At 38.6% G+C, this 57,671-nt stretch carries 43 protein-coding genes, 1 pseudogene and 1 other annotated feature (2 of these 45 cut by a window edge); of the genes and pseudogenes, 24 read left to right on the forward strand and 20 right to left on the reverse strand.

The genetic code is table 11. The annotated features are described in order from the left end of the window. The 4 genes and pseudogenes from Q0788_RS08705 to Q0788_RS13900 all read right to left on the reverse strand — a co-directional run. Positions 1-2,320: the 5' portion of a BRCT domain-containing protein gene (locus Q0788_RS08705; protein ID WP_298809682.1), read on the reverse strand. 1,112 nt of this gene lie to the left of the window's left edge; 2,320 of the gene's 3,432 nt are visible here — the first part of the coding sequence; its start codon is at positions 2,318-2,320; its stop codon lies beyond the left edge, outside the window. Positions 2,321-2,928: 608 nt separating this feature from the next. Next, positions 2,929-3,669 carry a peptidase gene (locus Q0788_RS08710; RefSeq protein WP_298809684.1) on the reverse strand — a complete coding sequence of 247 codons (741 nt, stop codon included), beginning with the start codon at positions 3,667-3,669 and terminating at the stop codon, positions 2,929-2,931. A gap of 42 nt (positions 3,670-3,711) precedes the next feature. Beyond that, positions 3,712-4,497 carry a transglutaminase family protein gene (locus Q0788_RS08715; protein ID WP_191113610.1) on the reverse strand — a complete coding sequence of 262 codons (786 nt, stop codon included), beginning with the start codon at positions 4,495-4,497 and terminating at the stop codon, positions 3,712-3,714. Positions 4,498-5,351: 854 nt separating this feature from the next. Continuing rightward, a pseudogene (locus tag Q0788_RS13900) lies at positions 5,352-6,644 on the reverse strand (circularly permuted type 2 ATP-grasp protein); the annotation flags it as partial. A gap of 518 nt (positions 6,645-7,162) precedes the next feature. On the opposite strand from Q0788_RS13900, the gene Q0788_RS08725 reads away from it, so the two are divergent. Next, positions 7,163-7,801: a GDSL-type esterase/lipase family protein gene (locus tag Q0788_RS08725; protein ID WP_298809693.1), complete on the forward strand. Its 639-nt coding sequence runs from the start codon at positions 7,163-7,165 to the stop codon at positions 7,799-7,801. Positions 7,802-7,961: 160 nt separating this feature from the next. Here Q0788_RS08725 and Q0788_RS08730 read toward each other — a convergent pair whose 3' ends face one another. Then, positions 7,962-9,062: a DUF2855 family protein gene (locus Q0788_RS08730; protein ID WP_298809697.1), complete on the reverse strand. Its 1,101-nt coding sequence runs from the start codon at positions 9,060-9,062 to the stop codon at positions 7,962-7,964. 33 nt (positions 9,063-9,095) lie between these two features. Then, the gene (locus Q0788_RS08735) at positions 9,096-10,535 is read right to left on the reverse strand and encodes an FAD/NAD(P)-binding protein (protein ID WP_298809700.1); all 1,440 of its coding nucleotides are present in this window, start codon (positions 10,533-10,535) and stop codon (positions 9,096-9,098) included. A 119-nt stretch (positions 10,536-10,654) separates the two neighbouring features. Between Q0788_RS08735 and Q0788_RS08740 the strand changes: the two genes are divergently transcribed. The 4 genes from Q0788_RS08740 to Q0788_RS08755 all read left to right on the forward strand — a co-directional run bounded on the left by Q0788_RS08740 (position 10,655) and on the right by Q0788_RS08755 (position 13,733). Continuing rightward, the gene (locus Q0788_RS08740; protein WP_298809703.1) at positions 10,655-11,254 is read left to right on the forward strand and encodes a TetR/AcrR family transcriptional regulator; all 600 of its coding nucleotides are present in this window, start codon (positions 10,655-10,657) and stop codon (positions 11,252-11,254) included. Positions 11,255-11,432: 178 nt separating this feature from the next. Continuing rightward, on the forward strand, positions 11,433-12,494 hold the full coding sequence (locus tag Q0788_RS08745) for an autotransporter outer membrane beta-barrel domain-containing protein (protein ID WP_298809706.1): 1,062 nt from the start codon (positions 11,433-11,435) through the stop codon (positions 12,492-12,494). A gap of 175 nt (positions 12,495-12,669) precedes the next feature. Further along, a complete protein-coding gene (locus Q0788_RS08750; protein ID WP_298809708.1) occupies positions 12,670-13,413 on the forward strand; it encodes a zinc-dependent peptidase in 744 nt (247 codons plus the stop codon). Between the two features lie 74 nt (positions 13,414-13,487). After that, positions 13,488-13,733: a hypothetical protein gene (locus Q0788_RS08755; RefSeq protein WP_298809710.1), complete on the forward strand. Its 246-nt coding sequence runs from the start codon at positions 13,488-13,490 to the stop codon at positions 13,731-13,733. A gap of 90 nt (positions 13,734-13,823) precedes the next feature. Here the strand turns inward: Q0788_RS08755 and Q0788_RS08760 are convergent, their stop codons facing one another. Further along, positions 13,824-14,492, reverse strand: a complete 669-nt coding sequence (locus tag Q0788_RS08760) for a hypothetical protein (protein WP_298809713.1) — start codon at positions 14,490-14,492, stop codon at positions 13,824-13,826. 202 nt (positions 14,493-14,694) lie between these two features. Here Q0788_RS08760 and Q0788_RS08765 point away from each other — a divergent pair, with 202 nt between their 5' ends. The 6 genes from Q0788_RS08765 to Q0788_RS08790 all read left to right on the forward strand — a co-directional run bounded on the left by Q0788_RS08765 (position 14,695) and on the right by Q0788_RS08790 (position 23,478). Further along, complete coding sequence (locus tag Q0788_RS08765) at positions 14,695-15,186, forward strand: hypothetical protein (RefSeq protein WP_298809716.1); 492 nt, start codon at positions 14,695-14,697, stop codon at positions 15,184-15,186. Between the two features lie 1,185 nt (positions 15,187-16,371). Next, positions 16,372-17,640: an integrase arm-type DNA-binding domain-containing protein gene (locus Q0788_RS08770; protein WP_298809718.1), complete on the forward strand. Its 1,269-nt coding sequence runs from the start codon at positions 16,372-16,374 to the stop codon at positions 17,638-17,640. 205 nt (positions 17,641-17,845) lie between these two features. Beyond that, a complete protein-coding gene (locus Q0788_RS08775; RefSeq protein WP_298809720.1) occupies positions 17,846-19,126 on the forward strand; it encodes a site-specific integrase in 1,281 nt (426 codons plus the stop codon). Further along, positions 19,123-20,700, forward strand: a complete 1,578-nt coding sequence (locus Q0788_RS08780) for a site-specific integrase (RefSeq protein ID WP_298809724.1) — start codon at positions 19,123-19,125, stop codon at positions 20,698-20,700. The genes Q0788_RS08775 and Q0788_RS08780 overlap by 4 nt, the downstream gene beginning before the upstream one ends. Continuing rightward, the gene (locus tag Q0788_RS08785; RefSeq protein WP_298809727.1) at positions 20,687-23,032 is read left to right on the forward strand and encodes a hypothetical protein; all 2,346 of its coding nucleotides are present in this window, start codon (positions 20,687-20,689) and stop codon (positions 23,030-23,032) included. Before Q0788_RS08780 ends, Q0788_RS08785 begins: the two co-directional genes overlap by 14 nt. After that, positions 23,026-23,478: a hypothetical protein gene (locus tag Q0788_RS08790; RefSeq protein WP_298809730.1), complete on the forward strand. Its 453-nt coding sequence runs from the start codon at positions 23,026-23,028 to the stop codon at positions 23,476-23,478. Before Q0788_RS08785 ends, Q0788_RS08790 begins: the two co-directional genes overlap by 7 nt. A gap of 344 nt (positions 23,479-23,822) precedes the next feature. Here Q0788_RS08790 and Q0788_RS08795 read toward each other — a convergent pair whose 3' ends face one another. Further along, positions 23,823-24,755, reverse strand: a complete 933-nt coding sequence (locus Q0788_RS08795) for a hypothetical protein (RefSeq protein ID WP_298809732.1) — start codon at positions 24,753-24,755, stop codon at positions 23,823-23,825. A gap of 701 nt (positions 24,756-25,456) precedes the next feature. Here Q0788_RS08795 and Q0788_RS08800 point away from each other — a divergent pair. After that, a complete protein-coding gene (locus Q0788_RS08800; protein WP_298809735.1) occupies positions 25,457-27,217 on the forward strand; it encodes a DUF262 domain-containing protein in 1,761 nt (586 codons plus the stop codon). Positions 27,218-27,546: 329 nt separating this feature from the next. Here the strand turns inward: Q0788_RS08800 and Q0788_RS08805 are convergent, their stop codons facing one another. The 3 genes from Q0788_RS08805 to Q0788_RS08815 form a co-directional block, all read right to left on the reverse strand. After that, entirely contained in the window at positions 27,547-29,229 is a 1,683-nt protein-coding gene (locus Q0788_RS08805) for an ATP-dependent helicase (RefSeq protein WP_288995768.1), read from the reverse strand. Further along, positions 29,220-31,307, reverse strand: coding sequence for an AAA family ATPase (locus Q0788_RS08810; protein ID WP_288995766.1), 2,088 nt, complete (start codon positions 31,305-31,307; stop codon positions 29,220-29,222). Before Q0788_RS08810 ends, Q0788_RS08805 begins: the two co-directional genes overlap by 10 nt. Positions 31,308-31,459: 152 nt before the next feature. Then, on the reverse strand, positions 31,460-34,327 hold the full coding sequence (locus Q0788_RS08815; RefSeq protein WP_298809739.1) for a UvrD-helicase domain-containing protein: 2,868 nt from the start codon (positions 34,325-34,327) through the stop codon (positions 31,460-31,462). 191 nt (positions 34,328-34,518) lie between these two features. On the opposite strand from Q0788_RS08815, the gene Q0788_RS08820 reads away from it, so the two are divergent. Then, positions 34,519-35,334, forward strand: coding sequence for a hypothetical protein (locus Q0788_RS08820; RefSeq protein WP_298809742.1), 816 nt, complete (start codon positions 34,519-34,521; stop codon positions 35,332-35,334). 89 nt (positions 35,335-35,423) lie between these two features. Here Q0788_RS08820 and Q0788_RS08825 read toward each other — a convergent pair whose 3' ends face one another. Both Q0788_RS08825 and Q0788_RS08830 read right to left on the reverse strand, forming a co-directional pair. Next, positions 35,424-36,023 carry a DJ-1/PfpI family protein gene (locus tag Q0788_RS08825; protein ID WP_298809744.1) on the reverse strand — a complete coding sequence of 200 codons (600 nt, stop codon included), beginning with the start codon at positions 36,021-36,023 and terminating at the stop codon, positions 35,424-35,426. A 51-nt stretch (positions 36,024-36,074) separates the two neighbouring features. After that, entirely contained in the window at positions 36,075-36,722 is a 648-nt protein-coding gene (locus Q0788_RS08830) for an FMN-binding negative transcriptional regulator (RefSeq protein WP_298809746.1), read from the reverse strand. A gap of 157 nt (positions 36,723-36,879) precedes the next feature. Between Q0788_RS08830 and Q0788_RS08835 the strand changes: the two genes are divergently transcribed. From Q0788_RS08835 to Q0788_RS08860, 6 genes are all read left to right on the forward strand, one after another. Further along, entirely contained in the window at positions 36,880-37,764 is an 885-nt protein-coding gene (locus tag Q0788_RS08835) for a PLP-dependent aminotransferase family protein (protein ID WP_298809749.1), read from the forward strand. Then, positions 37,728-38,261: an aminotransferase class I/II-fold pyridoxal phosphate-dependent enzyme gene (locus Q0788_RS08840; RefSeq protein WP_298809752.1), complete on the forward strand. Its 534-nt coding sequence runs from the start codon at positions 37,728-37,730 to the stop codon at positions 38,259-38,261. Before Q0788_RS08835 ends, Q0788_RS08840 begins: the two co-directional genes overlap by 37 nt. Before the next feature lie 346 nt (positions 38,262-38,607). Next, a complete protein-coding gene (locus Q0788_RS08845) occupies positions 38,608-39,648 on the forward strand; it encodes a nucleotidyltransferase (RefSeq protein WP_298809753.1) in 1,041 nt (346 codons plus the stop codon). Positions 39,649-39,650: 2 nt separating this feature from the next. Next, positions 39,651-41,282 carry a ThiF family adenylyltransferase gene (locus tag Q0788_RS08850; RefSeq protein ID WP_298809756.1) on the forward strand — a complete coding sequence of 544 codons (1,632 nt, stop codon included), beginning with the start codon at positions 39,651-39,653 and terminating at the stop codon, positions 41,280-41,282. Beyond that, entirely contained in the window at positions 41,267-41,818 is a 552-nt protein-coding gene (locus tag Q0788_RS08855; RefSeq protein ID WP_298809757.1) for a Mov34/MPN/PAD-1 family protein, read from the forward strand. Before Q0788_RS08850 ends, Q0788_RS08855 begins: the two co-directional genes overlap by 16 nt. A gap of 4 nt (positions 41,819-41,822) precedes the next feature. Beyond that, positions 41,823-42,860, forward strand: coding sequence for an SAVED domain-containing protein (locus tag Q0788_RS08860; RefSeq protein WP_298809760.1), 1,038 nt, complete (start codon positions 41,823-41,825; stop codon positions 42,858-42,860). A gap of 194 nt (positions 42,861-43,054) precedes the next feature. On the opposite strand, the gene Q0788_RS08865 is transcribed toward Q0788_RS08860, so the two are convergent. The 4 genes from Q0788_RS08865 to Q0788_RS08880 form a co-directional block, all read right to left on the reverse strand. Further along, complete coding sequence (locus Q0788_RS08865; RefSeq protein ID WP_298809763.1) at positions 43,055-44,041, reverse strand: SEL1-like repeat protein; 987 nt, start codon at positions 44,039-44,041, stop codon at positions 43,055-43,057. Positions 44,042-44,265: 224 nt separating this feature from the next. Continuing rightward, positions 44,266-44,550, reverse strand: coding sequence for a barstar family protein (locus Q0788_RS08870; protein WP_298809766.1), 285 nt, complete (start codon positions 44,548-44,550; stop codon positions 44,266-44,268). A 595-nt stretch (positions 44,551-45,145) separates the two neighbouring features. Next, on the reverse strand, positions 45,146-47,419 hold the full coding sequence (locus Q0788_RS08875; RefSeq protein WP_298809768.1) for a TonB-dependent receptor: 2,274 nt from the start codon (positions 47,417-47,419) through the stop codon (positions 45,146-45,148). Positions 47,420-47,696: 277 nt separating this feature from the next. Next, positions 47,697-48,284: a hypothetical protein gene (locus Q0788_RS08880; protein WP_298809771.1), complete on the reverse strand. Its 588-nt coding sequence runs from the start codon at positions 48,282-48,284 to the stop codon at positions 47,697-47,699. Between the two features lie 589 nt (positions 48,285-48,873). Between Q0788_RS08880 and Q0788_RS08885 the strand changes: the two genes are divergently transcribed. The 5 genes from Q0788_RS08885 (at position 48,874) to Q0788_RS08905 (ending at position 55,289) form a co-directional block, all read left to right on the forward strand. Next, positions 48,874-51,165 (forward strand): choice-of-anchor F family protein, encoded by a 2,292-nt coding sequence (locus Q0788_RS08885; protein ID WP_298809774.1) that lies wholly within the window; start codon positions 48,874-48,876, stop codon positions 51,163-51,165. A 225-nt stretch (positions 51,166-51,390) separates the two neighbouring features. Next, positions 51,391-51,506: a sequence feature (AL1L pseudoknot), on the reverse strand. A gap of 652 nt (positions 51,507-52,158) precedes the next feature. After that, entirely contained in the window at positions 52,159-53,640 is a 1,482-nt protein-coding gene (locus Q0788_RS08890; protein ID WP_298810075.1) for a cytochrome ubiquinol oxidase subunit I, read from the forward strand. Further along, on the forward strand, positions 53,640-54,656 hold the full coding sequence (cydB, locus tag Q0788_RS08895) for a cytochrome d ubiquinol oxidase subunit II (RefSeq protein WP_298809776.1): 1,017 nt from the start codon (positions 53,640-53,642) through the stop codon (positions 54,654-54,656). The genes Q0788_RS08890 and cydB overlap by 1 nt, the downstream gene beginning before the upstream one ends. Positions 54,657-54,744: 88 nt before the next feature. Then, positions 54,745-54,861 (forward strand): DUF2474 domain-containing protein, encoded by a 117-nt coding sequence (locus Q0788_RS08900; RefSeq protein ID WP_201548947.1) that lies wholly within the window; start codon positions 54,745-54,747, stop codon positions 54,859-54,861. Positions 54,862-54,905: 44 nt separating this feature from the next. Then, entirely contained in the window at positions 54,906-55,289 is a 384-nt protein-coding gene (locus Q0788_RS08905; protein WP_298809780.1) for a rhodanese-like domain-containing protein, read from the forward strand. Between the two features lie 295 nt (positions 55,290-55,584). On the opposite strand, the gene Q0788_RS08910 is transcribed toward Q0788_RS08905, so the two are convergent. The 3 genes from Q0788_RS08910 to Q0788_RS08920 all read right to left on the reverse strand — a co-directional run. Continuing rightward, positions 55,585-56,334, reverse strand: coding sequence for an MBL fold metallo-hydrolase (locus tag Q0788_RS08910; RefSeq protein WP_298809782.1), 750 nt, complete (start codon positions 56,332-56,334; stop codon positions 55,585-55,587). A gap of 98 nt (positions 56,335-56,432) precedes the next feature. Continuing rightward, on the reverse strand, positions 56,433-56,978 hold the full coding sequence (locus Q0788_RS08915) for a rhodanese-like domain-containing protein (RefSeq protein ID WP_298809784.1): 546 nt from the start codon (positions 56,976-56,978) through the stop codon (positions 56,433-56,435). A 169-nt stretch (positions 56,979-57,147) separates the two neighbouring features. After that, positions 57,148-57,671, reverse strand: partial view of a peroxiredoxin gene (locus Q0788_RS08920; RefSeq protein ID WP_201548941.1) — the 3' portion only. It continues 169 nt past the right edge of the window; only the last 524 of its 693 coding nucleotides appear in the window; its start codon lies beyond the right edge, outside the window — the gene reads right to left on this strand; it ends in the stop codon at positions 57,148-57,150.

Here is a 57,671-nt window from a genome sequence, read left to right on the forward strand (position 1 = left end):
CCTCTCTCGATTGACCACTCAGCATCTGCAAAAAGGCAGTTTCGGAAATAATCTTTAGGGCAGCACCATCGGCGATTAAGCTCTCGGCTTTAACTTGCTTGCTACCTTTACGGCCATTACCGTATAACGGTGAACCATCATCACCGATGACTAAGTAATCTAACTTGCCATTAACAGCACCACTGATGGCACCATTAGCCGCTTTCACAACTTTTTCGGCCTCGCCACGAGTCATGCTTTGCATCTTGCCCGTGAATAAATAGCGTTGGCCAGTTAAATCTACTTCAGTAGTAGCATCGCTATTCGAGTCTTTATCGTTAGTGCCATTACTGGAAGCGTTGTCAGTAGAGTCGCCTTCATTACTGTCAAGATATGCGATAAAGTCAGCAGGCAAAAACCCTTCATTACTGTCAAGATATGCGATAAAGTCAGCAGGCAAAAACCCTTTGTTAATGCGATCAATCGCAAATTCACGATAGAGTGCTTGTTCGCTATGCGCAAGATTCATAAGCCAGTCGAAACCTAAATCTATCGGTGCAAACCGACGCACATCAGACAGCCAATCCCTCACGTTTTCTGCTAAATACTCATCAAAGGCCAAGTGCTTTTGCCAGTTTTTAATAGGAGTGTCAGCAGATTTTAGTTGTTCAACATATTCACTCACTTGCCAATCAGGCTCATAGGCAAGTGCATGCCAATAGCTCATATCAAGCGTTGCTGCTGACAGTACATCTTCATCAAACCAATCGGTAATAGTGGATTGCGACAGTGGATGTAATAGCAGCATTTGCCACACGGCAGCATTTACTTGGCTCAAATCCAAACGTCTGAGCTGGTCCAACGCAAAGTCCATGCAGTCGCTGTCGTTATTAGCAGCGAAGTCCTGTTGCTCTGGTATATCTAACTGCTGGGCAACGCGAATAAAGTATTCAGTCCCTAGCTCTTTGGCACTATAAAGCTCAGGCAGTTTTTTTATCGCAAATTTTACGCTGTGTGTTCTTCCGCTAGTCAATCGTTCAAAAAACCACTCAGGGGTTAAATCGCGCCTTGTAAAGTGTTTGCTAAGTTGCTTGCTCGCGGTTTGATAGTGATGCTCTGTGTCTAATAGCTGACCCCAACCGTTGACACCAATATCAGCAACAGGATCACGACTCAAGATATTGTTAATGGCAAATGCTCTAACAGGCTCATAATCTGACATGGCCAGTAGCATTAGCTCAGTGAGTGATAAGTCCTGAGCGTAGCTTTTGGCATAGCCAATCGCATACTGATAGGCGGCAGGATAGTGTGAATGGAGTAGTTGTAGCACCACTTGATGCAAGCCCAATGTTTGAAATTTAGACTTTTCAAAATGCGGTGAGTTTTCTAATAGCCAAACAATCATCTCATCACGTGCTTTGCTATGCGCTTGTCCGGCAGATAAATATTGTAGCGTCTCACCACTCACGTCGCGCAGTTGGGTCTTAAAATCGTGCTTTAGGCTATCGGTTGCGAACTGTCTAATAGCCTCGTTTTTGGCGATGGCCAGTAACTCAATAAGTGGTTCAGGGTCTCGTTGCCATGCCTCAGCGAACGCGCGCCCTTTTGCATCAAAGAGCTTGCGAGGTGAGCGACTGTTGAATCGATTGACGCCATAATCAAGACTGTTATGGAAGCAGATATGATTAAGTACCCAGCTGTTCGTTTGTTCAAGGCCTCCTGCCGTCATGGTTTCGTCATAGCTGGCGAGTACAGAGACGGCGGCATCAATATAGCCAATTGGCATTTGCTGTCCTAGCTGGCGCAAATAACGCCATGCTCTAAGGCTCATATAGGTTTTGGTAGCTAGGCTGACCGCAGAGTTGGCGGTTTGATTGAAACGCTGTAAATCAATCTTGGCAGCTATTTGTCCAAAAATCTCATAATCTTGAGAAAATTCAGCTTGCTTATAAATACGCTTTAAACCCTTCCACACACCGTAGCTGACTGGCAAAGCTGTAATGGCTTGTTTTAAAATAGTTCTAGAATACGCGCTACCATCTTCCCACAGTGCGGTCAGTATTATGTGGATTTTGTAGCGATCTGGGAGGGGGAAAACGCCTTCGTCTGCTTCCAGTTTGGCAATCATTGCCACGCGCTCTGCAAACTGTACTTCGGGGCGTTGCTCCCGAAACTGATGACTAAATATCTTATCTAAAAACCGATCAAAAGTAAGCTTATGCTCAGGGATGGGCGTCTCGGGAATCGCATCAGCTTGAGTTGCCAATGTACATAATTTATCGACCAAACTTGGATCTTGGACTTGCCAAGCTTGCTGAATTTGTGAAAATGACAGACTCATAGAAATTTGCCTTAATTTTTATTTTGTCAGTGCGCGTAATTTTGTAGCACCATAAAAGCGCGTTTCACAGAAAACATCAAGGACTTTTGTAAGGAAATATATGGGCTGCGACATATAGCGTCGCGCATAATTTTATTTGCAATTATATATTGACAATAATAACTGTTATGAGGCAAACTTAACGAGTTGTGAGATTTAGCGTTTCACCGTTTGCGGTGAGGGGCGACGTTGCGTCGTCCACGAGTCAAGCCATTACATTTTACCCAAGGAAGACTGTTTCAGTCCTGCTAATACCTAGATAAAGGCCCTAGTGTCATTAGCTCGCTGGCTCAATCACGCAATCGTGATTGAGCTAATGCACTAGGGCCTTTATCTAGGTGCAGTCCAGTGAGTCTTCCATGTACCAGGTCATGAGGTAGATTACACAACAATTGAGTGTGACATCATTATGATGGCATTCAAGGCCTTTAAAGCAAAACCGGAGTAGGGCTGTTTATTCAGCGCTACTCCGGTTTTTTATTGCCTGATTATTAGTTGCTAATAAAAAAGCCCTTTGTCTATCACAAAGGGCTTTTTAGGGCAGAAAATATGATTTTATACGGAACTATTTATCCCCAATAACCATCAGGACATTTAGGCAATTCAACTAACGTGCGACGTAACGCATCTGACCATTGATGACGGATGATGTTAAAGTACTCGTCACGCTCATCAATACGTCGGCCGTTTGGCAGAGCTAGGCTGTCATTGTCATAAAGTACAAAATCTATCGGCATACCGACTGATAGATTTGAGTGAATCGTGGAATCAAATGACAGCATCAGCGCACGTGCCGCGTGTCTTACATCCGTGTTATAGCTGACAGAACGATCCAAAATAGGTTTGCCATATTTGCTTTCGCCCAACTGAAAAAACGGTGTATCTTCAGTGGCTTTGATGCAATTGCCTTCAGGATAGATCAGGTATAGCTCAGGTGGCTGTCCTTTGATTTGACCACCAAGCATAAACGAGCTGGTAAAGGCCCCATCGCGAGTAGAGTTAGCGACTGCTTTTGCATGGTTCATAACATCACGCATACATTCACCAACCATTTGCGCGGCATCAAACAACGTCGCTACTGTATTGAGGTTACTCTCAGCACGCTGGTCAATGTCGCTTTGTAGTTTATTGAACACTGCCTGCGATGTCGCTAAGCTGCCAGCTGTCTGTAGCACCATAAAGCGCTCGCCCTCAACGCCGTATTGATACAACTTTCTGAATGTCGATATGTGATCAACACCGGCATTCGTGCGCGTGTCACTGGCAAAGACCATACCGTCTTTTAGACGAATGGCAGCACAATAAGTCATAAGATACCCTTGATGAATAAACGTAATAAAAAATAGCAAACGCTATGATAGCTTTTTGACTAATACCAAACTGTAAAGATTTTCGTAACCGCCGCCCATACGCACGCCGCGAACAGGCGCCGTATCTAGATAGTCTCGCCCAATAGCCACATACACATGTGAGCTTGGGGTAAATGCCTGATTTGAGATATCGAAAGTATACCAGTAACCATCCAGCCAAACCTCAGCCCATGCGTGACTGGCCATGTGATTTTCGGTATCGTCATACAGATAACCGGACACATAACGCGCTGGAATTTGTTGATCGCGCAAGATACTTAGAAATACATGCGTATGGTCTTGGCACACACCGGCACTTGTCGCAAAAGCTTCAGCAGCGGTCGTGCCCACATGCGTGACGTCTTTGACAAAAGGCATTTTCATAATAAGGGCATTTGCCATTGCCTTTAAGCTGTCATGAGTAGGGGTTTTTAGATATGGCGCTGCAAATTCTCGCATCTCTTGTGAGCATTTGGTCAACGGGGTTTGTACGGTAAATAGCAGGTAGGGAACATGATCCATATCCTCTAAACGTTCGGTTTCGGTGTTGATTTCAACGATACCCGACGCCTGCATTTGTAAGTTGTTATGTGCTTCATTACGACTGAGCGTGAGCCATGCATTACCAAAGCCGTCCTTTTGGTTGGTCGCCACTTTAGGGAGCATCACATCCCATTTATGAATGGTCTGATGCGGCATTTGCATGGGGGTCATGCGTATATACTGTACACTGCGCTGTGCCAGCTCATCGTAATAATAGTTGGTTTGGTGACTGATTTGAAGTTTCATGGCATTTTCCTTATAGCATCTTTCTATTTTCTGTTTATTCCATATGTCTCATGAGCCGTTGTTATTGGTTTTTGGCTAGACACCTTCTATACACCTTGACGCAATATGAGATTGAACTCCTTGCTAATCAGCGCAAAATCACTAAATTTCTTTGACCTGATCATCTGGTTGGTCAAGCGGATAAGCTCACGCCAGCGCGTATTCTCCGGCAACTCATTAATCCAGTGTCTGAATTCAAAACTGATCTCTGTTGAATCCTCTCCCAACAAGACGGCACGCTCAAGCTGCTCAAAGTGACGACCTAATTGCCAAAAGCAAGTCACTGTCGGATTTTCTTGTTTCATCGCAGCGTTACACGCATGTAGCTGCAAGGTCGCCGCTCGATACGTGCCAGCACTCGATAAACGCTTGATCAAGTTATATAACTCAGCAGTATCTTTACCAATGACACCTTTGGCCTCTTGGACATTGTCCTCAATCGATTGCACGATATTGGGTATGATGTTTTGTTCCAAATCAGCCATCATTTGTGCTTTCATGGTGGTCAGTGACACTTCACCATCAACGGCAAACCCTAAGTGACTAATTAGATGTCTGATCTGTGATTTCTTGAGATCGCCTTTGATGAGTTGTTTCATAACATCGTCGTAGTAATACAGACGCTCACTATATCGGCCTAGCCATATTAAGTGACTGGCGGTAGAGAGTAGCAGTATCATGGGCGCATCATCTAAACTCTCGTAACCTGTTTCTAAGGGCTGGACGCGATCATAGTAGTTCGCGTGCCCTGAAGCATTGACACCTATTGATGATAAAGGCGAGCACTTGTCGGTTTGCTGGCTGTCTAAATCGCTGTCGTCAATAATCCAAGTATCTTTAATACCGCCGCCTTGTGATGAATTGACGACTAAAGAGCCTTCAACCATGGCTACTCGTGTCAGACCACCGGGTACAATATCTACCGAGCCATCGCCGTGACTTAGGATAAAGGGACGCAAGTCAATATGACGCGGTGCGATACCATCGCTTACGGCAGTAGGGTTGGTAGATAGTGAGATGGTCGGTTGGGCAATAAAGCCGGCGGGATTTTCAAGCAAGCGCAGGCGATATTCTTCGATTTCTTTTTTGGTCGACGTTGGACCAATAAGCATCCCGTAGCCGCCTGAGCCTTGCGTTTCTTTTACCACCAGCTTGTCTAGATTGTCGAGCACATATTTGAGCTCGTCAGGCTTACGGCACTGGTATGTCTCGATATTAGGTAGGATAGGCTCTTCATTTAAGTAGAATTTAATCATATCCGGTACAAAAGGATATAAACTTTTATCATCGGCCACGCCCGTACCTGGGGCGTTAACAATCACCACATTGCCAGCACGATAAGCACTCATTAGCCCTGATACACCCAATATGGAGTCAGATTTAAAGGCTAACGGATCAATATATGGATCATCAATGCGGCGGTAGATCACATCGACTTGTACCTTGCCGCGTATGCCTTGCATATAGACTTTGCTGTCCTCAACGACCAAATCATAACCATGGACGAGTGGCACATTCATCTCATGCGCTAAGAAGGCATGCTCATAATAGGCACTATTAAAGCGACCTGGCGTTAAAATGACGACTTGTGGATCATATTTGGATGTTGAGCTGGCAAGACAGGCTTTGAGACGGGTGGGATAATCACTGATGCCCATAATAGGCGTTTCAGTAAATATGTCAGCTAATAGTGTCTCTGATATATTGCGACTCTCAAGCATATATGAGACACCTGATGGGGTACGCAGGTTATCCTCTAACACACAAAATTTACCTGTCTCGTCTCGAATCAAATCAATACCGCTGATGTGAGAGTAGATAGGTTTGTCGAGCTCAATGCCCATCATCCATGGCTCATAGCAGCCACTGGCATAGACGTAGCTGGCAGGGACAATATCGGCCTTCATGATGGCTTGGTCATGGTAGATATCATGTAAGAATGCATTGAGAGCAGTGATACGCTGTTTACAGCCTGCTTCTATTTGTTTCCATTCGCTCGCGGCAATAATGCGTGGAATGATATCAAACGGAATCATACGCTCGATGTTTTTGGCATCGCTATAGACGGTAAAGGTGACCCCTTTACGGTAAAAGATATTTTCTGCTTGTTCGTTTAGATAATTGAGGGCATCCATGTTGATGTTATCAAGCCAATGGCCAACAGCTTGTGCCACTGGGCGATACTTACCCTTACTTATCTGCAATTCATCGAAACTTTGTGGTTTTTGCTCAGGTTTTTCTGAAGTTTCTTTTCTTAAGGTATCTTCGATCGGTGTTGACGCGGGACTTTTAGTATTATCATTGGGCACTTTGATGGATTGACTCTGACTCTGGCTCTGATTTGCAGATTTTTCTTTGTCTGGGTTTCCATCCTTAGGCTGACTTTGAGATGCTGTTTTATTCATAAATACCTCACGTATCCTTAGTAAAGTTATACTTTATGATGAATACACTGTCTATGCTAAGTAGAGTAGCACTTGTACTGCGCCCAACAGGTAGTCTATCTCCTGTATGGACTATACAACGGTTAATGAGCAATATACAACAAGAGTTAAATAATAGATTTTTAAAAACCTGAAGCTAATTCTAATAAGTTTAACTCAATAGAAACAGGAGGAGAGAAGACATGAAGCCACGTAGTAGGTTTTTAATGCTGGCAGGTATAGGGTTGTCAGCGACTATCAGTGTGACTGGCTGTGGTAGCGAACCGACACAGACGGCCTTACCCGCTGGTAGCACAGTGGTCGCACTTGGTGACTCCCTAACCTATGGTTACGGCGCAAATCCTAAAACAACGTACCCTACGGTGCTAGCAGAGCTAAGCAAATGGAACGTCGTTAATGCAGGTGTCAATGGTGATACTTCTGCAGATGTGCTTACTCGAGTGAATGAGATCACTGAGCAAAACCCAGATTTGGTCTTACTGGGTGTGGGTGGTAATGATGTATTACAGCGCATTTCGCCTGATACGACGCGGGCTAATATCATCGCGACTATAGACACTTTGCAATCCAACAATATTGATGTTGTCCTAATCGCGGAGCCGTATTTCAGTACTAGTGCTTTGTTTGGTAAGGTAAGTGATAATCCACTGTATGAAGATATTGCGGAAGCTGAAGGCATACCTTTGTATTCTGATGGCTGGTCCACTGTACTGTCAGATGATGCATTGAAATCTGATAAAATTCATGCCCATGCGGTAGGCTACAGACAGTTCGCTGAAGGGTTGCATGATTATCTAAAAGACGAAGGGTGGGTACGCTAAACCGAAATGTAAACCACAGTTTTTAAGCTTAAAGATTATGAGTAGAGCGTATGTCTGTAGTCAGTGTATAAAGCACAAAAAAAGCAGAGAGCTGATTGACTAGGCTCTCTACTTTTTATTTTCATTTTGCTAATGACAAATAGTCGATAAATTTAATAGCCTAGTCTTTTTCATTGTCACCCATGACGACTACCAAACCTTCATCAGCAGCTATCTTACCTTCGCAGATATCTTTATAAACCTCTAGTAAGCCATTGACTCCATCAAGCTCTTGAATCTTTAACCACGCACTAGTTTTTGCGGTGCTATTCATGATGTAGTGCATAGAGCGTTTATTGAACTCTTCAGGGCCCCATTCTTTCATACGTTGCTGTACATGGCTTGGTGCAAAAAACTGCTGGCTACGTTCTTGAATGATACCTTCGGTATGACGTGGTTCGTCCCAGTGCGTAAGGCCGACATTGCTGGTATAGCGCATGTTATCGCCTAAGTGTCTATGTAGACGGCTAAGCACGTCAGTATTGGCCGACATATCGACAATAACCGTTGGCTTACTTGCATCAATCTGCTCTAGGGTGTCATAGCTCAATACACTGTTATAAGCGTCAATTGACTTAACAAAACCTACATGACGGTTTGATGTGAGACCGATAACGTACGGTGCATCCTTATCATCAACTAAGCCGTATGCTAAGCCAATACTGGTCTTACTAGAGGCACTAATAATCACTACTTGCTCTGCACCAAACCAGTCATTACTCTTCAATAGGTCATATAAACAGAATGAGGTCAGGTGCAATACGAACAACAGCATGTGCTGATCGTCATGAGCGCGATCATAGCCCCGTTCATGGTTAACGCGCTGATATAGGTTATAACCGGGTGGTAGCTCGGCACGATGGACACTACCATCTAGTAAGCTGGTTTGGGTGACTCGCTTGGGTGTTATGATTAATTCATTGGCGGGCGGGAAGTAACCGAATAAGCGCTCACCAACCGGTAGTGCATCGCTATTTGATTCGATCACATCGCCAAATCCCCAGACTGGAATGATGCCCCATTTTTCAGGCTCGTCACCATTTGGCGGAAAAAACTGCCAATAGCGTAATTGGTCACCCATGACTGCATAAGTAATATTATTTGCAGTAAAAGCAAAGCGATCGACTTTTACACGTACTTCGCCATCATCTAGAGTGTGTACAGGCGTCTCTTGCAGGCGAGCTTGGGTTAGGTTTGCTTTATTGGTCTGAAATTCTTGCATGGTTATTCCCTTTTTTATTTTATAGTTGTCGGATTAAGCATTAGCAGTTTTGGCTTGACGCGCTGCCGTAATTTGCATGACTTCGCCCATGAGCTTAGGCATGTTTGCAGCGGCTTTTGGTCCTGCTTCTTTTAAGCGCTTAAGAATAGCCAGCTCTTCAGGCGGGGTGTCTTCGCTGACACGTACTAATTTGGTGAAGCCATCTAAGCGATTATTAATCATCCATTCACGTAGCGCAGACTCTTTTGACCAACGCATTTGATTCTGCATTTGTTTAACAAGCCCAACTAAAAAGTCCGTATCATGATTTGGGATTGGCACCACTTGGCATAACTCGTTTTTGACAGTTTCGTCATCGTAATTGGCCTCGATGTGGGCGATAAATGCGGCACTGAACACAGGCTGATAGGTACGTACGGTTTGCACCACCACAGTATCACCTTTGAACACATCGTACGTCTCTGTCACTGGTACTGCCCGTGCAGAGCAGTCGATATGCATAGTGTTGGGGGTGGTAGAAATACTGTCCTCACCAAAATAAATTTTGTCAGTATCTAAGCGGGTCACGCGCCCTTTACGTACAATGTTTTTAACACGGCGTAATTGCTTAAGCTCTTCACTACTAATGGTAGCGCCATGGAACATTTGCGGGCGTACATTTGGATCAATACGCATTAATACGCCGCCTTTTTCTAATCGATTAAAAAGGTCTTCGATGTTTTTAGCTTCAGCAATCGCTTCTGCTTGAGTAGCCTGTGCTCCAATAGTATGGGTGAAAAAATCACGAGAGGGTTGGGTGTTTTTACGATCGATCAGCCAAGCATCTCTTGGCATAATCCATGTGATATGGTCTGGATCAATTTGGTTTTCTAGTAGCCATAAAACCGCATCTATACCTGTTTTTCCGCCGCCTATAATGACGTAACCATCACGGGGTTTGGTTAGACTCGGCAAGTCATTTAACGGGCCAAACTTAACACCTTTAGCAATCTCGAAGTTTGGGGTATGGGTTGCTGGTACTGAGGTTTTAAAATAAGTACCATCAATTATTTTCTTGTTGATCTTAACCTCATAGCTGGTATCAGACAGCAACGATGAAAACTTGCCGTCGCCTTGGTACTCACACATCGGGAAGTATTTCACGCGGCCACTTGGTAAAAACGTATGCTTCATGACTTTATCAAAGTACGCCATGACTTCTGCGCCTGACGCCAACTCAGACAAGCCTTTATTTAAACCAATTTTATCAATCGTACCGCCGCAAAGCTCACGTGAGCTAACGCCATAAAAAGATGACGGCTGATGTAAGGTGACAAATGAATAGGCATCGTTCCAATGACCACCTGGCTTATGATGTTTATCGACGATAATAATATTAGCATCAGTTTCTGTGAGCAGCACATCGGCAAAAGCCATACCCACCGCGCCACTACCAATGATTAGATAATCCGTTTCTAGCTGTTGAATACTCATAGCGTCCTTACTCTTAAGTTGAGTTTCTATCAATACAATCAATTCATAATTGTTTGTATATAACAGTGTTATATACTAGAATAACACTGTTATAATTGTCAAGACATAGTGAGAATCTAATGGATGCCAGAACCAAAATATTAAACGCCGCATCTGAGCTTTTCTTAGAAGGGGGCGGGGACGCCTTGAGCGTACGCGCTATATCCAAGCGGGCAGGACTGTCCACCATCGGTATATACAGTCATTTCCAAGGTAAGCAAGGCATACTAGATGCGCTGTACATAGAAGGATTTAATCTCGTCCGTGAAGCCATGGATGTCATTCCAGAGGGTAGAGCAAACAAAGAGCAAGTGCTAGAGGCGTGCCTAGGGTATCTCAATGTAGGCGAGAAATATGAGGCGCACTATCGGCTGATTTTTGGGGAATCTGATGCAGGATATCAGCCCTCAATCGAGGCCATTGCAGCAAGAGACAGCGCGTTTTCAAAATTGGTGCGGGTGGCAGGTTCTTATTTATCAGAAGAGGCTAGCGTGACGCAACGTCGGCAAATAGCGTTAGATATCTGGGCAATCGTACATGGGTACGTCAGTATCAGTCACCATGTGGTGTTCGCCGATGGACTGGAGCTAGACTGGAAGACGATGGCACTTCGTGTGGTTGAAGTACAGTTGGATGCTATTGATATAACTAATGACCTAACTAAAGCTAAGCATCAATAAAGCCTTTCCGAACAACCCGGTAAATCAGCAGTATGAAGGTAACAATGAATATTAAACAGCGATTCGTAAGTATTGCTCACGGATAGGTAACTACATAGGTACATAGCGTTTAAATAATCCATCAGATAACGAAGAAGTACTTACTGCGGCTTTTGGTGAAGAACGCATAGCGCAAAGAATGCGCAACTACTCACGTATCATTAGCAGATTGATTGTTGAGCAAGCCAATGCTGATATCATCGCATCAACCAAGAGCGCAATCAATCTGCAAAACACGATGGGCTTAGCTTTACAGGACAATGCTACCGACTCGCACTTAGCGGTGCTTGAGCGCGCCAATGCTTTGGCATTACATACTTTCGATGATGCGGAGTCTTTTGATTCTGAGTCGCGTACTCAGGTTTGGGTAGATGGCTCTCAAAGCTACGTGGATGCTGAGGACGCACAAGAAGGCACTCGCGCCAATATTGGTCTATATGGCGAATATACCGTACAGCCGAGCTGGCGTGTTGGCGCAGGTATGCAAGCGGCCAATCAAAACAATAACACCGTAGAAAATGGCATTAAAAAAAACACAAGCTATGGCATTCAAGCCTATTCTTTATTGGGCGGAAAAGACACGGCTTGGTGGAACACCACATCTCTGAGCTTATCTAAACATGACTTGGACGTTAATAGAACCGTCAGGCTAGATGGTAATGACGGCATAAACATTATCAACAATAGCGAACGCGGTGATGCGGATGCCGATGTGTTTAGTGCATACAATGAGCTTGGCTACAACTTTCTTATCAAGAAAAACGTCGCGCATGGTGCCTTTTTGGGTTTGAATTACAGTGATACAGACATAGGTGGTTATACCAGTGGCAATGCTGATTCTCGCACTGCACTAAAGGTTGATAGCACCTCTAGCGAGGCATGGGATTCAGAGCTTGGTTACCAGTTACAGTATGGCTTTGATTTGATGGGCACGCCTGCCAAACTTCAAAGCAAAATCGCTTACGTGCATGTTATCGACGATGGTTTAACAGACAGTTTATCGACAACGTCTTTAGCTGATGGACAAACGAGAAACGTTAGTATTACCCAAACAGATAAAGATGACGACTATGGACGTTTTGAGCTGAGTGTGAGCAACAAGGTTCACAACAATGTCTACGCATATTTAAATGGCGATACCACCTTTGCACGTGACGATAAGGACAGCTCAGTACAACTAGGCTTGCAATATCAATTTTAAATCTTAATGTATGAATTTCAGACTGCGCTGCTCAATAATTCATTTATGAGCAGCGTTTTTTGCTTATGCATGTCAATATATTAATTACAAGTGCGTATTACTGATTGACGCTACAATACTCAGGTATCAGTGATATCAATGTGTGCGAAATATTTAAAGAATAGGGGTGGCGTGTATGTTTGGCATCATAAAAGACTGGCGTGAACAGCGTATATTGGACAACAGCGAGTTTACCCATGCCGATTGGATGCAGGCGGCTGAGCGTATTGTGATACTCGATAGATTGAGTGTTGACGAGATGACACATTTATTTGAGCTAGCAACGTTATTTTTGGCTGATAAATCTATCACTGGTGCACAAGGTTTTGAGATTACCGATGCTGTCAGACAATCTATTGCACTACAAGCCTGTTTGCCTATCTTGAACTTAGGTCTTGACTGGTATGCTGGTTGGTCATCCATCATTATTTATCCTGGCTCGTACAAGAGTGCTAGCACCACGGTAGATGAATTTGGTATCGTTCACGAAGGCAGTCAACACCGTAGTGGAGAAGCATGGCTGCGAGGGCCTGTTATTCTTTCATGGAAAGATGCCAAGCACTCAGGCGAACGTGATGGACACAACGTGGTCATTCATGAATTTGTACATAAGCTCGATATGATGAACGGCCGCGCCAATGGTTTTCCACCGATGCAACCTGATATGGATCCTGCAAACTGGACACAGATTATGAGCCGCGATTTTGAAGATTTTCAAACCCATCGCAAGTCAGGGCTTGATCGTTATGGCGCAACCAATCCTGCAGAATTTTTTGCCGTCCTCAGTGAGGTTTTTTTTGAAACGCCACAAAAGCTGGTTGATGCTTATTCAGATATTTATGAGATTATGGTGAAATTCTTTCGTCAGACGCCGTTATAAATGATATTTATAGAGATGGTGATAGTAAGCTGTATTTAAAACAGCATAAGCATATTGGAATTAGGGAAGCTTAGGTGATCAACTATAAAAACTTAAGCGAGCTACAACAAGTGCTAAAATTAATCAAAAAAACCGCACAAAGTCCCGAGCTTAAAACTGACGAAGGACGCGAACTGGTTGAGATTATAAGCCGCTATACGCAGACGTTTGTATGGTTACAGCGCTATTACGAATATGCTGTCTTTAGAGGGCTAGTAAAAAGTATTGTCATTAAAAGTCATATCAAAAACCATGTAGCACAAGCTGCTATATATATTTAATTGAATATATATAGCATTTATAACCAGATAGAGTAGGTTGTCAATTTAAACAAGTCTTATAGAAGTTGTCGGGTAATCGTTTTCTACGCCTTAAACCGTCCATTGATCATTAATAATGGCAACCAGGTAACGCTTGCCTTGATACTCATCAAATACTAAGCGTAATACCCGCCAGTCCATACCATCATACTCATCCGTGCCTTTATAATAAAATTCTACAACATCTGATGTTTGGTATATATTTTTTAAGTTATTGATAGAATTACCATTATTTTTGAATTCATTGACATTGATGCTAGCACTATTAAACTTTTTGCCATCCACCCAAGTATCCAAATAAGTAGGCAACGGCGTGACTAACAGATCGCCAGTACCGTCTTTTTCGCCCCAAGTAAATTGGATGTTAGACTGCTGTAAATACTGTGCAAATTGCCCGCGGCTAAAGACTTTATCTGACTCAGGCCGTACATAAGCGTACATTGAAAAACGAACGCCACGTATTGGATGGATATCATTAGTGATTCTAGAAAAGTCCTTATTTGCCAGTGCGCGCTGTATACGTAACGCTTGCTGTCTAAGGGTTTGCTGGCTGATATCAGCATTACTAGGTGTTGATGAACTACTGGTTGGCTGAGATACAATGGCTTCGCTGGACTCAGAAGCAGACTGACAACCCGTCGCAGCTAGCGTGAATAGCAAAAAACTACTAAAGGCTAATGTCGCAGATTTTTCCTTAAAAAAAGCAGGTAATGTCATCATAAAATCATCCTTAGCACAGTTATTAGCGAAAGAAACATCACTATAAATTGTCATGGGAACCGGTAAAAAATACCATAAAAGCGTTATGTAATCGATATTTTGGTAAGTAAACCTGAATGATACGATAATACAGCAGAGTCCGAATATAGGTATGATGTAATAGTCGGTAACACTTGTAGGATAAAAGCTCGCAGAGAATAAGATGCCAACATATAAATCGCTGACATTACTATTGACCATAGGACTGATGCCTGTCGGTCACGCTATAGCGGATTTATCAAAAGTAGATCAGAAACAAAATGCCTTAGCTAATATCAAGATTGCGACCATCACGAAAATGTACCAACAAGATATGGATGATCAAGGTATGAGTCATCCTGTAGTGCTGCAGCAATACGCTGATGCTGACTTGCAAGCAGCGATGCAACTTGAGCAAGCGTATTTTGATAAAACTCAGACGTCCTGCAATATAGATTACGATGTGCTTTGGAGCTCGCAAGATCCTGACTATACGCAAGACAAGAAGTTTTCAATAACTGCTCAAGGACTGGTTCAGGTTAGCTTGGCGCAAGGTAGCGATATTTATTATGAGTTGTCATGTGATGACAATGATAAAACGTGCCAAGTCGCAGATGTGGTTTTAGATCAGGATGGCAAAACGTTGCGGAAGCATTTGCTTGAAACTTGTCGTTAGTAGAAGTCTATAACTCAAACTCATATTAAATCTGATCTAAGGTGTAAGAATGACATGGTATAAATGTTTTTTCGCCTAACTACTAAAACCGTTGGTTTGTTTTCGTATAATGTATATTATGTTAAACTAGAGCTACCTGACATTAACTTCATGAGATGATGATTAACAGTAAGCTATTAGATAATTTGGTTGATAATTGCTTGACCAGAATATGTACTACCTATCAAATAAATAGTGTAATCATCCTTGACGTAACTACTAACTCATATGTCTTGAATGCTTAATACGCGAAGTCCTAATTGAGCTTAGTGTATCAGTATTAGATCAAGTCGCTAATAACCTCTTTGCATCCTCTCGTTCCTAATCATCACCTAACAGCCAAATTCACTATCATTCAATTGTTAGCATCTCAATCAACTGGCGCTTTGGTACGAATATTCTTGCAACACGTTAGGTAAGATATCATTACCTATGGACTCTATTAGCTAAGATCAAAAGCCATAACTCTTTTAGATATCTATTACTTCATATAATTTCTAATAGCGCATGTATGATCTGACAATGTTCCTACCTGGCCTGTTTGCAAGTCTGGTTTAGATCTACCTTATAATCACGAATATCATTGCCAACTAAGCTGTAATACTTTTTGTTTTAAGTAATCAAAAACCCTCTCACTACTAAGAAAGTATTTATCCCTCTTCGCAATATACTTCAATCTGGAGCACTAAGTTAACAACCTCCAAATTTGCACAGAACAGTACTATGACCCTGATTTTTATATTCTGTGCACGTACAGGAGCATGGTTTTCTTTGTAAATAAAAGTAAGAACTCTATCAATAGTAATAAATAGCGTTCTTACTTTTAATCTATCTGAAGTTTATTGCTCCAAACACCATATATATCAATAAACACATGGCTTACTCCTTTGCTTTACCTTATACTATAATCATCCCCAACTTTCCCTTGGGGATGATTCGATATAAAACCCTTTAATTTAAAGGGTTTTATGAAATAAATAATAAATAACAGTGTCCATACTAGTGTCCAATAGCTATCTATGTTTCCCAAAATACACTTTTTCAGGATTTATAAGACATGCGCAGAGATTGCTCTAAAACTAAGTATAGAGATAACAGATTAACACTCACAATTTACCTAGCTTATAAAGCTGACGGATGTACATTATGGCTGTCGATAATTTAAATGATATCAATAAACTTGAATGCCGAGATAAAGATTACTCGGTCAGTGTCTCAGGTATCGCGGGTTTAAGTATCCGTATTTATCCAAATGGTAAAAAAGAATACTACTTGAGGTACGCTCATCCGCACATCGATGGTAAGCGTCCTAGAATGATGCTAGGCAAGGTCGAAGAAATCAGTCTATATGAAGCTAAGCATAAAGCAGAAAATATACTTAGCGTGGTTGCACAAGGCTCTGACCCTAAAGCTATCCATAAAAAAGAACAAGTCAATAAGTATGCTCATCTAAAGAACGCCACATTTTCTGAAATTACACAAGCGTGGCGAGACCACAAAACATCAAGTCGTAACAATAGTAAATCTAGAAAGCGCGCGTTTAGTGAATCAACCCTTAAATTTTGGGATTTGTGTCTAGGATACATGTGCCAAGAAATTGGTGATTTGAGAATGAACGATATCACCAGCGAGATGATATTGAGTGTATGTGAGGCGATTCAAAACAATGAAAATCAAGCAACCTTCGTTGGTGCAAGCACTAGGCTGTATACTGAAAAAGTATTCTCATTCGCTGTCGCAAGAGGATTATGCGATAGAAACGTAGCTATTGATACACGTGGCGAGCTAGCACCTGCCAGCTCAGGCAATCACTTACCAGCTATTACTAAACCTGATCAGTTTGCCACTCTCCTAAACGACATGTCCAATTTTAAAGGCGCAAGTAAAATAACATTGGAGGCAATGAATTTACTACCTTACGTCTTCGTACGTAGTATCGATTTACGGTCTATGCGCTGGCAAGATATAGATTGGAATAACAAGCTATGGGAGTTTTCTCCTACTAAAGGCGAAGGTCGTGAAGATATGGTATCGCACTTGGTTGTGCCTTTAGCTATTCAAGTCATTGAGCGCTTACGAAGAATACAAGCAATTACAGGTCATAAAGATTACGTATTTGCATCGATGCGTGCATCAAGCAATAGCTATATTAGCAAAGCGACTCTAGTACAGATATTTCATAGGCTTGGCTATAAAGATGTACAATGCGCTCATGGCTTTCGAGCATCTGCTAAAACCCTACTAATGGAACAACCTGAGCTGCGCTACTCAGACATCGTGACTGAGCTGCAATTAGGCCATCGGATAAAAGATACGCACGGCGGCGCTTATAATAGGCTTGATGAGATAGACACAAGAGTACACATGATGCAAGATTGGGCAGACTATATAGATAAGCTCCAAAATTCAAAATAAAGATTACTTTAGTTTGATCATATCTCTCAATAATAATGGTTTTTTTGAATATCGTGTCTAATACAGATTTCATTACAACAATCAAGAGATAAATAGTTGCTATCACCTATAAAATTGAGCAATATCATTGCTTTATAGGAAGAGCTAATATAGCATTTAACTGTAAGAGACACCTTAATAAAAATTCATATATTCGCAGGCTTCGATGTCAATACTAAAAATAAAATCTATTGTATTAAACAACTCAAATCCGATTAGTTTGTTGTTTGATAGTACTACTACACTTCCCTGTCTATACCCTATGCTATATATCAATAGCTCATTGAAATTTAAAAGTGAATCAACACAACAAGCTTATTTACAAGGTATCAAGCAATGGTATGAGTTTTGGCAAGAGAAATACGATCAGTCATTCTGCAAGTATTTCAGAGAACATAAATCTAATCCAGAATTGATGATTAAAGAAATAGATAGCTTTATATTATATTTGGAAAATATACAGGTAGTTGATCAGAAACTAATCAGATTAGGAACCAATCCTTCAATTAATTATAATACACTTGCACATCGTTTGCGGGCTATCCTTAGCTATTTAAACTATTTGCTAGATACCTTTAGTCAAATATATGGTAAATCTATAAGTCCTGAAATTGCCAGATACAAGTCTGTAATCTATCAAAAGTATGATCTTGTCAAAAACTTATCCTCTAATCATCACAAGGCTCATAAGAATGGAACGAACTTCAAAAGCCTCACAGAGGAAATGCAAAAAGCTTTACGTTCTATTATTTCACCTAAAGCACTAGAACCATTATTTAAAAGTAATGAAGCTCAGTTAAGAAACTTTCTCATTGTACGTTTACTTTTGAACTATGGCCTGAGGACTGGAGAGCTACTACTCTTAACTCTTGATTCAATTAAACCCGACGTAAAAACACATAACACTTACCTCCTTATAACTGATACACATCATAAAACAGACACTCGTATAACAAAGCCACAGATTAAAAACGTTCAGTCTATTCGAAGCATTCTATTGGAGAAACGCGATGTTCAATTTATAAATATATATATCAATTATATTAGACGCAAAGAAGCTAAAAATCGTATGCTATTCCTATCCTTACAAGCACCCTACGCACCTCTCAGTAAATCAGGTTTTAAAAAAATTATAGCTACGATTAATGAGAATATGAAAAGTAAGCATCCTCAATTCTTTGACACTAATTATGTGGATTCTCTTGATAAAATTTCAGCTCATACTCTTCGGCATACATGGGCATATATGATGCTTAAGTATAACTATGAATCATATTTAAGCACTCATCATAAGGCAAAAGCGATGGAAAAGGCTGTCGAGAATTTAAGAAAAATGGCGGGTTGGTCGCTCAATAGTACTATGCCATATCTATACGCCAGCCGTTTTATGTCAGAAAATGCTAATTTAGCTAATATTCAAAGAATTACAAAAGTGGATACATTATGACTAATACTAATCTGGCACTAAATTTTCTTGAGCATTCGAGTCATCGTTTATTTTCTGAGGCTCAGATAGATAACATTGACAGTCTGCATATTCCTACTGTAATTAGGTTTATGCTTGCTGATAGGTATGACACTAAGTTTATCAATAGTACGTATGATACTTGGGAATTTACTTACTCTGGACTTAAAAATATAATTAAATTTGATGGCTTAGATTATCACGAAGTTAAACTATTAAAGTACTTCCTAGCGTACTATATTCAAATTAATAGTCCGTCAAGCTTATACCTATCCGCTAATAAAATAAAAAATTTATTCAATGAACTTGTAGAAAGAGGTATGGAATTTTCTTTTAAGTCTTTTGAAACTATTCTTTTAGAGTTAGCAAAAAACATCAGTTCCTCTCGTGATTACTATAGAGTCAAATTATTTATAAAGTTAATGATTGTTGAAGATTTTGACCTATTTGGAGAGGCAGATGAAGATAAATTAGAGATTTTAGAACGGCCATCGAGTTTCAACTCGCAATTGTTTTATCAAGAAACTGAAGACGCCATCAGCAAACCTATAATCACAATGATACAAAATGGCTTTGCGAAACTAAATTCAGAAATTTCTCAAAAACAATCAATAGCAGACAATACTATTAAAAACGCCTCTGTCCTTGGTCTTATCTATGTAACTGGTATGAGACCCGTTCAATTGTCAAAACTTTCTGTTGAAGATATAAAGATCGATACATACACGAAAGAAGGTGAAAGTATGCGCTACAGCATACTTGTGCCTTATGCAAAACAAGGTCGATTCAATCATGCTAAAATTTCTATAAAACTACCTGAAGAAATCGCTACAGTTATTTTGCAATATATTAAGCAATTTAAGTTATCTACGAACCATCAGCTTTTTGATTTAGGTAATTATGCAGTAACTTACTGTACTACTGCCATCAATGAACAACTCTTTGAATTCTCACCGCAGGAATATCAGCAACGGGTTTCAAATGGTGAACTAATCCAAATTAAATATACAAGCTCTCAATTCCGTCATCATATAGCTTATTCAATGGCACTATCAGGATCAAGTGCTGAAGACATTGCTTATATCTTAGGACACTCGTCATTAGTTACAGCTAGACATTATATTTTTTCATCACCCAGTCTTGCTCAAATCCGAGCCATGGCACTTGGTAGAAATCCTGTTTACCAGCAAATGATAGCTATGCTAATGACTGGTAATATCATTACCCATGAGCAAGGCTATGGAGAAAACATAGTAGGATTCGTTAATAGTAAGATTCACAGCAATATAGGCAAATGCAGCTATAAAGCTGACTGTTTTCTTGAGCCTGTACGTAGTTGTTACGGATGTGTCTATTTTAACCCTTATGTAAATGGTAACCATAAAGAAGTTTTAGAGTGTATTCAAAACGAACTAGAATCCATCATACATATCTCTGATGCTGTTTATAACTCATCAAATCCAATCATTGCTATTCACCAAGCTACTAAATTTGAAATAGAGTCAGTCGTTAAGCGCTGTGAGCTAAATAGTGAGGTGAAAAATGCAGATCACTAATTACAATGAGTTCATTAATGAGCAAAAAGAGTATTTTGAAAATAACTTATGTAAATCCAATGATGCATCGTGGGAAAACATCTCATGGTTAAAAAATGGTACTGGTTCAAGTTGGTTACTTTCACGAGGTAAACCAAGTATATGTTTTAATTTAATAAATAGATTGAAAGGCTTAAATAATATAGAAGTATCACAAGACTACCAATATTTTTGTAAAGCAATGTTGATATACAGCTATCGTCAAGCCAATGGTAAGGCTTCGCCACAAAAACTCGCTGCTGAACTCTTAGTGCTAAAGCGTTGGTTCTATTCCCTACAAGATCTTACATCTAACACTCATCCCACAAAACTCTCAACAGAAATTCTCAACCATGCATACTCTCTATTGAAGGATAATAGTGTTCCTACTAATCTTCCAGATCATGTCGGAACATTCAAAAGACTACAAGACATAGTGAATAAATATGGATTCACTTCTAAGAAGCTAGAGTTCGAAGTTGATTTAAAATATATTAATAAGCAGAATAGAACACAGAAAGCAAGAATAACTAAAGAGCTTCTTGAAGACAAAAATATTGACGAAAGCCAGATAAATGCAGAAAAATTAATTTCGATTCAAACCTTTATAAATATTGCTTCTCTTAAAAACTTTTGTCAGGGTGAAGGCGAAAAAATACTTTTAAACTCGCTATTTTTATCTATCGTAACAGGGTTTCGTTCGACTGAAACAATAATGTTGAAGAAAGACTGTTTAATCGAAAGACCTATATTAGATCCACAGACCAAGAAACCTATAAGTATTAATAGTAAAATACAGTGTATGCTTGGTATACGCTATTATGGTGCAAAAGGGGCTGGCGAGAGAATTCACTGGGTTGAGCCGTCTTCAGTTACGCTTGTTAAAAGCATCATACAAAACACTTTAAATCTTACCGAAGAATATCGAGAGCACCTAATTTATTTGAGGCAGAAAAACTTAAAAGACTTTCTTCCCAAGGGTGTTGATGACATTCCTGATGATTTGATCGAGCTAGACGATTTAATCGACCATTTATTTATTTCAAAAAAACGAACAAGAGGTCGTGGTGGTCGAAGAGATGCCATACTAAAAACATTTAAAAATGCTCAAGTAAAACCTGATAAGACAATCTCTGATGGAACGAGTGAGCTTAAGTTCTATAGTAAAAAGACCTTGAACGAATTCATTAAATCAACAGCAGATTATGATACTGAAGATCCTATAAACAAGAAGTTTGAGTTTGAGGGTAAGCTGGTTGACATCCCTTATGAAGATATATTGTTTATTGTCCAGCATGGGAGCACTACTCTATCTCGAAATCTGATCAATAAGATGAATATTACAATACTAGATAACCATGTTATAAATAATTTCTTAGGCACAGGTAGCAATATATCAATCTTTGAAAAGTACAATCTTAAAGATAGCGACAATCAAATCTCCAAAATATCAAGCCACATTCCTCGTCATAATATTAATACTTTCTTAGCTATTGCTGAAATTTCAGACCACTTGCAAGCAATGCTGATGGGGCGGGTTGATATTGAACAAAACAAACATTATCAGCATTTGAGTATTAAGCAAATTAGCCAAAATGCCAGTTTAACTAGTAACAGTAGTCAACTTCAGGCATCCAATGAGTTAATAACAGTTTCAGAGCCTGTGCAGCCTGGAGAGAACAATGTAAAAAGCCCAATTGATGACATCTTAGAATATGGCTTGATGCTCTTTAGCGACGATAAAGACTTAGAAGCTAATCTGAAAAATAATCTACATACTTTTAATAGCACTAATGAAGTATCAAACTTTATCGAACAATCCTTTGATGATGGTTACTTTGAAGATATTAGTAAAGCTTTTAATGAAATGGCACATACAGAGCCAGCCAAAGCGAAAGAGCTAATAAATACCCACGCCTACCTACATCCCCTACCCTTTGGATCATGTATGCGTAATATAGCGGCTCACGGTTGCCCTAAGCGGTTAGCATGCCAGTCAGGGGTATCCTGTGTCAATTTTACAGTGACAGGACGTATGGGTGAGCTTGAAAACTTAAAGCTCACTAAAAATAGACTACTTGAACAAGCTAAAAACTTAGCTGATAACTCTGAATTTACGCGAAGGGTAAAAGAGCAAATTCAAAACCTTGAGCACTTCGAACAAAAAATCATGATCGGCTACAGTAATAAAACTCCAGTAAATATATATAACGCAATAGATACTGAGCTTTCTCAGCCAAGGACACTTGCTGAACTGTTTTCACTAGAATACGAAAAGATAAAAGCTAATGATGAGGAGGAAGGCAAATGCTAAGAGGTAGCGAGCTTAACGAAGTTATTGAGAATGAGCTTAAAGAAATGGTGAAAGAAGGTATTAAGAAGGCTCCTATTTCAAACACTGCTCTACATAAGAGACTTATTGCCAAAGAACATATCAAAGGCGGTCTGAGTACGCTTAGTACGCCAGAACGCAAAGTATTAATCCAAAAATATACCACAGAACAGCTTTTACCATTGAACTTGAATGAAAAAGAAGAGCAGCTATACGTCAATAAAAAGACACGTCAAGCTCTTCTTGACACCATTAAAGGATTAAAAGAGAGAATAACTGAGCTTGAAGGTGAGCTAAATCAAAATACTGTTACCCTCATACAAATCATTAATCAAGTAAAGTTGAAAACCAATCTTGAGTGGGATGATTTACTTGCACCTTATTTAATATCTGAGCTCAAAAATCAGTCTAATTTAAAGAAGATATAGTGAGTTATCATATTCAAACAAAGAGTATAAATACTTAAAGTATCAATCATATACCCTTGTAAACTGGACTGCCCCGACTGTATCCCGTAGATATTAAAGCCTACCACTGCTAAAAATTGTTATTTTTTAGCAGTGGTCAATGAGATGACAAAAGATAAATGCATGATTGCCTTTGAAAATTGCGTCTATAAGATTCGAAAAAGCGAAGGAGTATCTTAAGAAAGACTTACAGAAATGATAAATCTTGATTGGAGCTGCATTGGCAATATAGAGCGTAGCGAAAAAATATTACCTGAAGAAGGCGTATGAGATATATGATGAGACCATCATAGAATATATATTCTTTACCATGATGTAAAATTAGTAATATCAGACATCCTTTGTAGTGTTACATTGCTACCTAATTCTTTATCCCAAAAATCTTGTCTCTGCTGGGTAGTAAAAGAATCACCATCCCATTCGATAACTTTCTTATTTTTTGAATTAGCATGGATTTTCAAAATGTTATTTAAGTGTGTATCGCATCCCGAATATCCAAATAAAATAACCTCATCCACCTCACTTAATGAAAGAACCATGTAACTCCAATATGTTGATAATATTTCAGAGGCGGTAATCACACTAGGTTTATGTGGGATATGCGTTAATACAACATGTTTACTACCAAAAATGTTTGCTGTTGAAATTTGTGAAGTGTGTAATTTGTACGTTATATTATTGATATCTTTAAATAATGGGCTACCATGCAAATGCAGGTAATACCCAAAATTCTTACTATATTTACGAACTAAGTTTGAGCTGCTAAATCCTGAATTAGTAAATCCATCAACCAATTCTCCAGTATATCCACTACAAATATCTGCATCGATAAATGCTTGATAAAGTAATTTGTCGTAATTTAGTGTTGCTACATGAGATTTAGTTGTTCTAACAAAATCAATCAACGCATCTCTAAATAATGTAGGCAAAGAGCTTGTAGAATCGAATAAATATGAAGCAACGGTATGCACATATTCTTGTGTAGAGTTAGTAAAGTCATGCCCGTAATTAGATAACCAATGTTCTCCAGAGTTTGTATTAGGAAATTCATCAAGATAATCACAAGAGGTTGACACTAGATATAGTTTATCTAACTCATCTTCTGAGACGGGACATGTATTTGAAGGTATACAGTTCTGAATGAGATCACGTTGTACGGTATCGCTCCATAAACTATCATCTGTCCAAACAGTTTTTAGTGCATTTGTTAATGAGTAATGGCTATGATCGATTGCCATTCCCAATCCATTCCCAAAAATCAGAAGTTTACGTGACATTATTTTTAATCATCCAAGTTTATGAAAGGCACAATCTAGTACTCTTTTATCTTATGTTAGCATAAATGTTGGTATACCTAATTAGACAAATAGTTATATCAATAATATCAACAATCAAAATTGATTACTAAAAACTAGAAGCTGCCTTTGATTACTTACTTGCCAGCAGGCAAGCCCACTAACCTTATTGCTCGAAAGGATTTTATGCATAATGAATATTTAATTATCGATGATATAAAATTATTCATCACTATTGAAATATCTTGGCATAGCAGTGTTCATCAACTAGCTAATGTATTCTGATAAGGCATAAGCACGCCGCCTAATATGGCTTATCAAGCCGAACATGCTTTTTGGAATTTAGATTAAACAAGTGAAGATTGGATCAATGAGTAGTGTAAGTACTTTTTTGGATTTAATCGTTCGAAAGCTTAAATTTAATAATACAATATAGCTCAGCTTTATGTTAAAAACTACAACCACTTACCTATACACACTCAAACACCATAGTTTTATCATAATTATGGAAACGGCATAGGGTTTGTAAAAATCTTATAATATTGTCTGTATCTCCAGACACAAACTTAATGATATATGCCAAAATGGCAAGCCAGCTTTGAGGCTAAAGAGCAATTCAAGATGATACTAAAGGATTTTTTATAATGGCATATTCTAGCCTATCGATTAAACAACTGATTACAGATATCAACTCTAATAAATATTACCTGCCTGCAATCCAAAGAAAGTTTGTTTGGGGCGAGGAAAAAATATGCAGATTGTTTAATTCTATTATGCAGGACTACCCGATTGGAACTTTCTTATTTTGGGAATTAACAGCTCAGAAAGCCAATGAATATACGTTTTATGAATTTCTTAAGAATTATCATGAGCGTGACTCTAGAAACCAACTGGTTAACTACGACTTTCCTTTTGAAATTCGTGGCGTATTGGATGGACAGCAGCGTATTAGTTCAATGTATATTGCTCTTCAAGGTGTGTATTGCACTAAGAAGAAATATGCAAAGACCACGAACAATAGCGCATATCCCGAACGTAAAATGTATATAAACCTATTAAATGAAGACTATGAGTTTAAATTCTTAACCGACAAAGATGCTCAAAATAGTAAAAGTGGTTACTTTTATCTTGTTAGAAATATTTTAAGTGAGCTCGAAGATTCGGATGCTGACTCTGACAATATTGTTGATAAGCTAATTGAGACTGATCCTAGTAGATCAGAGCTATTAATAGAGAATAGAAGACATGCAAAAAAGATAATTAATCGTTTACTCAATAAATTTAACGATGACCAGTTAGTGAGTTACTTCAAGATTATTAATAAAGACCTAGATGATATCTTAGATATTTTTGTACGCGTTAATAGCGGCGGGACAATATTATCAAAATCTGACCTTCTATTCTCTACCTTAGTAGCACATTGGGAGGATGGTCGTGACCAAATTGAGAAACTTATATCTGACATGAATGGCGAAGATGGCCTATTTAACTTTAATACAGATTTTTTGATGCGGACATGCTTGTTTCTTGTAGATGCACCAATGAACTTTAAGGTGCAGACCTTTAACTCTACGAACATCAATAAGATAAAAGATAATTGGGATCAAATTCGCAAGGCCCTAATAGATGCGGCAGCAATGCTAAGAGAGTTTGGCTTTAATAAGAGACGATTATCCTCCAATTATGCTGCAACTCCATTGGCCTATTATCTACATAAAGGTGGAAAGGTAGACTCTACGACTAAGCCAGAATTGAGAAAGTTGATTGTACATAGTCTCTTGAAGCAAATTTATAGTGGTCAGGCAGATACCGCTCTAAGTGGTCTGCGGGATGGGTTAAGAATAAAGTCTGGTGATGGTGATACATACATACTAAAAGCCATTAAGTTTGATTTTTCCGAATATAAAAACACCAGAATGTCGGGCGGGAAGAAGCTAACCATTGATACCACGGACATTGAAAACTTCTTAGAGTACAAAAAAGGAGCATTTAGCTTCTTATTACTTTCAACGCTTTATCCAGACTTAAAGTTAGATCAGATCACATTCCATCAAGATCATATGCATCCTCACAGCAAATTTAAGCCATCTATATTGAAAGAAGTTGGAATAGATAGCGAAACTATCAAGCAGTGGCAGGATATGCGAGATCAGGTACCTAACTTGCAGTTACTCGAAGGTCGCGAAAATACTGTAAAGCAGGCTACTGACCTATCTAAGTGGGTTAATAGTAAAGCTGACAATGCAACTTATTATCTAAAGCGAAATTATATCTTAGATGAGCAGTCATTAGAGCTAGAAGATTTCGAAGGCTTCTTTGCAAGTCGGAAACAACTTCTAAGAAAAAGGCTGCATGAGCTATTTGATGTCACTTATATTGAAGAATCATTTGAGGAGGCAATATAGTAGCTAATCAAGGAGGCGCGGCTTATTGCTTAGCTACTATAACTATACTGCCACTAGAATTTTTGGATGCATTGCTAACGTGGAAAGGACGAGCTTAAAGGACTATTTCTCGGTGGTTATAACCTATGATTGGTTCTTGTTCTCTACAATAATCTTCTATTCTATTCTTTTTCCTTACCTCTACATCCGTTACAGCAAATGCTCTAATAGTAGATCTTAAACCATTAAGCACAAGCAAGTGCGATAGCTGATGATACAAGTATGTGACCTTTTTTATCGTTTGTAGCCTTAACTCATCAAAACCTTCAAAGAAAAAGAAAGTAGTAAAGCTATATCTCTACTACTTCGAGTATGCCTGTGCCAATGAGCTGTTGTTTAAGCGAATCTTCTAATATAGGTACCGAAATGAATAACTTATTCCTAGATCTACTTACTGCTACATAGTTAATTCGTTGTTCTTCTTTAGTAAGGTCTGGATGGGTTATAAAAGCTAAGTGTTTCGGATCTGGCAATAAAAGTAATACATTATCGAATTCATTCCCTTTTGCTTTATGGACAGTTAAATAATCACTATCTTCATTTACTGCTTTTACACAAAGATAAAGACTAATAAAAGTGTTTCCTTCGTAAAATATCTTAACTTTTCCTCGTGTAACATTAGGAAACGATAGGTCTGCTAAATCAGCCACAAGCTTGGAGAACTCTAATAATGATTTCTCTTTAATAATTTCGAAGTTAGTAGATAGCTTAGCTAGATAATTAAGAATCAGCTTCTTTGTTTGTGAGTCCTTCTTCGGATAGTTCTTCTGTAGCTCCTTTATAGCTTCCTTGAAGTCACCATTTTGCATTAAAAACAGACCTCTAATAGAGCTAGATATAAGTTTAGAACGTACAAAATTCGAATCTTCTTCAGTCAATTGTTCTAATAAATTTTTGTTGAAACCTTCTAAGCCTAACTCTGCTTTAGCTAAGTTTAATACGATGTTACTACGTGATAAAGTCGTTATATCCTTATTGATTCTGTAAGCATAATTGTAAGCATTTACCATATCTCCAACTAGTATAATTGGTTTTAAATCAGAGACATTTCTAATAGGAATTTGTATTAAATCATGTCTGATAAAATTCAAAAAACTAACAATTTCATTAGAGCATCTACGATTATTTATTATCTGGAAGTTCTGTATATTATCAATAACTAGATTATGAAAATCTGTAGGTTTTGCACCTTGAAAACCATAAATTGACTGAGCTTGATCGCCAATCACTCCTATTGTTGAATATTCAGCTATATTCTTGAATATATGAATTTGCAACGGTGTTGAATCCTGAAATTCATCAATAAAAACATACGGAAACTTCTCTGATATAAGTTTTGGAATAAATGGTATTTTATTTATAATTTGATAAGCGAAAAATATTATATCATCATGATGGTATGTACCCTTCTCCCAAGCTAGCTTTTTATATTCTGAATAAGTTGCATTACTTAAATTATATTTACCTATTTTTATAGGGTAACTTGGTTTTATAACTAAGTTATTTTCTGAGTTAAAATGCCAGAAGCATCTTTTAATAGCATCTATAAGTTTAAATTTATTTTCAGAAGAAACATAATTAACTTTAGGTTTTGTTAATAACTCCTGTAAAAAAGGATAGCTAGACAGTATTTGATCATCATGTCCATCTATTTTGGTAAGATCCAAATTAAAATCTTCTGCTATTACGGAAATATATGGTTTGACAATATACTGATAAAAAAAGCTATGTATTGTCATAACCTCTACCCTTGAGTTAGCATTACCAAGTCTTAAACGTAACGTTTTAACTGCATTGTTCGTATAAGTTAAGCATAGAACCTTTTTTGTAATAAACAATTTATTTGAAGTTCTAACGACATTATGGATATGTTGGGTTAGCCAATAGGTTTTACCTGCTCCAGGACCTGCCGAAACTCTAAAAGGTGAGTCGATATCAATAAGCTCATCTGACTCAATAGTTATTATTGGCATAATACTTCTAAAGCCTCCTGTATATAAGTTGGAATTACGACTTCAACATAGGCATCACTTCCCTTGTTCAATAAATTTTTCTGCAAAGCGATTGCTAACTCTAACGCATTCTCTCCCTTACTAACTGAATTTAAATACCTTGAAGCTATAATAGAGCGTTTTTTCTCATCATCTGTCAAATTAGAGCTATTTATTCCTATCTCAATACGAGTATTTTCCTCACTACTGCGAAGTTTGTCTATTAATTGTTGAACTGTGGAATCTGGGTCATTATATGAATCCATGAGACCATATAACTCAGATGTGTTTTTAGTGCTTTGTGTTACAAGTATTTTTAATGAAGGATTAAGATAGGCTAGCTCATACTCCAAGGTTTTACCATGTATGCTATCTTGTTTAAATATTAATATATTACTAGACGCATGAACTACGTTATTAAGATCGTATTCATATGTCTCATTGTCACTATTAAACTCGTATGGGTAACAAGTTTTGAAATTTCGATCTTTAACTTTATTTTTTCTCACTGGGTCTTTGTCTGTTAAGCACACGATTTTCTTTGGTATTGAATACTCATTCACTTCATCGAAAAGATAGAAGAAATGGTTAAAGTATCTTCCACCAATATTCACTATACTAATATGTTTGTCTTCCAAAAACTTGTCTTCATACTTAGCAAATATAGATATTAATAACTGTTCAGCAATACCTTCAACAAATAAAACTCTATCACTAAATAAAATATCAGACTTAACTGCATCTAAAAACCTTTCGATATATTGCTTACTACCAATGACTTCGTTGCCATGTTCATCTGTGAAGGTTTTAGAAGGATATGCTACATCTGTGCCGTCGTTTTTCTCATATAGACAAATTATATTGTCTAAATCAACTGCGCTGGTTATGTGCGTAGAATGAGTGGTAACGAATATTTGTCTTACTTTTTTAGCCTTACGATTATTTTCTAAGAACTTAAGAAGCTTAAATTGCATTGATGGATGTAAGTGTGATTCAGGTTCTTCTATAACGAGCATAGAGAAGACTTTAGCGTTGCTGTCGAGATGTTCAACGTTAGCGTTCACCTGCATTTTAGCAAGGAGAAGAGACATATAGATTAAGTTGTTGTATCCTAACCCATTATTCCTAGCAGGTATCTTTATACCTGTTTCATACTCAACAATAAGTTGTAGAACGCTATATATTTCAAGCTCTGATAAAGCGCCTTCAAAGTTAGGTGATGCGTTGTTAAATGAAGCCCCTGTTTGTGTTGCGTATGATAATATTTCTTCTTTACCATGTTCAATACGAACATGGATATCATTTAATAAATCATTCGACTTTGTCGAAAATTCATCTCTTCTAGTGTTTATAGCTACATTTTGTGCTTCTTTGTCTAACGTACTATTACTCTTGATATCATAATCCATGAAGAAGTCTATGACTTCTTTAAGTAAGGAGTTCTTGCCTGACAACATATCTCTTTCTACATCTCTTATCGCATCAAGAAATTGATAGTCAAATCTATCAAGCGTTTCTGAATCAAGTGTAGATTGATTCGTTACATCACCGACCCAAATCTTGTGTTTATAGAACCTTAGAAAGTTTTTCTGTATCATCTTCCAGATGTTATTACTTATATTCCCACTATTTTTCTCTTCGCTCTTTCCTTGATTTTCTATTTCTTCAGTAAAGGTTTTATACGTATCTTCATGTTTCTCAGGTAAGAAAAATTCATAAGTCAGCACTGCTTCATAATCATCATTAAAAATAGTGAGCCAATTCGCTAGCACTGAAAGATCATCTTCTGTAGCAGTAGCTGCATCTCCTTTTTTTATAGTTGCTTCAATAGTAATTTTAGGTGGTGCATCTATTAAATATTGTTCATCGATAAATTTACAGAAGTCATCAATTCCAAGCTTTTTGGTCGATTTCTTATCAAAAATTATAGAAAGCGCCCTAAGAAGATTCGACTTTCCGGAATTATTAGAGCCAATAATAGCGTTAATACCGTCGTTAAATTCAACTGTTATGTCTTTAAAGCTTCTATAGTTAGTTATTTTTAATTGAGATATATACATCTTTACCAATATCCTTTTAAATAAATATTCCATTAATAATATATGATTTAAATTCGTTACTGACTTGAATCACAACAAGCTAATCTAAATTTTTCCAATTGGTTTAAGAGCTCCTTCTGGAAAACAGCATGGTTCGTCTTGATTGCTTTTGATTAGCGAATTTTAATTGTATTTTTACACTGATCATTTGGAATCCCATAACCGCTACAGCCCCAGAACTTACCAAATTTGCTTTCCCGCATCTTCATAGGACGACCACATTTATTACAGATTTTCATTGAATTACCACAGTCCCTGTTGTTGCATAAACTATCATGCTCTCTATCCACAGAGGGTGCCTCGCACTTAGTACAGACACGCGCTTTACCTACTGAACAACCTTTACCAGAGCTACAGCCATAAAAACTGCCATACTGCCCTTTGATTAAGCGTAGGTATCCGTTTACGCAGTTAGGGCATTTAAATATCTTTCTATGGCGTTCTTGAAATGATTTAGAGAAAATGTTGATGTTGTATTTAGGAGCCAATAACTCAAGAACAAACTCTGATGGGGCTGTCGGACTCGCAATAATATATGATTTCTTTTTACAACGCGTTATGCCGACATACAGCAAGCGTCGCTCTTCAGAATGAGGAAATGAGTCTAATGTTGGAAGTAGCGCCTCAGGGATAGCATCCTCACGATTTCCATTAGGGAAGCCACTTTTTCCTTGGAAAAAACCAATCAAGATGCAGTAGTCAGCTTCAAGCCCTTTAGATTTGTGAAAGCTCCAAAAGTGAATACCTTTGGACTTTTCTTTACCTAGAAAATTACGTGAATCATTTAATAGATAGTTATATCTAGCAATAATTGCTATCGAACATTCAGGGTCATTTGCTCTGATCTTGCTGACAACCTCAGCGACTCTTTTATAGACACCATTCTCTTCACCAGTCTTATCATCTAATAAATATACTTGTGATTCATCAACCACGTCGTGTGTTTTGATGTGTTTCTGATACTGTTCTGGATTCTCCATGATGAACGTTCCAGCAGTATCAGCAATGCTATTATTATAGCGGAATGTCTTTTGGAGCTTTGTCAGTGTATGCGGTCCAACCAGCTCATTGAATCTAGTTGTGAGCTCAAGTTTACCACCTGAGAATCGATAGATAGACTGCCAATCATCACCGACAACCGTTAATGAGGGGTCAGGCCCTTTTTCGATAATGCTGTTAACAAAATCCATCCGAGAGGCAGATATGTCTTGAAACTCGTCAACAAGAATATATTTCCAGTGAGGTTTATATTGACCATTATCTACGACTGCAATTGCACGGATAATCATATCGTCAAAGTCAATTGAATCAGTAGCTGCAAGCTCTTCAACATACGCGTTGTGCAAGTCAGTTAGAATACGTGCCTTCTTCTTTGCTTGTGAGATACGAGCTTTCTCTAGCCTATCGAGAATTGGGTCTTCATCTAATCTTTCAAATCGAGTGGCTTGTAAGGCCTTGATAAGCATTTTGCTCCAAGTGGCAATTTGATTACCTTCCTTAAGCTTAGAGAGTAACTCTTTTGAAGCGTCTTCAACCGAATTTTTATCTGGAATAACTCCCACGGCAGCTAGTCGTTCTTCAAGACGAGCTTCGAGTGCATCTTCGATCCAATCATAATGGAATGTTTCCACCAAAACTGTTTCACGCTCTTTATGTAATTTACGTTTACTATCAATAGATTCGTTGTATGCTCGCTTATCTATATCGGGGCGAGTATTACCCTGTCTATCGATACCAAAGTGCTCGATGTAAATGTTAGAGTCAGATATGTGAAAGTCAGGCTGGTAGTCGAATCCTATGTCAATTCTTCGCTTACTGATGTAACGAGCTTCGTATTCGTATGGGATCTTATGAATAGCTAGCCAATTAGCTATCCTAAGTTCTTGATACCCTTTGACCAACTCGCCTTGAAGAGTTCTAAACTCATTGTCTCTGATATGTCGCTCATACTCTTCTTGAGTCTTAAAGTCGAAAGGATTCACAGGTTCTGGGAATAGTGATATAAAATCGACCATTCTTTTCGGATCTTTTATTAAATATTCTATCAACCACTCTGTTACCCATGCGCCTAGCTTTAAGCTGTCTTCAGTGAAGACGCTCATATAAGTTGAGATGTTAGATTCCCCTAAGATCTTTCTACCTAAAGCGTGGAATGTTGAAATCTGAGGTGGCTCTGTTAATACGATGCCTGAATTCTCAGCTTTATCATCAAGCCTCTTTTTTAGCTCTTCAGCGGCTGATTTATTGTAGGCTAGAACTAGAATCTCTGGAGGTGATGCCAATTCTCTATCGATAAGATCGAGAGCCTTAGCGACCATTACAGAGGTTTTACCCGTACCAGCAGCGGCAAGTACCATGTTCTTATCATTAGAACGAAGCACACCAAGTCTCTGTTCATCAGTCAAAGGGTTTGACTCTACGCTATCAAAAAAACTCTTTCTTAGTTCTAAGTTGATTTTTTCATGATATGCGCCTAAGGCTTCTTGTTTGATAGGATAAAGACTGTATATTTTTCCAACTTCGCTATATAGTTTGGAGTCACTGAAGTAATCCCATGGCACGTTGTCATCTTCATAGTATGTAGCCAGCTCATTTGCGACTAATTTAATTTGATCTAATTTTGAGTCCCTAGGGTAATTACTCAAAACCTGAATATTAAATTCTTCAATTAAGCTACTCATATAGCGCTGTATGGAGTGAGCGATTTTCCTGTTGATAGACTCTAAAAATGCTATAGAGTTCGTCTTTGATAAAAACTTATACTCTTCGAACGATTGACCGTTATGAATAAATAGGGTTGCACCAAAGAATCCCTTTTCAATATAAGCAAATCTTTTAACTTGAGAGAATGAGGCAAGTTCTGCTGATCCTTTCTTGGTATCTAAAGACAAGGCTAGCTCTGTTAGAAGTATTCCTTTTTTGCCAAAAATCTTACCAATGAAATTAAAATTCAATTGTTCAACCGTAATAATATCCTTCACCTTTACTCTCTTGTATGTCTAGCATTAAATCTCTTGATGGATTTTTCCACTGGCAATTAGTGAAAAATGATAAGGTATAAAAAAATTGCATTAGTACATCAGTACATCAGTACATCAGTACATCCTGGGATAGTGTATGCATTAACACAATCATGGAATAAACAATATACCCTCAAAAGGAAACAAAAGTAATGATTAGTTCTGAAAAACATGAATCGGCAGATGTAAGTATGACAAAACAGGCTGGATATCGCATCGCAGTAATCAACTCTTCAGGGAATACTGGTAAATCTCTCGTTAGCAACTACATGCTTAGGCCGAATATGGATTTGCAGCGTCATTATGTGATAAATAATATGAGTATGTATAGTAAAACGTATTCTGATGAAATTATATTATCTGGAGAAAATTTTGATGAAGCTTTGAAAGCCTTAAATGATATAGAGTCAGCTATTGTCGATATTGCTGCAGATAATACAGAGTATGTAATAGATATCATGAAGCACAGTAGTAACTCTCATGAAGTATTCAATTACTTTTTAGTGCCAGTAGTTAAAGGAAGAAAGGAGTTAGAAGATAGTTTAAATACAATCAAAGCTCTCTTAAAACTCGGAGTTCCAAGTAATTCTATTAAGGTAGTATTCAATAATATAAACAATAACAATAATATAAAATACTTAGAAAGCATAGATAAGGAGTTTGAATATCTTTTATCACACTTAGATGAACTTAAAATATCTTATGATACCAATGCGGCTATTGAGCATAATATCTTTTACCGAAGACTGTCTGAGCTAGACATTAGCTTATCAGAACTATTATCTATACCAATAGATGAAAAAAAGAATAGGAAAGAGTACCTCAGGACTAAGAAGAATCCGGAACGGACAGAGGAGGAACATAAAGAGTTACAAGCATTGGTAGATTTAATTACGACTTGGCGGTGTGCACAGTCAGCTATTAAAAATTCAAATAAGGTTTATCAGCTCTTATTTGCTAAGTTGTGAAATGCCTGATTTATCCCCATTCTAGCTATGATTTAAAAAATTATAGAAGCAAGCTTGGTAAACTAGCGATTCAATGAAGGTTTAGTATCTTAGTCAATATCAAACTCCATCCGTCGTGCTGTCACTTGCATGGTTTGCGTATCTACCAATTTCTTCACACAATAAAGACTGGCATGAATACCCGCACTTATTCCTGCTGATGTGACAAGGTTAGTCGTCTTATCGCTAGCATCAACAAAACGGGTGTTAGCGATTACTTCAATATTAGGATAGGATGCTAAATTGTTTAAATCCATCCAATGGGTGGTTGCAGACTTGCCAGCCAGCAATCCAGCTTTTGCTAACAGCAATGCACCGGTACATACTGAAAGCGTTAACTCGGTAAGCTTGGCTTGAGAGATGATCCAATCAATAACCACTGGATTATTTATCTCAACATTCTCGGCACCATAACCACCCGGAACAACCAATACGTCAATATCAGGATGATTGTCGAAGCTATAATCAGGAATAATAGTTAAACCATTTCTAGCAGATATTGGTGCTTGCTGCTCGGCAATGGTGATCACGTTAAAATGCTTATGACCTTTATCGCTCTCCGCTAGAGAAAATACTTCAAAAGGACCTGCAAAATCTAATACTTCGACTTCGTTAAATAGTAAAATACCAACGGTTCGTAGAGTTGTCATAGTATGTCCTTGAGTTAATATCATTAAATGAAATACCGCTTATTCGTACTCTTATAATTGAGTTAGATTCTGATTTACCTTTTTAACCAACGTCGCCATTTCATCCGCTTTTGCCGTTCCTAGCTGTTTCAGTCCTGCGACGACCCCTACTCTATTCTCAGCCGTTTTATTTTGACTCAACTTAAACTGTGCTTGAACATCTTTAATATTGACACGAATACCAACGATGGCGCGACACATAGCCTGAATGTACTCTACAGGCGCATCATCAAGTGACCAAGGGTTTGGCTGGTTAGCTTCAAAATCAGCCGTTTGCTTTGATAAAATTTCATTCAAATGCTCATGTTCAGTTAATAAACTGACGTCACCTGTAATATGGACACTACGATAATTCCATGTCGGTACTTCTTTATGGGTCGTTAATTTACTCGGATACCAATTAGGACTTATATAATGTCCAGCATCTTGAAAGATAATTAACCACGGTGCATTATTATCACTATTATTTAGAGCATTTACTTTGGCAATATGACCATATAAACAACCAAACTTACTGCCGTCATCCTGCCAGTACATGGGAATATGACAAGCTTCCAGTCCGTTGCCTGTTTTTGCAATGACCGTCGCTTGTGGTTGCTCTTTAATAAATGTTCGTATGTTTTCAAAGTTGTCTTCTTTAAAAGCTTTAGGGGTAAACATCGTAGCTCCAAGTTGTTGCGTATAACATGGAGTGATAGTACGACTTCACGACCCAACTGTACCGATGCATTTTTTAAAATTATCAACAAAGTGTATAGTTGCATAGCCCTTAACAATTACGTACATAATATATGACCTCTAATAAGCCACCTACGCTATGAATGATACTTGCTTGCTCAATCTTAATATCAGTAAAACAGCTGCTGTGGTCGAATGGATACAACAGCGAATTGATAGCCAAATTTATAAGCCGTATCAACGAGTGCCTTCTATACGTAAGTTGGCCACGATTCTGGATGTTTCTAGTTTTACCATAACTCAAGCTTATGAGCAGTTAGTCGCTACTAACGTGCTGACAGCTAAGCCAAATTCAGGCTATTACGTTTTACCTCAAATCACTCAACGTAGAAATACAGAGGTGTTGGCTAAAGCGGCTATGGTTGATACCAGCTGGCTAGTACAGCAAATGTTTAGCGATGTTCCTAATCACCGATCACCAGGATCAGGTGAATTGCCTATTGAGTGGATTAAGAATGATAGGATGCAATGGGCGGTAAGACAGGTTAACCAAGATATCGATAGCTTTATCTATAATTACGGTGAGATTCAGGGTTATTTACCTCTACGTGAGCAATTAGTCCAGTATTTAGATTTGCTAGGTATGCATACTAGTGCCAATAATATTATTACTACAACAGGAGTTTCGCAGGCTATTTTGACAGTGACTCAACTATTATTAAACGTAGGAGATACTGTCATAGTAGATAATCCTGGTTGGTATTGGACGTCAAGTACCTTAAAGCAGCAAGGTTATCAGGTGGTATCAGTTGAACGTGACCACCAAGGTCCGGATCTTGAACAAATGAGACAGGTTTTAGAAGAATATCGTCCCAAGTTATACATTACTAACAGCGTACTCCATAATCCAACATCCTATAACTTGCATCCTGTCCGCGCCCATCAAGTAATACTTATATTTTTGAGGATGATTTGTACGCAGCATTTTTGCCTGATGAAAAACCGCTTAGGTACGCTAATATAGACCAGTTTAAGCGGGTGTTTTATGCTACTGGTTTTTCAAAGTCGATGGCGTCAGGCTGGCGTGTCGGTATGCTGGTCAGCCCTGATAAATTTATCAATCAAATCCTTAAGCTTAAAACCCTTAGTAATATGACATCACCAGAGTTTGGCGAGCGCGTAGTTTATCGGTTGTGGACGCAAGGAGAATATCGCCGTCAGCTTAAGAAAGTACATCAGAAACTCTATATAGCCCATCAAGATATGCGAGACTCATTATCTAAAATAGGTATCACTTACCCTGAACATACCAACCCGGGGATTTTTGTGTGGATAGATACTGGCGTGGATTCTGGTAAGCTGGCCTTGGAGGCTTATAAAGAGGGCTGGCTTGTCGCCCCAGGACAGCTGTTTAATCCAAGTGCTAAGCCTTCAACTTATTTGAGATTGAATGTGGCGACAACGAGTCATAATTTTCTGAAGTGGTTGGATATATATTTAAACCAAGTCAATATTTACTAATAAAGTATTAAAGCTAGCTCAATATTCCTACACGAACCCATTCTATGCGCTAGAATCAAGATTTTATTCAAAGAATATTAACTGCAGACAATGCTACTTCTATCTAATACTAATTTAAATCCACCTGAGCATTAAATAATTCTTAAATCTTAGGCAATTGTTATTGATTCAGCATAGTAGCTGATCGATAGCATTTATATGAGCTGCTCCAATTTTTCTCTGCTTTAGAGTTACCTTATAAAGCCATTCATATATTGAAATATAAATCCAAAAAGTATTGTTACTTGATTTACAAAAATCAGACACCATGTACTATATTACAATAATTAAGAAATATGGAATAAATATGGCAGATTTGCAAACTCAATTTAAAGCATTTAATAGTAATATTTACTTAACTGGTCAAAGTGATGATTTTAAAAGGGCTAAAGAGAAAGATGACAGCATATTGAAAGAGCTAAAGGTGGTTTTCAAAGAGAAAGGATATCCTATAATAGAATCTTTTAAACAAGGTTCGTTTGCAGTTGATACAGCTATCTACAATTTAGATGGCGACTACGACTTTGATCGCACCTTAATTATTGATGCAGATTACGCTCCTGATGATCCTGTAGAGCCAAAGCGAGTTATTAAAGAGGTTTTAGAAAAAAGAAACTTTAAAGATCCTAAAATCAAAAAACCATGTGTTACTGCTGACTACAAATCATTTAATCTGCATATTGATTATACCGTGTATAAGGTTGATCAATCTTATACGACGTTTTTGGCGATTGGCAAACATGGCTCTAGAGATGAACATAAGGATTGGGCACAATCAGACCAGAAAGGTTTAATTGAATGGATTAATAATGTTGAATGCTATACTGGGAATGGGTCTAAAAAGCGACATCAATATAAACGTCTCATACGGTTTATGAAGCGCTGGCGAGACGTTAATTTTAGTGATGAGGTCAAAAAGAAAATATTTTCAATTGGTCTCACTGTAATGATAAAGTCTCAATATACTAACCAACTTTCACATCAAGAACAAGTTGATGATTTAAAGGCTTTAAGCCTTATAGTTGAGGGTATTTTAAATGGTTCATATTTAAAATACCAGTCAGATGGCAAGTATAGAGTTTCTGTTCAATTACCTACTCTTCCCTATAGAGATATTTTTCAACACAAAACAGATGGTTATTCTTCCGAGGGCAGCGATAAGAATATTGGCACTCAATTTAGAAATAAATTAATATATCTGAACGACGAGTTGAAAAAAGCAATTGTGGAGCCAGACCCTTACGAAGCGAGTAAATTACTAAGAGCAGTTTTTGGGAATTGTTTTCCCTTAGCAAATATTAAAAAAAATGAGAATACCCCATACTCTCGTACTGGTACATCTGCGTAACTATGATTCTAAGTGAAGAAAAACTGGCCAATTTCAAACATATATTAACTACACACCGTGCAGTTAATATATGTTTGGTTAATACTGGTACAGTATATGTATACGATTTTACTATTCCTAATTTATTCGACTTTCAAATTGAAATTAGAAATGAAACCGAATGGCTTGAATTACCTAAGATTCGTATAGTGGCTGATGGTCATACCCCTATTCCTCACGTTAGCAACGACGGTTTAATCTGTGTTACAGATCAACAGGGCGAGCTTTTCGACAGTAACCGAATTGAATCATTGTTTGAATATGCACTTGACGAAGCTATCAGAATCGTTCAGCCATACATAACTCAACCTACTAATTTGTATGAAGAGCTTGAAGGGTATGTTGAAACGACCTTAGAAACCGGATATAAAATAACTTTATTAGATAAACCTAATGATATAGAAGAGTTCCAAGCCATTACCAAAATCAATAAAGGTAAGCTTAGTGTCAGTAGTATTCAAAAGTCAAATAGTAAGTCTTTTATATTAGATTATGGTACTTATCGAAATATTACTGTTATCAAATTAGCTGATGTAAAAGATTTCGTATTACCTAACATCGGAGGAAACTTCGATAGGGATTGGTGGAGTAGTCAGAAACTTAAATTATCAGCTAAACAGCATAGCAAAATATATAATAATTTTTATCACATAACACTAATAATTGTTCCTTACAAAGATCGTGAGACTTATATTGTCATATGTAATGACAATGCATCAAGTATTGTTAAAAATGACTTTTCTGTATATTTAACTCAAAGATGTTGGAAGGACTACTTACTAGCCCGTACAGGGGAAGACGACGAGAACACACAGAACAAGACTGTGGTAATAGCTGGCTGTGGCTCAGTGGGTTCTAAAGTAGCTGGTTTTTTATCTGAATCAGATATTAGCCAACTAAGTCTTATTGATAACGATATCATGTCTCCAGATAATTTGATGCGTCATCAGTTAGGTGTAAAGAGTATTAATCACAGAAAAGCTTTTGCTCTTAAGGCTAGATTAAGTAGCGATATGCCTTTTATAGATATCAAAGCTTACCATATGGAAGTTCTTAAATGGTTGAAGATGCAAAATGATGATGACCTACGCGAGATCGACTGTTTGATCTTAACAACGGGACATATACCTACTGAACTTGCTATTTGCGAATACCTTTATTATAAAGATATTAATATACAAATTATTTCTGGCTGGGTTGAGGCTTATGGCTTAGGCGGACAAGCTTATAGTTTTAGAAATAACTCTAATGGTTGCTTAAGATGCTTGTATACTGATGAAAACTCTATCATTAGTAGGTCGCAAGCTCAGCTATTTAACCTAAACCATCAAGTTGTCTCTAAAAATATAACAGGGTGTTCAGGTGCTTTTACACCATATTCTTCTTTACACGCTACTAAAACAGCTTCAATTATAACTGAACTAGTACTGGCTCCTAAGTATGGTCTATATACATGGGTGAATACAAGTAGAAAGCCCAATGACTACAATTTAGAAGCAACAGAATATTTTAATACTACGCTTGGTAGTGGTGGTTATCAGTTTAATGATATTAACAATTATAAAATAGCAGGATGTGAATGTTGCAGTTCATAGATACTCGCCTTAAATGGGTAGAAAATAATCAATCAGAAGGTGTGTTTTCAGAGAAAGTATTATTAACTTGGGTAAAGTATCGTCAATGTCATGTTCAAGACAAAGAGGCAGGTGGCTTATTGATGGGCAGGTTCGCTCAAGACACACAATCAATGTTGGTGGATGACTTAACCACTCCAATGTTCTTTGATAAACGTAAAAGAAGAATGTTCTATCGGTCTAAATCTCATAATAGAGAACTAAAAAAGTATTGGAAAAATACCCAAGGGTATGGGGGTTTACTAGGACTATGGCACACTCATCCAGAAAATATACCAACCCCATCATCAATGGATATTACCGACTTAAAAAATCAGATCATGGCCTCTAAATATGTAACTAATAGACTAATTTATATTATTGTAGGTATTACGCATATTGGTGTTTGGACGGGTTACAAGAATGGCAAAGTTCAGTTTATAGGTCACATTGCCGTCGATAATAAAATTGATCACCACGATTATAACTTCAATCAACATATTGAAAAAAGGCTTTAAGCTTATGTGGGAAAAAATTCAATGGTTAATTATAACTGGACTCAAGTTCAGAACACCATATCCTAAAACAGCATGGGGAGTGCGCTGTTGTCTAACCTCACTAGGTATTAGTTTATATTCGTTTCTTAACCTTTATATAAATTTAAAAGATAACCTTATAATAGATGCTATTGAGTTTACTTATAGAGAACCTACTATCTTGTATACATTAATAACTGTAGGTTTATTCTTAGTAGGTATGGCGTTAATTTATTCAGAATGGGATAAAAAATTCCGTCATATTGCTAAGGTTTTTATTTCAGCAATGCCAGGTGTGGCTATTTCTTTCCCTATCAATGTATTAGAGCCATCGGAAAGAGTATTGAGTAGAGAGGCTGTAAAACTTGGTGTCAATCAAGACAGTGAAGAAAATATACAAAAGCAAATAGAAGTATTTAATGCTGAACTTAAAGCAGATGTTGTCAAACGCTTTATACTGCCTCCAGATATAAAAAAAGCGTATGTTGGTGGCTTAGCTCGTATCCCTTTCCTAGTAGCCTATGGATCTACGTTGCGAAATCAATCAGCACAAATAGTATACTTCGATAAATTTCATCGTAATGGAGAATACGCTTTACTTGAAGATTTTAACGAAAAAATAAGTTTAAAAAACTATGACCTCAGTCCTGGCACTAGTAATGATGTTGGGTTAGCTTTAGGCTTTACTACAGCTATATCAAGAGAACAGTTACCAGAGACCCTGAGAGACTCTGTAACTATTCTTTTTCCTAATAAAGTTGCAGCGAGAAACTTAATAAAAAATCAAGCTAACCTTCAAGATGTGTCAGATGAAATTACCCGTATAATTGATAACTTATCTTCTATAAGAAATGTTCAGAGAATACATCTTTTCCTATCTGTGCAGTCTTCTCTTGCTATTGAAATAGGCAGACGCTATCAAGAAGGAACTCATAAAAATTGGATCATACATAATTTCAACCCTGACAAAGGTTGCTATGATTGGGCATTAGAGTTGTCAAGCAAAGGGCTTAGAGAGTTTTAAATATAGTCAAGTCTGAGCTATGTGTATTTGATTATACCTATGGCGAACCAATCAAGTGCTTGCTCCGGTTCGATACCCTAGTGAGGACTTGAACACTAGGCTGTAGACGAAGGATATCAATAGTTTTATTTATTTAGATCATAGTAGTGTACTTCACAGTGTACATAACATTAATTTTTTGAGGTTAAACTGACTTAATTTTGATTTAGTTTCCTATAGTTATTACAGCTTTCTTGTTGCCCATTTTCACAAGCCTTACCAAACCAGTTCTTTGCTTGAACATTATCTTGATTAACACCTACACCATCGCGATACATCGCACCAAGATTGTTTTGAGCAGGAGCATATTCTTGCTCAGCAGCTTTTGTATACCACTTAAAGGCTTGAGAGAATTCTCGGCCTACACCGTGACCCATGTAATACATCACACCAAGATTATATTGTGCATTAGCATTTTCTTGATCAGCTGCTTTTTCAAACCATTTTCGAGCCTGTGAAAAATCTTGTGTTACGCCATTACCCTGATAATATATTGCACCTAAATTAGCTTGCGCAGGAGCATATTCTTGCTCAGCAGCTTTTGTATACCACTTAAGTGATTGCGACAAGTCTTGCTCTATACCATTGCCTTCGTAATACATTGCGGCTAAGTCATTTTGTGCAATGACATATCCTTGATTAGCGGCTTTTGTATACCACTTAAGAGCTTGTGAAAGGTCTCGGTCTACGCCATTGCCTTGGGTATACATTAAGCCAAGGTTATACTCCGCTTCAGGAAAGCCTTGATTGGCTGCTTTCGTATACCATTTAATTGCTTCAGCATAGTTTTGAGGGACTCCTTCGCCTTCACGATACATTACACCAAGATTATACTGCGCCTCAGGGAAACCTTGATTAGCCGATTTTATATACCACTGCGCAGCTTTGGCATAGTCTTGATGAACGCCCTCTCCTATATCATACATCCAACCCAAATCGAATTGTGCTTCTGCATCGCCTTGTTCGGCTAATCCCTGTACGTCTTCAGCTTTAGTTTCTGTCTCTATTTCCTCAATAACTATTTGCCCCTCAGAAGCTTCGTTTTTGGCTTCACTTTGCATTTTTTGACAGCTCGTAAGCGTAAGAGGTAATAAGGCAGTAGAAAAAAGAAGGGCAACTAATTTAGTTTTTTTGAAAATCATATATTTGATTCACTGGTAGAAAAAGCGTTGAATAAGTAGATTATCTTAAAGTTTCAAAAGAGCGACTCTCTAAGCAAAAAATATTGATTAATTTTTTTAATGTATTTTTATTTACTATAACGTTTGTCATGAGAGTATGTTCGGTGCGCTATACAGGCATCGAACTATGCGTTGTATGCCTAATATATATAGTGTTTTATTAACAACTAAGATAGCTAGCAGAACTAAATTAAGGTATAAGCAAACCTTTCTTCCAAGTTGAATTGCTCGTCCTGGTTTTTAACTTTTTCGAGAATAAAAACTATCTCTTCAAAGCAACTCAGCTTTTCTTTTGAAGTAGTTGAATTGAACCATATTAAATTAATTGGTCTCTCTACACCCCCGCTTAATAGATCCCATAATGCATCAAGATTCTTACCATAGTAGAGCTCCACAGCAAATTGCCGCGCAATTTCGTTATGAAATTCTAACTCAGTCAATATTTTATCGCCGTGAATTTCAATATTCATAATTGTTTCCGATATACGTTACTCGGTAGAGATGTATCATTAAAAAGCTCTCGGCATCTATTATAAGAGTTTTTTTAGTTAGAATATAAGAATGTATAGGCGGTCTATTTCAGGTATACCCTAAAGGAACCAGTTATTTTGCCATCTAAACCTATTAACAGACCACTTAAAACAGACTGGTATAATGGAACCACTTACAACGGACTACTGAACTAGCTCGTGTTGCCCCGAAGCCATAGACCTTTGCATCATGCTCTTTTTATTACATCATCTATTTTTTGCATGCGTTTTAATATTCTGTAGTAGTCATACGCTATTTAAGAGCTTGCGCTGACATATTACAAAATTGCTGGTATTATTGCCGCTTTGCGTTAGCATTCATCTGCCCTACGTGATACTTTCTAAATTGGTTATTGATCTTCACTGGTGACAACGTTGTCGTTGGTTCGAATCCGATTACGCCTACCAGATTCGAAAAGCCCCAATCTTAAGATTGGGGCTTTTTTTGTCCGTGAAATATGGGCTGTAGAGGAAAAGGAAACTATACGTCGATTCAAATTATCTCTTTTCTCACTTTCAGCAAACATCATCGAAACTAAAACTTATAATTCACACCCATGAAGAATGAGCGGCCAACACCTGGTACGGCAGTACCCCAGTTAGACCCTGGTGCTAACTCACCATTCATTGACATGGTTTTACCTTGACCCATATAAGCACCGCCTAAAGGCAAGGCGTAGTTTCTGTCAAACACATTATCGATACCCACTTCGACACTGATATCTTTCCACTGATAACCAGTACTTAGATTCAACAAGCCATAGCCTGAGGTTTTCAGCTCATTACGAGGATCTGAGACTTTGTTTTTGGCAGCGACGCCCACTACTTCAACTTGGTTTTTCCAACCGCTATTCTCATGATTAAGTGCAATGCTACCATTCAAGGGCATTATGTTATATAGATCAGAGCCAGTTTCTTCGTTCTTGCCATTGGTGTAGCTCAGTGAACCTGAGAGGCCCCAATAACCCCAAGCATTATTGGCTAAGTCACGATCTGCGGTGATATCGATGCCATATATTCTAGCGTCTTGATTGGTATAACGTAGCACCTTGTATCGATCTACTGTTTGGGTAGCTGCAGGTGCGTTCGTAGCTGAGTCCCACTGTACAGCATCGACATAGTCGTCAATTTTTGAATAGTAAGGAGTAGCTTTGATGTTCCAACTATCATTAACAGCATGCCAATCAAAAGTTGCCGATAAAGTATTGGATTTTTCTGGTTGCAGGCTTGGATCACCAAAATAGCCATTACCATCACCCACAGTATTGTTCATGATAGCCGCCATTGGCCATGTTGACCATGTATATCGCTCATAAAGACTTGGGGTACGCTCTTTATGGGCAACGCCTAGCTCTATTGAACGTTGTTCATCTATATCATAATGGGCTATCACGGTTGCATCAATATTATTGTCAGTGATGCTTCGATCACTAGCGTTGAAGTTAGCGCTATCACGAGTTTGATTAGCCATCATGTTATAGCCAATGACTTCATCAGCGCTAGTACGTACGTTTTCGTAACGAGCACCAATTTGAGTGGTCCATTTCGGCGTGATTTGCTTTTCCCATTCGCCATAGACGCCAATACGTTGGCGCTGACCATTATTGATATTTTGGAACTCATTTGGTGACATCATCCCAGTACCAGAAGCTGGCCATAAGTCGTTGAGCGTATAGTCTTGATATTCAGCACCTACGGTCACTGTTCCTTGGTTAGTCAATTCAATAATACCTTTGATATTAGCACCGATAGTTTCGCTATCGGTATGCATTGGCATGCCATTGGCGTCATTATAAAAGAACTGTTTATCATCACCAAAGTTCATGTAATGATCAACGTCTTCATGATAAGCCTGTGCTTCTAACTGCCCCCAACCCAACTCACCTTTGTAACGTAAGTTGATTCTATCGAGCTGATTGTCAAGCATATCCATACGCTGGTTTGGGTATAGCTCCTCTGGTACACGCTGCGATAAATAAGTGCCTTGTAGTAAATGGTCACCGTTTTTATAAGCAAGATCTAGCGATTGGTTTTTGCTTTCAAAAGCGGTAGATCCGACTTCATCTTTGGGTAGTTGTTTATCACCATTACCTGTTGCTGTGTAAGACTTAAAGTCGCCACCAGCAGTATAATTATCAGACTGAGCATAGCTACCTTTATAAGTTAAGCTAAAAGTATCATCCGCTAGCGTCGTTGAAAGGTTGGCACCGTAGCCATTACCATTGCTGCGATAAAACGCTCCAACTTCACCTGAGCTGACCAAAGTGCTGTCTGCAGAAAATACTGGCTCTGCAGTTTCAACAACGATAGTGCCGCCGATACTATTACCGCCAACACTCACTGGTGTGACGCCAGCATAGACAGTAGCGTCTGCCACTGCGCTAGGTGCGATATAAGATAGCGGTGAATTCATGCTATTTGGACAAGAAGCAATTGAGTCCACACCGTCTACCAAAATACGTAAACGGTTGTCGGCCAAACCTCTAACAACAGGTAAGCTTGAGATACCGCCAGCACTCTGTACATTGATACCAGGGATTTTGGTCAATATGGTAGCGGTATCACTGGTCGCAACTTGTTTGCTATTGATATCATTGCGATCGAGCGTTGCAGCTGTGCCTAGAATATTGGTACTTGCTACGGGGGCATAAACGGTGATTGTCGGTAAGGTTGCAGTTGGAAGCGCTTCGCTATGACCATAACTATTTATGTTGGCAGTGTCAGCATAGGCGCTACTGATTTGAAATAAAGCTATAGATAAAACACTGAGTTTTAAGGTAGGTACAGCATTCATTGGTGAAATTAACATCTTATTTTCCTAGAAATTCTTAAACGTTTTAAACGTCTTTTATAAAATCGGTTATTCAGTTTTTTGTCCCAAGATGCCATTTAGGCCAAGTAATTGTGGGTTTAGACTAGGTGCTTACTGAGCATGTTCCGATATAAATAGACGGTATTTTCAGCACAATATTGTGAGTGCAGTATTTTGAGTGCAGTGTTTTAGGCAAACGCATACAAACGCGTCAATCAAAGCTTCAAATAAGCTCATTGATTGATAGCAACTACCTGCCTTTAAATATCACTGATTATATGAGTATAGATTGTGGAGGAGCGCGTGTAAGAGGTTGTAAGAAATTACTAGGATAGTAGGCATTTGAGCGATACAAAAGCGTAACTAAGACAGTAGACAGCTCTATCAAAGCTGAATCAGTATGTGTAAAAGCGACTGGTAATAGTGCTGCAGACATGGCAGTGCAAAAGTCGCAGCCATTGTATTTTACGGAGTCAGGGTCAGAGCTTCTAACCTTATCTTCGGTATATAAGACTTCCTGTGAAGGTGCGGCGACAACCGTTACGACTGGCTTAACAGTCGCAGGCGATGCTAAAGATAAGGATGCATTATGATGAGGTAAATGACGAGCGGCACTATCAATGGGTATGTTGTGATTCGTTTGAGTAATATCAGCCTGTATTTTCTCATACTGCTTAGCTGCCGATACAATCGGTGCAAGCTCAGCACAGATACCATGACCTAAGTGGGTATTGTCATCCCATAGAGGTGTCAGCAATAGAGAGATGTGCATGATCCAAGCAAAACATGCAACCACCGTGCCCAACCACATTGTTACGGGTGATGAATATCGTAAAACAAGCTTGCGATGCTTAGTAGACATGATAGGGTCATCTTATTACCTAGCTGTTAATCATGCATAGGTAATATTAGTAACATTTATAGTTAGGGAGGCTTGATATTTTGAAAAATCAGTTTGAAGCATTCAAGAAAAGATACTTAACAAAATATACATGACCGCAAGTAATGCCATTCTAAGGTAATGGGTATTCTTTTTACAAGCTTTATTTAAGCAAGTAGATATCATTTTTTACGGTAAAATCCTTAAATATTAATTAAGCAGCTTAATTGTAAATAATAGAGTGCAGTAGTTTACCTCTAAACCCTTAATATTACTAAGGATATTTATCAAAGAGATGTAAATGTTATATCTTATTGATTCTTTGAGTGTTTTTTTGTTTGCAAACCCCAATCGATGTTGCTATATTATTATTGAATATATAAATTTGTATATTAATAAAATAGAATTTCAACAGCACTAATATTAAGCCGCATCAAACCTATAAAAGTCATACTGAATAGGCTTTTGTAGCTGGAATGAACTGATGATAAAAGTTGTTTGTATTTTTTCATCACATGTTTTTATTGATAGTAATAGCTAGTCAAATAACATATAGGTTGGGGAGTACAAAATGAAGATTCAAAAATACTTGTTAGTGTCGGTTGCACCGGTGGCACTGGTAGTTCCATTGACTATTGCACATGCAGATACTTTCGATACTGATGCTTTCATTGGAACGTCAGGTGGTGGCTTTGTCTATGTCGATGAAAAAGAAAATGTCGTAGAGCCAGGTATTAAGGCGATAACCTTTACCGCGTCTAGGGACGATGAGTATACGAATGAAAATCCGGTTATTGTTGAACCTTATGATAGATTCACCACTAGCTTCTCAGATCTTGACTCACGCGGTATCGTTACCAATTGTCTGATGGCGAGTAATGAAGCGCTGTGTGATTCAATATCTGGGTCTGGCAAACGTATAAAAAACTATCTAACAGGAATGGATCCATTTGATACGCATTTTCGTACTTCAACAAAAGAATATATAAATACAGAAACAGATGAACCTATCGATACTTCATCAGTGGATTATTTCACGTTTGGAAAAATGTCTAATTTTACAGGTGCGCGTATTACTGGTTTCAATATTGAGCTATTGGATAAAGATGGTAATCTAATGGATGAGTTGGATCCTGATAACACTGCTTTATTTAACCTCGATGCTACAGATATTGGTTTAGGTGCTGGATTGACCGATGGTTTATTTGGTGGCGGTGGTCAAGAAGGTGAAATTGGATTTTTCTCTCCTGAAAAAACAAAATTTAATCTTGTCACAAAGTCAAGGAATACTTTGACGTTCGATGGTCTCTCCAACGATGAATACAATGCACTTTTCGGTACAGGCTATCTAGACAACACTATGGTACCAGACGGTATATTCTGGGACGATAATGAAGATCCCGATGATGAGGGTGCACTAATCGCGTGGAATAATCCTTCTAAAGGTGGCTGGACATACGGCACACTAGATACTGAAGACAATATTGCCGCCAGACTTACTGATTTAGCAACTTCATTAGGCGTTAGTGTAGAGGACCTTGGTTATGAGTCAGGCAGCTTAGTACCTGAGACTATTGTGGCTGCGGCAACAGCGAATGGTTTATTTGAAGTTGAACCAGTCGAAGATCTACGTAATGCCAATCTGAATTACACAATGACGGTCGGTACTATTGACGGTGGTGAAGTAACAGTGCGCATTGCTCCAAAGTTTGCACCTATCGTCGCGAGTGCAACATCTGATTATCAGTTGCGAAATGCAATTTATGTGGATACGTTGGCCGAAGTTCCTTATCTAAACCTTCTAGGTAATAACGAAACTTATCAAGATGCCATCTCTGGTATTGAAGAGATGAGTGCAACTGAAAAATCGAAGTTCCTAAATAGTATCGGATTTGGTTACGCAGCAGCATTCACTAATATTGGCTTCGAGGCATCGCGTGATCAGTTAAGAGCCGTTACTAGATCTGTACCTTGGGATAGCATGAGTAATAATCAGGATGCTAATTCAAATAATGATAGTTGGTTAATGCAGGATGGTCTGTATGGTTTTGCTTCGCAAAGTGGCTCACGTTCATCATATGATCCAGTGAGTAATTCTCTAGGTTATGATATTGATGTTTATTCACTTTCTGCAGGTATAGAGAAGCGTCTAAACGGTACTAATTCCTCGCTAGGTTTGGCAGTAGGTTATACAGATTCAGAGGCAGAAGCGTATCAGAATCAAGGCAAGATAGATGCTGATGGTTACTCAGTAACAGCCTTTACACGAACTCGTTTTGGTGCGGGCGGCTTAGTGCAAGCCTCAGTCGGCTATCAAGATCTATCATATGACTCGTCACGGGAAGCACCGGATCAGTCCACCGCAACTGCAAATACCGACGGCTCACAGGTTTTCGCAGCATTAAATGTTGATTATTTGAAAGACATGGGCGGCTTTAAAGTAGGTCCTACGGCATCAATTGAATATTATGATGTTTCAGTTGACGGATTTACTGAAAATAGCGCAGGTATTTGGAATCTAGAAGTTGGAGATCAAGACTCTGATATCCTTCTAGCTTCTATCGGTGCCCGTGGTGAATATCAACTCCCTACTAGTAATACTCGTCTAACAGGTAGTGTTAAATACACAAACGCATCTGGCGATGATCTTGCTATCAAGAGCGGTTTCATAGACCAAAATGGTTTAGCACCTTACACAGTGAAAGGTATGGATGAAGACTTGATAGATGTGAGTGTTGGCGTTGATCATGTTATTAGAACTAATGCCTCTACTCAAGTTGCTGTATACGGTGGTTATAATGGAACATTTGGTAGTGACTATGATAGTCAAGGCCTACAAATTGGCTTAAACACTACTTTTTAGATAGATAAAATACTCACCTCTTCCTATTAAGGATTAAGATTTTATGAAAAGCCAGATACTAGATTATCTGGCTTTTTTATAAGTATGTATTGCGGTAAAGGCATTAATAGCAATCCCAAAAAGTACGATTTCTTTTATCTCTTGTGCCTTTGTAGCGATTTATAATTTCTCTAAATAGCGCTTTCTAAAACAACGCTCCTAGTATTTAGCACGATAGTAGTTTGATGAGGCAATCAGCATTACTCGACAGATTGGCTCGATCCCGTGATTATTTTTGTAGTCATCGATAAACTGACTAATTATCCAGTTTGCGGTCGAGCTCTGCCTGTGCGAAAAAGTCGTATTCTTGTGCATGACTTCATTCGCTTGTTTGAGCTCTTTAATACGCTGCCCCTATCTTCGTACTTGCACATTTTCAGGTATGGTTTTATTTATATGCTTTTATACCATTATGTCCGATCTTCAAGCCTACAGCCCCTGGTTACAATCTCTGACGCTATTACTTAGATAGCTAACCATGTGAATGTAAAGAAGTAAACGCCTAACGTTTTAATCAGCATATGAACGACACGTTCTTTTGTCTAAAGCATAGTAACTGACTGACTAAATGCAATTAATATATATATTTGTATACTATACAATAGTATATCGTGTATTATTACTACAGATTTATTTAAATATATTACTAATAACTATCAACAAGAACAGTTGAATATTAATTATCTTTTTGATCTTTATTTCATAGTATTTTTTATATCATCGATAATTATCTAACGACTACTATATATAGCAATCCATTCGTACAACAGATAGATGACTGTTAATTTTTAAGAGCTTATATTGATAATTTTAGCTAAATAACTATTGGCTATTACCCGTAATATTTTTTACTTTTATGGACGAACAGTTGCTTAAACATATCATGGAAGGTTGCGCCACTCAGTTAACAAACAAAGGTAACCATTTATGTTCGCTGCATTTGTGATCGATCAGATGGATGCGTTGATGCTCGCACGTATCCAATTTGCTTTTGTCATTTCATGGCATATTGTTTTCCCCGCTTTTTCTATCGGACTTGCCAGTTTTTTAACGGTACTAGAGTTTCGTTGGCTTAGAACGGGTAACCCTATCTATGCTGAAGTCTATAAGCATTGGGTCAAGATCTTTGCTGTAGTCTTTGGTCTTGGTGTCGTATCAGGCGTTGTAATGTCCTATCAGTTCGGCACTAACTGGGCGGTGTTCTCAGATAAAGCCGGTAACGTCATAGGTCCATTATTAGCTTATGAAGTATTGACGGCGTTTTTCTTAGAAGCGTCCTTCTTAGGTATCATGCTCTTTGGTTGGGGCCGCGTTAGCAAACGTATGCACTTTGCCTCAACTGCGATTGTCGCTATTGGTACACTGATATCAGCTACTTGGATTTTGTCGGCTAATAGCTTTATGCAAACGCCACAAGGTTTTATGATAGGCGCTGATGGTCTTCTCTATCCTACCAATTGGCTTGAGATTATATTTAACCCCTCCTTCCCCTACCGTTTTGCACATATGGTAACGGCTGCCTACTTAACGACTGCTTTTGTCATCGGCGGCGTTGGCGCTTATTATATTCAATCAAAAAAACACACTGAAAATCGCAAGCACGGTCAAGTCATGCTCGGTATGGCGATGATTATGGCTATCTTTGTTGCGCCAGCTCAAGTGTTGATCGGTGATGAGCATGGTCTAAACACTTTAGAGCATCAGCCGGCTAAAGTTGCCGCAATGGAAGGTATTTGGGAAGATGAGCGCGGTGCAGCTTTGCGTCTATTCGCTATCCCAGATCAAGAAAATCAGACTAATAAGTATGAAGTAAGTATTCCCTATGTCTCAGGGTTAATTCTGACTCATTCACTAGATGGTGAGGTCAAAGGACTTAAAAACTGGGCGCCAGAAGATCAACCACCTGTCGCCATTGTATTCTGGGCATTCCGGATTATGGTTGCTATTGGTACATTGATGGTACTTGTCGGCCTATTCAGTATCTATAAATACTTCAAAAAACAACATTACAACCCTGAAAGCAAATGGTTTCACCGGGCATGGATGGTCATGACCCCGATGGGTTTTATTGCAGTGCTTTCAGGTTGGTTCGTTACTGAAGTAGGACGCCAGCCTTGGACTGTATATGGTGTCATTCGTACCGCTGAGAGTATTTCACCAGTAGCTGCTCAACAAGTCGCCACTACCTTGATTGGCTTTATCGTACTATATATCTTTGTCTTTGGCGCGGGTAGCTTCTACATTTTAAAATTGATTGCTAAAGGCCCACAACCTTATGAAGATCCTGCGGAAGATAATTTCTATGAGCACTCTGTGACTGAAGGTCAGGGTCGTACATTAAGTGGAGATAGTAACCCTACTGAAAATCTCAAACGTGATAATACAGAGGACTTGGATACGCATGCAAACGATAAAGATGATGAGGGGTTACGCTAATGTTTAACTTTGGTGATGTATTAGATTTACCTCTAATTTGGGGCGGTTTAGTTGCCTTATCTGTCTTCATATACGTTTTGCTTGATGGTTTTGATTTGGGCTGTGGTATTTTATTTCCTTTTGCTGGCTCTGACAAAAATCGTAGCCGCATCATGAACTCTATTGCTCCATTTTGGGATGGTAACGAGACGTGGCTCGTACTTGGTGGCGGCGGTTTATTTGCCGCATTCCCTGTCGCTTATGGCATTGTTATGAGTGGCTTGTACCTACCAGTTATCTTTATGCTATTCGGTCTAATTATGCGCGGTGTCGCGTTTGAGTTTCGATTTAAATCCTCAACACGTCGTCATGTATGGGACAGTTTCTTCTTTGTGGGCTCGGTGTTAGCGACTTTTTGTCAAGGGCTAATGTTGGGTGCTTTAATACAAGGTCTAGAAGCCAGTAATCGTTTATATAGTGGTGGTCCATTCGACTGGTTAACACCTTTCTCTATCGTCTGCGGCTTTGCGATGATTATTGGTTATGCCTTACTTGGCTCTACGTGGCTAATCATTAAGACAGAACACAACCTACAAGTATGGGCGCGTAAAGTTTCTGAGTGGCTGCTTTTTGCTTTGGTCGCAGCGATGATAGTGGTAACGGTGTTTATGTACCTCTCAGATATCGTGGCCATTGAAAGCTGGTTCAGTTTACCAGGTATCCTCTACCTAGCTCCGATGCCAATCATTGTGTTACTGCTATTCTTCTTGATGCGTAAAGACTTGACAGGTGAGCGAGAGTACCGTCCCTTTCTACTAACGGTCGCGTTATTTTTGATGGGTTATATCGGTGTTTGTTTTGCTATTTTCCCTTACATTGTTCCCTATCAGATGACTGTTTATGAAGCGGCGGCGGCGGATACGTCGTTATCCTTTATGCTTATTGGTGCGGTCATCATGCTACCGATTATCCTAAGTTATACTGCTTTTGCCTATTACACCTTTAAGGGAAAAACAGATCATGAGCATATGTATTAATCATGATTATCAATAACTGACAGTTGCTGTAAGTCATTATGGCAGCTGGGCCTAACAAGCTGACTAATACGCTAACTAGGAAGTCATTATGAAAAATTTTAGTAAAAAAGAAACACAATGGGCATGGTTCATTGGATTGTATATAGCAGGGTTTTTGACTATTTTTATTATTGCGCAATTAATCAAGCTGGCAATGGGCTTGTAATTACTTTAAACATATGATGAACTCACCTATTCTAAGGCATTAATATGAAAACCTCACATGACCTAGTTAGCGCTGCGAAAGCGCAAATTACTGAAATACCTGTAGCACAGGCTCAAGTTGCTTGTCATAAAGCAGATATCATTATTGATGTCAGAGAGCCTGCTGAGTATGCTGCAGGCCATATCAAAGGTGCAGTATCAGTACCTCGTGGCATACTAGAATTTAGAATTTCTGACCTGCCAGCTATTAAGGGTGCTGATACTGAAATCCTACTATATTGTCAAAGCAGTGGACGCGCGGCGCTAGCAGCTCAGTCACTAGCAGAACTTGGCTATACGCAAGTGGCCTCAATTGCTGGTGGTTATGAGGCATGTCTTGAAACGGACATACCAATAACTATGGCAAATGAAGGTATTGATTTTTATTAGCTACTTATTTTCAATAGGAACGTATTGTATATGCGATTAGGTGGGTCGACTGATATGTTAGGTCTAATGGTTGGTTTAACTGCTTCTAGCACTGACCATGACTTAAATCTAACTGTTTTAAAACTTTAGGCCATTATCAGTTTATTGTGCGACTGGGGTTGTTATGAGTAGCATGCGATGATTAACGGTTCTAATCTATTTATCCATAAAAAAGTTCTAGCACTTTATCTAGGGGTAAAGGTATTACAGCGCTTAACTAAAAGAAGCGCTGAATACCTCTCTAAAATAAGACCTATTAGCCTTGAGGGCTTTGAGCCATCTGACGACAGTATGCTGCTAGGTTATCAGGTAAGTCATTTGGACAGACACCGCACTGCTGATTGCCAGGTACTGCATGATCTATAAATTTGGGATATGGCAGATTTAAGTTATTCATAATAACTCTAAATTCCTCGAGAGTTGTATCACTACCAAGCCTTGGATTGCGCTTTTTTTCCTGAGCGATTGAAGAGACAAAGCGTTCTTTATAGTCATGTGCAGGGTAAACTAGCGTCTCATCTGGTAAAGAAAATAGCTTTTGACGCACAGAGTGGTACAATGCATCGGAATCACCATGCTGAAAGTCAGTTCGGCCACACCCTTCAATGAGAAGAGCATCACCAGTAAATACGCGCTCATTGAAGAGATAAGCAAAATGTCCTGCGGTATGACCTGGTGTATGCAATGGGTGCAAAGTAATACCAGCAACCTGAAACGGTATACCTTCTTCTAGCCCAACATCCGCACATGCCAGTCGGTCGTAGGCAGGTGCAGCGATCTTACTACCAACGGCCCGCTTCATCTCCAAAGCTGCCGTGATGTGATCCGCATGAATATGTGTATCAACAGTGTAAGCCAGCTTCAGGCCTAACTTATGCACCTCAGCTAAATCACGCTCCATCGTCGCAATGACAGGATCGATTAATACTGCCTGTCCTGTATTGATATCTCCTATAAGATAGGTATAAGTACTAGAGAGTGGCTCATATAGTTGTCGAAAGATCATAATAAAACCTCGTTTAGTGATTTAACATTAACAGTAGTAGAAGTCATTCAAAATAAATGCCGTGCTAATAACCATCTATATATAGCACTTAGCAAGGCTCAAGGTTTACTAATCTTGTTTGCATTAATCGTTGATGACCAAGGTAGACCAGCATTTTGCCAACCGTTCACTATGCGGAATCCCTTCATCTTACCCTCTTTTACTGCACTTCCTTGAAAACCATGATCGATATACTTCACATTTGAAAACCCTTGCGAAAGTAGATAATCTGCACTTGGTTTACCACGTTCTGAGCCAGAACGGCACATCGTCACAATGAGAGAATCCTTATCAAGTCCTTTAGCTTCTAGTGCCTTTTCAATCTCATTGACAAATTCTGGATTACTTTGCATAGCAAAGCTGCCTTTACTTTCATTGAACTGAGTGCGATTAGCTACCTTAAAAGGGATATTAATATCCACAGCATCTGTAAAGCCAACAAACATGATTTCTATAGGGTCTCTTATATCAACAAATAACAACTCATCAGGATGCTCCTGCACAAAGCTCCAGACCTCCTGTGGTGGCACAGATAACGCATCTTCCGCGCTGGCAGAAAAAATCATACCAAACATAAGGAATAACGACAAAATAATGGTTTTCATGCTCTCTCCATAGATACATACGAGTCTTTTATGCCAGCTGGTTGACGCTAAAACCCACTTTTGGCGGCATAAATATAGGTAATGGTATTTGAGAAAGCCAAGGCATATTAGTTAATTAATAAGGCTTAACTTTCTCAAAATTAATCGCTAATTCACAAATTCATATTTGTTACAGTGACTTCTTACTAAAATACCAATCCTTATACTCATAGCCTTCGTCAGCACGTCTTTCAGCTTCTGCAGCGGTACGAGGTGACGGCACAATTACCTGATCACCCACTTTCCAGTTTTCTGGAGTAGCAACTTTGTTGCCATCACTGGTTTGCAACGCATCAAGTAAACGCAAGAACTCATCAACGGAGCGGCCATTACTCATTGGGTAATAGACCATCGCTCTTAATATACCTTCAGGGTCAATGATAAAAGTGGCACGTACTGCTGAGGTATCACTGGCACCGGGCTGAATCATGCCATAGGACTTTGCAACCTGCATCGACAAATCAGCAATAATAGGAAAGGTAATCTCTACATCAAAATTTTCTTTGATGTTACGCATCCAAGCAATATGCGAATGCACACTATCAATAGATAATCCTAGCAATTCACAGTTTCTAGCACGAAAATCTTCAGCTTTATTAGCAAAGGCTATGAACTCCGTAGTACATACAGGCGTAAAATCTGCTGGATGAGAAA

Source organism: uncultured Psychrobacter sp., assembly GCF_947500265.1.
Lineage (GTDB): Bacteria > Pseudomonadota > Gammaproteobacteria > Pseudomonadales > Moraxellaceae > Psychrobacter.

Coding starts and splice junctions, on each gene's coding strand:
- Q0788_RS08710 (WP_298809684.1), bottom strand. CDS start 3,669: ATGACTTATTGTGCTGCCATTCGTCTAAAAGACGGTATGGTCTTTGCC.
- Q0788_RS08715 (WP_191113610.1), bottom strand. CDS start 4,497: ATGAAACTTCAAATCAGTCACCAAACCAACTATTATTACGATGAGCTG.
- Q0788_RS08725 (WP_298809693.1), top strand. CDS start 7,163: ATGAAGCCACGTAGTAGGTTTTTAATGCTGGCAGGTATAGGGTTGTCA.
- Q0788_RS08730 (WP_298809697.1), bottom strand. CDS start 9,062: ATGCAAGAATTTCAGACCAATAAAGCAAACCTAACCCAAGCTCGCCTG.
- Q0788_RS08735 (WP_298809700.1), bottom strand. CDS start 10,535: ATGAGTATTCAACAGCTAGAAACGGATTATCTAATCATTGGTAGTGGC.
- Q0788_RS08740 (WP_298809703.1), top strand. CDS start 10,655: ATGGATGCCAGAACCAAAATATTAAACGCCGCATCTGAGCTTTTCTTA.
- Q0788_RS08745 (WP_298809706.1), top strand. CDS start 11,433: ATGCGCAACTACTCACGTATCATTAGCAGATTGATTGTTGAGCAAGCC.
- Q0788_RS08750 (WP_298809708.1), top strand. CDS start 12,670: ATGTTTGGCATCATAAAAGACTGGCGTGAACAGCGTATATTGGACAAC.
- Q0788_RS08760 (WP_298809713.1), bottom strand. CDS start 14,492: ATGATGACATTACCTGCTTTTTTTAAGGAAAAATCTGCGACATTAGCC.
- Q0788_RS08765 (WP_298809716.1), top strand. CDS start 14,695: ATGCCAACATATAAATCGCTGACATTACTATTGACCATAGGACTGATG.
- Q0788_RS08770 (WP_298809718.1), top strand. CDS start 16,372: ATGGCTGTCGATAATTTAAATGATATCAATAAACTTGAATGCCGAGAT.
- Q0788_RS08775 (WP_298809720.1), top strand. CDS start 17,846: ATGTCAATACTAAAAATAAAATCTATTGTATTAAACAACTCAAATCCG.
- Q0788_RS08780 (WP_298809724.1), top strand. CDS start 19,123: ATGACTAATACTAATCTGGCACTAAATTTTCTTGAGCATTCGAGTCAT.
- Q0788_RS08785 (WP_298809727.1), top strand. CDS start 20,687: ATGCAGATCACTAATTACAATGAGTTCATTAATGAGCAAAAAGAGTAT.
- Q0788_RS08790 (WP_298809730.1), top strand. CDS start 23,026: ATGCTAAGAGGTAGCGAGCTTAACGAAGTTATTGAGAATGAGCTTAAA.
- Q0788_RS08795 (WP_298809732.1), bottom strand. CDS start 24,755: ATGGCAATCGATCATAGCCATTACTCATTAACAAATGCACTAAAAACT.
- Q0788_RS08800 (WP_298809735.1), top strand. CDS start 25,457: ATGGCATATTCTAGCCTATCGATTAAACAACTGATTACAGATATCAAC.
- Q0788_RS08805 (WP_288995768.1), bottom strand. CDS start 29,229: ATGCCAATAATAACTATTGAGTCAGATGAGCTTATTGATATCGACTCA.
- Q0788_RS08810 (WP_288995766.1), bottom strand. CDS start 31,307: ATGTATATATCTCAATTAAAAATAACTAACTATAGAAGCTTTAAAGAC.
- Q0788_RS08820 (WP_298809742.1), top strand. CDS start 34,519: ATGATTAGTTCTGAAAAACATGAATCGGCAGATGTAAGTATGACAAAA.
- Q0788_RS08825 (WP_298809744.1), bottom strand. CDS start 36,023: ATGACAACTCTACGAACCGTTGGTATTTTACTATTTAACGAAGTCGAA.
- Q0788_RS08830 (WP_298809746.1), bottom strand. CDS start 36,722: ATGTTTACCCCTAAAGCTTTTAAAGAAGACAACTTTGAAAACATACGA.
- Q0788_RS08835 (WP_298809749.1), top strand. CDS start 36,880: ATGAATGATACTTGCTTGCTCAATCTTAATATCAGTAAAACAGCTGCT.
- Q0788_RS08845 (WP_298809753.1), top strand. CDS start 38,608: ATGGCAGATTTGCAAACTCAATTTAAAGCATTTAATAGTAATATTTAC.
- Q0788_RS08850 (WP_298809756.1), top strand. CDS start 39,651: ATGATTCTAAGTGAAGAAAAACTGGCCAATTTCAAACATATATTAACT.
- Q0788_RS08855 (WP_298809757.1), top strand. CDS start 41,267: ATGTTGCAGTTCATAGATACTCGCCTTAAATGGGTAGAAAATAATCAA.
- Q0788_RS08860 (WP_298809760.1), top strand. CDS start 41,823: ATGTGGGAAAAAATTCAATGGTTAATTATAACTGGACTCAAGTTCAGA.
- Q0788_RS08865 (WP_298809763.1), bottom strand. CDS start 44,041: ATGATTTTCAAAAAAACTAAATTAGTTGCCCTTCTTTTTTCTACTGCC.
- Q0788_RS08870 (WP_298809766.1), bottom strand. CDS start 44,550: ATGAATATTGAAATTCACGGCGATAAAATATTGACTGAGTTAGAATTT.
- Q0788_RS08875 (WP_298809768.1), bottom strand. CDS start 47,419: ATGTTAATTTCACCAATGAATGCTGTACCTACCTTAAAACTCAGTGTT.
- Q0788_RS08880 (WP_298809771.1), bottom strand. CDS start 48,284: ATGTCTACTAAGCATCGCAAGCTTGTTTTACGATATTCATCACCCGTA.
- Q0788_RS08885 (WP_298809774.1), top strand. CDS start 48,874: ATGAAGATTCAAAAATACTTGTTAGTGTCGGTTGCACCGGTGGCACTG.
- Q0788_RS08890 (WP_298810075.1), top strand. CDS start 52,159: ATGGATGCGTTGATGCTCGCACGTATCCAATTTGCTTTTGTCATTTCA.
- cydB (WP_298809776.1), top strand. CDS start 53,640: ATGTTTAACTTTGGTGATGTATTAGATTTACCTCTAATTTGGGGCGGT.
- Q0788_RS08900 (WP_201548947.1), top strand. CDS start 54,745: ATGAAAAATTTTAGTAAAAAAGAAACACAATGGGCATGGTTCATTGGA.
- Q0788_RS08905 (WP_298809780.1), top strand. CDS start 54,906: ATGAAAACCTCACATGACCTAGTTAGCGCTGCGAAAGCGCAAATTACT.
- Q0788_RS08910 (WP_298809782.1), bottom strand. CDS start 56,334: ATGATCTTTCGACAACTATATGAGCCACTCTCTAGTACTTATACCTAT.
- Q0788_RS08915 (WP_298809784.1), bottom strand. CDS start 56,978: ATGAAAACCATTATTTTGTCGTTATTCCTTATGTTTGGTATGATTTTT.